This window comes from Rhodococcus sp. NPDC057297, assembly GCF_042667435.1.
Classification (GTDB): domain Bacteria; phylum Actinomycetota; class Actinomycetes; order Mycobacteriales; family Mycobacteriaceae; genus Rhodococcoides.
Genome location: NZ_JBHUZE010000009.1, coordinates 169,854 through 227,524, shown reverse-complemented (window position 1 = coordinate 227,524; position 57,671 = coordinate 169,854). Strand labels below are relative to the sequence as shown.

Sequence of the window (57,671 nt, the reverse complement as noted above, 5' to 3'; positions counted from 1 at the left end):
CAAGACATGGCGGCGATGGCAGAAGCAGGCCTGGTCGACCTGTCAATTTTCGAGAACGTCACCTTTCCGCTTGAGAAAGTCAACGACGCGATCACCGGTATAGAGAATCGCCACGGCGGTTTCAGCAACTTCGTCATTACGCCCACCGATGCAGGGGAATCCCACTCATGAGCACACCACCCCTCGTCCTCAACCCCGCGAGGACGGCGCTGATCAACGTGCATTGGCAGAACGACATCGTCACCCACGAGGGCGCGTTCGCTACCTTCTTCGCCGATCAGGTCGACAAACACGGCGTCATCGACGCCGCCAGGCGGTTGGTCAACGATTTCCGGGCCGTTGGCTCGCTCGTGGTGTGGAGCCGCGCAGCCTTCCAGCCGGGCTACCCGGAACTGATCCTTAACACCGGTTTGAACAAAGCCATCAAACAGCTCGGCGCGCTCATTGACGGCTCGACAGGTGCCGACATCATCCCCGAGCTCACAGTACGAGCAGGAGAGCCCGTCGTCAGCCACCCTGGAACATCGGGATTCCCAGACACCGCGCTGGACTCGATCCTCCGTCGCCGCGAGATAGACACAGTTGTGTTTACCGGCGTTTCCACCAACGTGACAGTGGAAGGCACTGCAAGAGACGCAGTCAACTTGGGCTACCACGTGGTTCTCGTGTCAGATGCGTGCACTGCCGACACCGACGCTGCACACGAAGCAACCTTGTCGACATTCGGCCTGCTCGGGCAGGCGTCGACTGCTGCAGAAATAGCCGTGGCCCTCTCCCAAACGTAGTCGCGACGCGGCAAACCGGTGGCCCGGACTGGGATGGCGCGGAAACTGGCCAAGACACTGTCTGATCCACCCGTTACCGGCAGGAAACAGCGCACACCAACGGGGTTGATGAGCCGGTGCACGACCAGCTTTGTTGCGCGGGAACCGAACCGAGAGTACGCAACTGCACCATGCTCGTCGGCCCTTCGAATGGGCGCACCCGCTGACGCCGCGCCACACCAACACCAGGGCCAGGTGTCCTCACTGCTCGCACCTCCGATAGGCCCACAACAACTTCTGTTTGGGTCCGAACAAGAAACCCAGCCAAGGCAACGCGGCCAATCACCCAAACGGCCGCGGGGGCGAGGGTTAGGTGAAAACGATGCTTACTACTGTTGGCGCGACACAGACGGGAACACCCTTATACGAGGTAGGCGCTATCCCGAGGTTCATAGCCGTCGACTCCGTGTCGACAAGGGTTTTTCGTCGGTTTCTGTCGCTCACAACTTCTATCCAAGAGCGTGGTCGACGGCTCGGGCGCTGAGCACCTGATCCAGCACCAGTGCGGCGCTACCGATGACTCCGGAGAGGTCGCCGTGGGTGGTGGACTGGATGGTGAGGGCCTTGGTGGCCAGTGCGGTGGCGTTGCCGTAGACGGTTTCACGCAGTCCGGCGACGAAGATGTCGTAGGCGTTCGCCATGTCGCCGCCGATGATGAGTACCTCGGGGTTGAGCAGGTTCACGGCCCCGGCCAGGGTTTCGCCGATGTGACGACCGCTGTCGCGGATGAGTCTGCGTGCCTCGGGGTCGCCGCTCACCGCGAGGTCGACGACGCCGCGGACGTGGCCGACTTCGCGGCCATGTTCGTTGAGTGCGCGCACCAAAGCCCAGCCGCCTGCGATGGCTTCGAGGCAGCCGCTGTCGCCGCATCGGCAGGCGACACCTGCTGCAGCTGCGGTCTTGGTGTGGCCGAATTCTCCTGCAGCCCCGAGTGATCCGCGTTGCCGCGCGCCGCCTGCCACGATCCCTGCGCCGAGACCCGTCGAGGCCTTGACCAACAGGGCGTTCTGGAAGCGATCTCTGTTGTCGCGACGTTCGGCGAGGACCATCGCGTTGGCGTCGTTGTCGAGAAACACCGGAGCCGACGTCGTATCGGCGAAGAACGGGGCCAGCGGGACTCCGTCCCAGCCGTGCATGATCGGCGAGTCCAGGCTGCACCCTCGGTCGGCGTCGGCGGTGCCGGGGATGGACAACCCGACCCCGAGGATTCGGTGGCCGGTTCGGTGCGATTCGTCGAGAAGTGCCTGCAGTCGCTTGGTGATCTGCGGCATCAGTTCGTCCGGGCCGACGGCGATCTCCTGGTCGACGGTGTCGCTCGCGAGCAACTCGCCGCCGAGGGTGAAGACGCCTAGCTGGGAGCGGCTGCGTCCGATCGCGGCGGCGAGCACGACTCCGGCGTCGATGTCGAAGGACAGTCTTGCCGGGGGCCTGCCGCCGGTCGAGTGCGTGTCCTCGGTTTCGATAACCAGCCCGAGGCCGGTGAGTGCGGCGACGCGGGAGGCGACGGCCGACCGCGACAGGCCGGTGATCCGGCCGAGTTCGGCCCGAGTGTCTGCTTCTCCGTCGCGGACCAGAGCGAAAACCTCGCCTGCCGTGGCAGGTGGAGCGCTCGGGTGCGGCATCGACATAGACGCCATTCAACCAACTTACAACTTTCACAGCAACAACCTAAGAAAGGCCTCTTACAACTTTTAAAAGCATAAGTTGGTTTGCCAATCGACCTAAGTGGACTTAAGGTGAGCTTTTAGAGACCGAACATCGGAGATTTATGGACACGCTTCATCCGGTCCTGCTTCAGGTCACGTACCGCACGCAGATCGCAGCCAGTCCGACCGCACCAAATATCTCGCTCGAGTCGCCGCTGCCGGGGAGCGGGGCCCGGCCCGTGGCCGACTCGCCTGCGCCAACATCGCCCACGGGTTCGCGGCCTCCGGCAAGGCCGACAGGCAAGCGCTGCGCGGCATGGTCAAGCCCAACATCGCGGTCGTCTCGGCGTACAACGACATGCTCTCGGCGCACAAGCCGTTCGAGAACTACCCCGCCGTGCTGAAGAAGTCCGTCATCGATGCCGGTGGCATCGCGCAGTTCGCCGGGGGAGTGCCCGCGATGTGCGACGGCATCACTCAAGGCCGCGACGGGATGCAACTCTCGCTCTTCAGCCGTGACATCATCGCCATGTCGACGGCAATTGCGTTGTCCCACGATATGTTCGACGCCACCCTACTGATACTCAGGGTGTGCGACAAGATCGTCCCCAAGATGCTCATCGGTGCACTGAGTTTCGGCCACCGAGCTCAAGTTCTTCCCCGCCGACGCGTCGGGCGGCGCGAATTTCCTCAAGTCCATTCATTCGCCAATCCTGGCCGCACGCTTCTGCCCGACGGGTGGAATCTCGACCTCCAATGCATCGACCTACCTGGCGTTGCCGAACGTCGGATGCGTCGGGGGATCGTGGCTCACTCCGGCCGCGGCTGTCGCAGAACAAAATTGGGATGTCATCGCCGACCTTGCGGCAACCGCCGCGACGTTATAGACAAGAGGGAGTGTTACATGAGGGTAAGGAACGCGCCGACCAAAACGGTGTGGTTACCTTCGCCAGTCGCCGAGAAGTGGGAATGGCAACTGGAAGGCCGTTGCCGCGGGACGGACTCCAGTGCGTTCTTCCATCCGCCGGATGAACGCGGACATGCGCACGCCAACCGGGAAATGGTGGCAAAACAGATTTGCTCATCCTGCGGGGTTGTCGACCAATGTCGACGCTATGCGTTGGCTGCGCGTGAACCGTTCGGTGTGTGGGGCGGTCTGTCAGAATCGGAACGGGCCAAGATATATCGGCAAGCGGGTGATGTATCGCATAGCAGTGCTGGTCGATGAGTTGGCGCGTGCGGAGCCTCATCCAAGCCTTCAGCGAAATTAGCGCAGATGTCCAGAAGTGCATCCACAGTGTCACCGTTGAAAAGTAAAGCCGCTCTGCCCCTTTCGTGCCGATTTTTACGCACCTGACGGACTCCCACCCAGTCGGTACTATCCGGTTTCCGGGTACGAGAATCGCGCGACCACGAACCCGGACGTTGTCGAGGTCGTCGATGGCGCTCTGGAAGTCGTCCAACGAGTAGGTCTGCGTGTGCAAGTTGACGGCGCGCCTCGGGCGGCAAGCGACATCAAATCGCACAGGTCGTTGTAGGACCCGACGAGATTGCCGACGGTGTTCTTCTCCGCCGACACCAGGTCGATCGTCGGCACGTCGACGTTCTCGCCGTACCCGATGACGTGATAGTCGCCAGCCCGCCTGGGTAACGCCAATCCTTCTGCTGTCGAACCGTTCTCGCCGACGGAATCGAGCACCACCTCCGCGCCGAAGCCGCCGGTGAGTTCCATGACCTGATCGACCTGACTGCCGTCTGCGACCACCGCGTGATCGGCCCCAACATGAGCGCGAGCTTCACGGTATTGGCATTTCTGTCGATTACGATCAACTCGGCGGGCGACAGTGCCTCAAGCACCTGAATGCCCATGTGGCCGAGTCCGCCCGCACCGATGACGACGCACTTGTCGCGGGGAGTGAGCCGTCGGGCCGATTTGGCTGCCGCGTGGTACGCCGTCAGACCGGCGTCGGCAAGTGCTGCCACCGCGGACGGTTCGAGTGAATCGTCGATCTTCACGACCGTCCTGGCGTTCGTCCGCAGATAGATACCCGCCGTTGGTATCTATACCAGGGAACTCGCCTGTCTCGCAATGTAGGTCGTCACCGGACCGGCACACACAGCATAGTCCGCACGTGACCAACAGATGCAGGATCACCTTGTCGCCCTCGCGAACGTTGGTGTGGCCGATCCTACCGCGTGCCCCCATCCGGCGTTCTCGTGCCAGATAGTGAACGGTAGCGTGACACTTGACTTTTCGGCCCGCTGGCCTTCGAGGATGTGCAGATCGGTGCGGCACACGCCTGCCCCGCCGATCTTCACGATCACGTCGAGAGGGCCTCGAACCTCGGGAATCGGCACCTCGGTCATCTCCAGATTCTTGTGGTACCCGACCACCTGGACGGCGCGCATCGTACTCATCGTGACTGCTCCTGTGGTGTGCTCTGCTGGACGGTGAGGGTGGCGAGGGGGATGAACGCGCCTTCCTGGCGGGGGACTCGCTGTTCCTCCGCGCCGGGGTAGCGCGTCTGCAGCAATCCGCGGCAGAAGTGCGCGTTGCCGTCGATCGAGACACGGGTGGCGCGGGCTCGCCGCATCACCATCGTCAGATCACCGGTGTGCGGTCGACCCGAGTGATCGACCAGGGCCGGTGCGGCGGGATCGACCCGCAGGCCCAACCCTCACAACGGCGAAGCAAGGCCGTCGTTGCACCGGTGTCGGGTAGGTCGCCGAAGGTCACCGCTGCGAGATCGGTCGAAGGGCACGGACAACTCTGTGCGTCCCGTTACGTCGTATGTGACCTGTTTCACAACAAAGTGGGACAGCATCTTGACTTTCCGTGTCCGCTGTCACACACTGTGATTACACAATCGTACATGCATAAATATGCACTGTCATGATCGGAGTAGCTTCGATGCCCGGTAAAGCTGTCTCGGCGGATCTCTACCGAGGCCATTTCACGAACAAGTACGTAGCCGTCACGGGCGCTGCTCGCGGAATCGGTCTGGCCATTGCGAGGGCGTTTGCAGAATCAGGTGCGACCGTGTGTCTCATCGATCGCGACGATTACGTGCAGTTCGCGTCCGACGATCTGAAAGCCGACGGGTTGGACGTATGCGCGCTCCAGGCCGATGTCACCGACGAGATTCAAATGGTTCGGTTGTTCGAGGAGCTGGGAACGTCGTGGGGCAAGCTTGATGTCCTGGTCAACAACGCTGGAGTAATTGCGATCAGCGATCTAGCGGATACTAGTGTCGCCGATTTCAAGCGAGTACTCGACGTCAACACGACCGCCATGTTCCTCGGTATTCGAGAGGCCGCGCCGCTGCTTCGGGCAGCAGGTGGCGGATCCATTCTCAATGCCGCCAGCGGACAGGCACGTCAGGGCTTTATCTACACACCGTCGTACGCCGCCAGCAAGTTTGGAGTCCTTGGCCTCACTCAATCTCTGGCCAAAGAGCTCGCCATGGACAAGATTCGAGTCAATGCCTACTGCCCGGGCATCGTCGCGACCGAGATGTGGGAGTACAACGACCGCGAGTGGGGCAGCCGGCTGGGCAACTACAAGCCCGGCGAGCTAATCGCTGAATGGATCGACAACATTCCGCTCGGCCGCCCGGCCAGCGAGTCCGACGTCTCGAACCTCATTCTTTTCCTCGCCTCCTCCGCCGCGGAATACATCACCGGCCAAGCCGTCAACATCGACGGCGGAATGTTCATGAACTGATTTCAAGATTCACTCGATCATCCTGTGGCACAACATCACAACAATCGGAGAGACCAATGACCAGTGCGACTGCAACACCTCCGGTGGCGGGCGAAACACCACCGACCATCAGAGAGCGGACCGGTAAAGCATTCGCGGGCTCGGGCGGAGCCTTCGTCGGGCTCGTTATCCTCGTGATCGCACTGTCCGTCACGGCCCCGAACTTCCTCAGCACAAGAAATTTTACGAACATCATCGATCAGGTCACCGTTCTGGGGATTCTGGCGCTGGGCGCGACATTCGTGATCATCGTCGGCGGCATCGACCTGTCGGTCGGTTCGATCTTGGCCCTGAGCGGAATCACGATGGGTTGGCTTTATCAAAATGCGGGTGTGCCACTGCCGCTGGCCATGGTCATCGCAGTCCTGGTCGGCGGAGTCGCCGGACTGATCAATGGCCTGGGCGTGACGATCTTTCGACTACCTGCATTCATCGCGACTCTAGCGATGATGTCCATCGCGCGCGGCCTGGCCAACCTAATCACGGACGGACAGCAGATCGTCGGCTACCCCCAATGGTTCTATGAACTCTCCACCAACCGCTACTTCGGTTTCCTCAGCATTACTGTTGCACTGCTTTTGCTTCTGTTCGTCGCGGGCTGGGCATTTCTGCGCTACCGCCGTGCGGGTCGTTCGCTGTATGCGATCGGAGGGGGACAGGAGGTTGCTCGACTCGCGGGAATCAATGTCCGGCGCACCACCACCTCGGTCTATGTCGTCGCTGGTCTGTTGGCCGGAGTTGGTGCCATAGTGCTCTCCTCTCGACTTGACGCATCGGCACCGAGTGCTGCCACCGGCTACGAGCTCGATGTAATCGCTGCAGTGGTCATCGGCGGGGCAAGCTTGATGGGTGGGGCAGGACGAGTCACAGGCACCATCATTGGCGTTCTGATCATCGGAGTTCTGCGTAACGGCCTTAACCTCCTCGGAGTCTCACCCTTCATTCAGCAAATCGTGATCGGCCTCGTCATTGCCGTCGCGGTGGGTTCGGATGTCCTGCGACGTAAGAGCAACCGATGAACCCTCGCAAGGCAGCTCGCGCCCTAGCGTTGATCATCGTGGTACTCGCGATGCTCTTCACAAGCGGGTGCCGGACGCTGATCAATAACAACGAGGACGGTCGTCCGACCATTGGACTTGCGGTTGCCAACCAGCAGGCAGATTTCTTCAACCTCATTCGGCAAGCAGTGCAGAAGGCAGGCGAAGAACAGGGCTTTCGCGTTGTCGTCGCAGATGCGAAGGGTGACGGAGACACTCAAGTAAGCCAGATTCAAAACTTCATTACCCAAGAAGTCGATGCCATCATCTATATCCCTGCAGGAGCCACAGCGGCTACAGTCCCCGTTCGCGATGCGAACAAGGCGGGAATTCCGATCGTGGCGGTAGATCGCAACCCAGCAGGGGCACCTGCCGACTCCTTCATAGCAACGGACAGTATTGCAGCGGCAAGGGAATTGGGTGAGTACGTCATCAAGTTGACCGGTGGCGAAGGCAGCGTCGGCGTCATCCAAGGTCAGATCGGAACCACGCCGGAGCAAGCTCGCGACCAGGGATTCACAGAAGCGCTCTCCACCGCGCCGGGCTTGCGCGAGGTCGCGCGACAAGCGTCGCAGCAATGGTCGCAGAGTGAGGGGTTCGACATCACCACCGACATGTTGCAAGCCCACCCCGAGATCACTGTGCTTTTCGGCCGGGCCGACGGTCTTGCCCTCGGCGCAGCGTCCGCCGCTAGAGGGTCGAATCGACCCGACATCAAAGTGGTCGGATTCGACGGCGACATCGCAGGTCTGCAGGCCGTCGTGGACGGCGATCTCGCCGCGACCATCACCCAACCGACATTCAAAATCGGCGGTCTCGCGGTGGACACCGTCGCCGCCCTGCTAGCCGGCCAGCAAGTTCCCGCCGAGCAGCTGCAGGAGGGCGTGCTCACTACCCAGGACAATGCAGCGCAGTTCCTCGTCGAGCATCCCTGAATCTCGAACATCAACGGAGACAACATGACAAAGCACGCAGGATCGACACTGGTCGTCAGTGCGATCTCCAAGCATTACCCTGGGACTGTCGCACTCGACGCCGTCGATCTCACTGTCGAGCCTGGTCAGGTCGTGGCACTACTCGGAGAAAACGGCGCGGGAAAGTCGACACTTTCGTCCATCATCGCCGGATCGAACCTTCCGACCTCGGGCACCATGACATGGGCAGGAAAGCCATACGCACCCAATTCCCCCGGCGAAGCGATTGCAGTCGGTATCGGAATGATCCACCAAGAGATGCGCCTGCTTCCCGACCTGACCGTCGCTGAGAACGTGATGGTCGGCCGGTGGCCCATGCGCGGCGGTCGAGTGTCTCAGGCGGAAATGGCAAGCGAGGCTAAACGGCACCTCGATCGCCTTGGTTTCGCCGGTAAGATGACCCAGCTCGTCCGCGACCTCAGCGTCGCCGGACAGCAACAAGTCGAGATAGCGAAAGCACTCGCGTTGAACGCGCGACTGTTGATCCTCGACGAGCCGACCGCAGCGCTCGGACAGGACGAGACCGACGCACTGTTCGCCACGGTCGCCGCCCTACGCGATGAGGGTGTCTCGTTCATCTATGTCAGCCACCGCCTCTCGGAAATCGCTCGGATTGCCGACCGGATCGTCGTACTACGGGACGGGTCCAAGATCAACGAACACACCAATGGCCAAGTCCCCCCTGCGGAACTCGTCCGCGAGATGGTCGGCCGTCCTGTAGATCGCCTGTTCCCTGCCATCGAAGCACCGGCACCCTCAGCACAGATCGTCCTCTCCGTCCGCAAATTGTCCTCTCCTACCGATCGCTTCGAAGATGTCAGCTTCGACGTACGCGCCGGCGAGATCTTCGGGATCGCGGGCATCGTGGGCGCAGGGCGCACCGAGGTTGTGCGCGCAATTGCCGGAGCCGACCCTCACACGGGCACCGTCTCGGTGAACGGGAAGCAATTACGTCACGGGCTGCGTCATGCAATCGAAGCCGGAATCGTGTTGGTGCCCGAGGACCGCAAACAACAAGGGTTGATCGTGGGGGAATCCATCCAGGACAACATTGCGCTTCCTAATCTCGACTCGCTTACACAACAGGGATGGGTCGCCCCGAGCAGGGTCAAGACCCTGGGCACCAGTGTGTCAAAACGTCTCGGCATCAAAGGCAAGCCCGGAAGCCAGGTGTCGTCATTGTCCGGCGGCAACCAGCAAAAGGTTGTGCTCGGAAAATGGTTAGAGCGCAATCCGCGTGTAGTCATACTCGACGAGCCAACCCGCGGTATCGATGTTGGGGCACGTTCGGCAATCTACGAATTGATTGCCGAACTGACGAAGGCGGGAACCGCGGTGGTTGTGGTCAGCTCCGATCTCGAGGAAATTCTAGGATTGTCGCACCGCGTCATGGTGCTAGCCAGAGGTCGTTCCCAAGGACTTCTCGAGGGCGAGAAGTTGACCGCCCCGTCCGTAATCGAATTGGCCACGGTATGAGTTCGTCGAAACACGCGCCGAGCGTGACGCGTAAATACAGCAACGGATTCGACCTTTCCGGTCGCGTCGCGTTGATCACCGGAGGTGCCAGCGGAATCGGGCAGGCCATCGCCTTTGCAGTTGCAGAGCACGGAGCCGATGTCGCCATCGTCGACTTGCCGAATGCAGACGCAGGTGCCACGCTCGACGGTCTGACCGAGTACGGCGTCAGAGCAATCTTCATCGGTGCCAGCGTCGAGTCTGCAACAGACATGCAGCGTGCGGTCGAACGTACTGAAAGCGAACTGGGACCGTTGACCTTAGCTGTCAACGCCGCAGGTATAGCGAACGCTGCCCCGGCTGAGGATATGCCGATCGACCAGTGGAACAGGCTGTACTCGGTCGACGTCGCAGGGGTGTTTCTCAGCTGCCAAGCCGAGGCAAAGGCAATGCTACGAAATGGTTCCGGATCCATCGTCAACATCGCCTCGATGTCCGGCACCATCGTCAACCGAGGATTGCAGCAATGCCACTACAACAGCGCAAAGGCCGCGGTGAAGCACCTGTCCGCCTCGATGGCTATGGAGTGGGCGCAACGTGGAATCCGAGTCAATGCGTTGAGTCCCGGTTACACCGCGACGCCGATGAACACTCGACCTGAAATGGTCGACAGCATGGCTGTATTCGCGGCGGAGACACCTATGGCACGTATTGCAGACCCGGCGGAGATGGGCGGTCCTGCCGTGTTCTTGCTTTCGGATGCCGCCAGTTTCGTTACAGGTATCGACTTGCTGGTCGACGGAGGTTTTTGCGCTCAATAAAGATCCAAAAAACATACTCGCGAGAAAATACCCATCACATAGAGAGACAGAGACAGTGATTACGCAAACACCAGCACAAAGCACCCAAATGTCACGCTTGGCCCCAGACCAGGTTGCAGCACAGAAGTATCTCAACGCCATGTCCTCCCATCGCGGAATGGGGACAGACCAACTGGCACCGCTCCTTGCTGACGTCGCTACAGCCATCCGACGTGACATCATCACGACAATTCAGGGTGCTGGCCTCGGCCACATCGGCGGCGATCTTTCGGTAACTGATATCTTGGTCGCTGCGTACTGGGGAGTTATGTCGGTGAACCCACTAGAACCGACCTCACCCGATCGCGACCGTTTTGTGTTGAGCAAAGGGCACTGCGCCACAGCGTTGTACTCAACCCTCGCCTCTGCCGGCTTCTTTCCGCGAGAGGAACTGAGGACCTTCGCCAAGCCGCTTTCGGCGCTCAACGGACACCCCAACCGAGTCAAGGTCCCCGGGGTCGAAACCAACACCGGTCCACTTGGACACGGATTTCCGGTCGCCGTTGGAGCTGCATTGGGAGCACGACTGAGTGGCCGAGAATATCGCACCATCGTTGTCATGGGTGACGGTGAGATGCAGGAGGGGAGCAATTGGGAAGCCGCAATGACGGCCTCCCACTACGAGCTGTCCTCTTTGACCGCCATCGTCGATCGAAACCGGTTGCAGCAGGGCGCTCGCACCGAAGACACGAGCACCCTGGAGCCACTTCATGATAAGTGGAGCAGTTTCGGGTTCGAGACCCGTCGAATCGACGGGCACGACTACTCAGCCCTTCTCGAGGCGCTCGGCCCTTCAACATCGGGAAAGCCGGTGGCAATCGTGGCAGACACCATCAAAGGAAAAGGCATTTCGTTCATCGAAGATCGCGTCGAATGGCACCACAAGGTTCCCACCGACGACCAGGTAAAAGCTGCACTTGAGGAGTTGTCCGCATGACCATCACCGTGACCACCGACGCCCCCACCTTCGACTGCCGAGTCGATTTCGCTGAAGAACTGGCAGCGATGGCTCGTGAGGACGACCGCATTGTCGCTGTCTGCAACGACTCCGTCGGGTCGAGCAATCTGACTAAATTCCGGGACGAGTTTCCGGACCGCTTGATCAACGTCGGAATTGCTGAGCAGGATTTGGTCGGTGTCGGCGCAGGGCTGGCCAATGCCGGTCTGATTCCTTTCGTGTGCGCCGCTGGCCCGTTTTTGACCGGGCGGGCCACGGAACAAATCAAGGCCGACGTCGCCTACAGCCAACAGCACGTCGTGTTGTGCGGTCAGAGCCCAGGCATGGCCTACGGCGAACTCGGGCCAACGCACCATTCCATCGAGGATCTGTCGTGGATGCGTGCGATTGCCGGCCTTCCTGTCGTGGTTCCGGCAGACGGCGCTCAGACCCGCTTAGCAGTCCGCTGGGCCGCACAACTCGGAACAGGCTCCTACCTACGAATTCCGCGGTTCAAGGTTCCCTCTGTTAGTGCTCCCGCAGACGAATTCGAGTTCGGCAAGGCCGTCATCGCTCGGGCCGGAACCGACGTGACCATAGTCGCGATCGGTACGATGGTCTCCCGCGCCCTATGGGCTGCCGATATTCTGGCTAAGGACGGAGTGTCCGTTCGTGTATTGAATATGGCATTCGTCGAGCCACTCGACCGCGATGCTGTCACGTTGGCAGCACGAGAGACCGGCGGTATCGTGACCGTCGAGGAAGCCACGATCAGCGGCGGGCTAGGTGCCGCTGTTGCATCCCATGTAGCCGAGACCAATCCTTGCCGGATGCGAATTCTCGGTGTACCAGGACAATTCGCACCCACAGGAGATGCTTCCTTCCTTCTCGACCATTTCGGACTGAATGCCGACGGGATTGTCACCGCAGTACGCGAGGTGCTCCGCGATGGCCGCGCCCAGTAGCGCGCTCATCCTGTCGATCGACCAGGGCACCAGTTCCACCAAGGCCATGCTTGTCGACAGCGCGGGTACCGTATTCCGCACCACCAGCGTGTCACTCAGCCAGGTGCACCCGCGCCCAGGCTGGGTGGAGCAGAGTGCGCTCGAAGTTTGGGCCAGTGTTCAGCAGTGTGTGCGGGATTGCGTCACCTACGAGGTGAAAGACTTGGTCGTTGGTGTTGCGTTGAGTGTCCAGCGTGAGTCGGTCGTGCTCTGGGACACCAACACTGGTGACTGCATCGGTCCGATCCTTAGCTGGCAGGACCAGCGCACTGCCGAAGCGGCAAACACGCTGGACAGCGAAGGACACGCAGGCTACATTTTTTCTGTCAGCGGCCTTCCTCTCGACCCTATGTTCTCGGCGTTGAAGGCAGCATGGCTGCTCGACGAGTACGACCCTCTAAGGGTCCGATCAGGCTCGGGGCGTTGGCGCGTCGGCACCATCGATGCATGGCTGCTTTCGCGATTCGGCGGTGATCCGGTCACAGAGGTAGGCAACGCTTCACGCACGCAGCTGCTCGATATCGGGACAGGCACTTGGGATCCGAAGCTGCTGGAGATCTTCCGTGTCCCAGAGCGTGGACTGCCTCAGGTGGTCTCCTCGACGGGTCCGTTTCCGGCGATCCGGAATTTGGCCCCGTTGCCCGACGGGCTTCCGGTACTTGCCGTGCTCGCGGACTCCCATGCCGCATTGTTCGCTCAGGCCGGCTGGCGCCCGGGGATCGTCAAGGCCACGTACGGGACGGGGTCCTCGGTGATGGCGCTGGGCCCACGAACAGATAGTTCCAGTGGTGTCTGCTCGACCATCGCCTGGGACTTCGGATCCGAGGGCGCAGCTCATGCACTCGAGGCTAATATCCGTTCGACCGGCCGAACGCTGTCGTGGTTAGCGGACTTGTTCGACGCCGACATCGACGAGTTGTGGAGCGAGGCAGCGACATCTACGAGTGACGGCGTGGTCTTGGTCCCTGCATTCGGAGGGCTCGGTGCACCAAACTGGGACCGAGAAGCCTCGCCTATTGTGGCGGGGATGTCACTCGGGACACGCCGTTCGCAAATCTCTCGCGCAGCGGTGGAAGCTATTGCTTTCCAAATCGACGATGTCGTCTCGGCGTTTCAGGCCGTTGCCGGACCTCTGCAGCATCTCGCGTGCGATGGGGGGATGACGAAGTCGCTGGAGCTGATGCAGCTGCAAGCCGACGTCAGTGGCCTACCGGTGCAGGTCTCGCCAACGGCGAACCTGTCTGCGCTGGGTGCAGCACATCTCGCAGGCGTGCGTGCTGGCTGGTGGACGCTCACCGACCTCGAAGTCGGACTGCCCGCGTCTGCAGACGCGAGAGAAGTTCGCCCACGTATCGCGGCCGCCGATCGCGCGATGCGGCGACAGTCATGGGCTGCCGCAGTCGCGCGGTCCCGCACCCGCTTGTTCGACCACACTGCCGATCTGACGGCATGACCTACCCGGTACCGCGATGAGCGCTACTCGCGGTACCGGGTTGACCACGGCGACGGGAATCCATTGACGTGACGGCCTACGCTGTTGGATGACCGCCCGGTCACTCACCTCACCCTGGGAGGAGGCACCCACGTGACATTGCCGCCGCCGCGCAAGATCAGGCGTCTGCCTCACGACGAGCAGTCTCGACTTATGGTCAAAATCGCCCGTATGTACCATGAACGAGGCCTCAAACAAGCCGAAATTGCGCATGAACTGCACATAACTCAGGCACGAGTGTCCAGGCTTCTCCGACGAGCGGTACAGAGTGGCGTGGTCAGCACTGTTGTCGTCTCACCTCCCGGTGTTCACACTGAACTTGAGGAGAAGTTGGAGAACCGCTTCGGCTTAGCCGAGGCGGTTGTTGTCGACACGATGAGCTCCGATGAACGCGACGTTGCCCAGAACCTGGGTGCCGCGGCCGCTGGCTATCTGGAATCGACGCTGCTGGGCAACGAAGTTGTGGGAATTTCGTCGTGGAGCGCAAATTTGCTGGCCACGGCAACATTCATGCGATCGGCGAGCAATCCGGTGGTTACCGATGTCGTTCAACTCGTTGGCGGGGTCGGCGACCCCCGAGTTCAGGTAGAGGCCAATCGACTGTTAACAACGTTCGCACATGCCACGGGCGCGACACCGATCTTTCTTCCCGCACCTGGCCTGCTTGGAAGCGCTGCAGCTCAGCGCTCCTTGATGTCGGATCCCGCCGTGGAAAACGTCAGTAAGCGGTGGTCTGAACTGACTACTGCGCTGGTCGGTATTGGCGCATTGGAGCCCTCCCCGCTGTTGGCCAGTAGCGGCAACGGAATCGCGGTTGAGGATCAGAAGACACTGCGCGCTTTGGGTGCAGTGGGCGACATTTGTCTTCGATTCTTCGACAAAGACGGTGTGCTCGTCGCACCGGAGATGGACGAGCGAGTGATCGGAATCCGACCCGATCAACTGCTGGCAGTGCCCCGTCGCATTGCTGTGGCGGGAGGCACCCGCAAGCTGGGTGCACTGCGCGGAGTACTGCTCGGCGGCTGGGTTACTGTGCTGATCACTGACCTCGCCGCCGCTCAGGAGCTGTGCAACGACACACAGGCGCGCGTCATCGAAGGTGTGCGATCAGCTGCTCGATAGTGATAACTGGTACTCCGTCACGAGCACCGAGTTCGAGAAGTCCTGGCAATCGCATCATGTCTCCGTCATCGGTGACAATCTCGCAGATCGCGGCTACCGGATGCAGGCCGGCAAGCTGCAACAATTCGACAGCCGCCTCGGTGTGTCCGGCACGCTCGCGCACCCCACCGGGTACGGCTCGCAGGGGCACCACATGACCGGGTCTGGTCAGCTGTTCCGCCGTTGAAGTCGGGTCCGCGAGCACTCGTAAAGTGTGAGCTCGATCGGTAGCACTGATGCCCGTCCCCTCGCTGTCTGCGGCGTCCACGGTCACTGTGTACGCGGTGCCGCGCGGGTCCTCGGTGCGCTCCACCATGGGCGGCAAATTCAAGCGGTCGGCGATTTCACCTGCCATCGGTGCGCAGATGAACCCGGACGAATTCCTCACAATCCATGCGATCCAACGGCGCGTGGCAAACTCGGCCGCGAGTATGATGTCGCCTTCGTTCTCCCGATTCTCGTCGTCAGCAACGATCACCGGCTCGCCTCGACGCAGCGCGTCAAGCGCGTCCGAAATCGTCGACAGGCCGTTCTCCGTCTTCATTGCCTCACCTCTGTAGTCAACTGGTCCGCCATACTTTACCTATGGCAGCGGGCCGCCTTGACCACGAGCACTGATGACAACCGTCCAGCCGGGCACGCATTTTGCTCGTGATGGGTCCACGGTGGAGTCCACCCAGATCCGGTGAGCCTGTTGATCGTCGCTTGCCTAGACACCCTGGCGTCGGAATGGCCAGGAAACGATCCATACCCATCCGTGCCGCCTTCGGCTACGCACAACACCGAAAGGACCGCCCCTGAAAAACCGGAAACATCAACACGGGGTGGGGACTTTCACCTGGCCACCAGCGGGGACTTCAACTTGGCCATCGACACGCCGCCTGAGTACGTTGCCTTGCTCCTCGGACAGTCCAGCGGCTTCGCAGGTGAACGTGCATGACGTCGACGGAAAGTCTGGACCGTTCCGACAACTCGGAGAGATACTGCACGTTCTTGCTTGCTGACCTGACTACTACACGGCGCAGCAGCCTGCTCACGGGAGGCGAACCGTTCGGCCTATTCGTCGTGTGTACGTCCATCCGGGGTTGCTCGCGGGACACCCAGCCTCGGCGTGCTTTCACCTTCATGTCGACCTAGCCGCTTGGACCTGTCCAGGCAGGAGTTGCATCTCCAAGATATATCGTTGTTGTCAGTGTGACTAACGGAAGCCCCACATGCACCACAAGGCATCTCGTATTGACGGGCACACCAACTTGCAAATTGTCTTCAGAAGGCAGGCTCTGTCAAGCCCGTGGGTTGAAGGGATCCGTGATGGTGTTTCCGGTGTCGATCCAGACGGTTTTGATTTCGCTGTACTCGTCGATGGCGTGGGCTCCGTTCTCGCGTCCGATGCCGCTTTCTTTGAATCCTCCGAACGGCGCGACGTAGTTGGTTTTGCGGTAGTTGTTGACCCATACTGTGCCGGCTCTCAACCTTCTCACCATTCGGTGGGCGCGTCCGACGTCACTAGTCCAAACCCCTGCTGCGAGACCGAAGGTCGTGTCGTTTGCAATACGAACTGCATCGTCTTCGTCGGTGAACTTGATGACCACTGCGAGGGGGCCGAAGACTTCCTCTTGGGCGATGCGCATGTCGTTGGTGACGTGTGTGAAGATCGTTGGCCGCACGAAGAGGCCGTCGCTGAGTGCCGGATCGGACGGACGTGATCCACCGGCTGCGAGGTGGGCTCCGTCCTGGTGTGCGACATCGATGTAGTGCAACACCTTGTCGTACTGGGTACGGCAGGCGACTGTGCCCATCTCGGTGTCGGCGTCGAGTGGGTTTCCAAGCTTGATTCGTTCGGTTCTCTCCACCAGTGCGTCGGTGAACGTGTCGTAGATGTCCTCTTGGACCAGGACCCGCGAACCTGCCATGCATGTCTGTCCGGTTGCAGCGAAGACACCGGCGATCACACCGTTGACGGCATTGGGCAGGTCTGCGTCGGGGAAGATGATGTTGGGAGATTTGCCTCCGAGTTCGAGTGAGACGCGCGCCAGGCGCTCGGCTGCGCCGATGGCAATCTTCTTGCCGACGGCGGTGGAACCGGTGAACGCGATCTTGTCGACATTGGGGTTGGCGGTGAGCGCCGCGCCTACTGTTCCGGCACCGGTGACGACGTTGATGACGCCGTGCGGGAAGCCGGCCTGTTGTGCAATTCTGGCGAGGGCCAGTGTGGAGACCGGGGTGATTTCGGACGGTTTGATCACAATGGTGTTGCCTGCGGCCAGGGCGGGACACAGTTTCCACAGCAGCAGCGCCAGTGGGCTGTTCCAGGGGGTGATCGCGGCGACGACACCGATGGGTTCGCGGACGGTGTAGACCTGCATGTTGGGCACGCTGCTCGCCAAGGTCTCCCCGGTCGGGCTTTCGGCGACGCCTGCGAAGAAGTAACAGTGGTTGGCCAGAGCCAACGTCTGCCCGGCCACCTCGCGGATGAGCTTGCCGTTCTCAAGCACTTGGATGCGGGCCAGTTCGTCGGCATTTTCGCGGATGAGGTCGCCGAATTTACGCAGCAGAGCTGCTCGTGACATCGGGCTCGACTGTGACCACCCGTTGTCGAATGCGCGGCGGGCTGCAGACACAGCGTTGTCGACGTCCGACGTGGCGGCCGCCGGAACGCTGGCCCAGGGTCGTGAGTCGAAGGGGTTGATCGACTCGAAGGTGGCCTTGTCGGAGGATTCGCGCCACACGCCGTCGATCAGCATGAGGTATTGCTCGACGTTGCCTCGTGCCTCCGGTGTGGCGCTCGGCTCGGTGGTGGTCATATCTTTCGGTCCTTCCGTATCGATGTTCTTGTTGCGCTGTGCGCTTCAGGCTGGGGTGGAGGAGAGCCGCTCGTGGTCGGTGCCGCCGCCGTCCGACGTGAGCCCACGCCCGGTTGTCATTGGTATCACCCGAATTGCGACGACCGAGATGAGTGCGGCGACGATGATCATCAGCGACAGCGGCCACCATGTGCCGCCGCCTCCACCGACAATGGCTTCGGCAATGAACGGAGTGGGCGCGCTGAAGGCGAGCCCGCCCAGTGCGTTGCTCAGTGCGGTGCCGCTGTAGCGCACCTTGGTGTCGAATTGGTCGGCGATCAGGCTCGAGACCACGGAGTAAGTGGTGGCGTGTGCACCAATCATCATGATCACCACGACGATGCAGGTCAGCACGAGCTGGTCCCCACGGAGCAACCAGAAGAAGGGGAATGCTGCTGCGATCGTGAACAGTGCCCCGGTCAGGAACACCTTGTGTGCACCAATCTTGTCGCTCAACGCTGCCATGAACGGTAAAGCAGCCAGGTCCACGGCTGCGGCGATCATGATGATCAGCAGAGCGGTGCTGCGCTGCAGTCCGAGCGACGACGTGGCGTAGCTGAGGAAATAGACGGAGATCATGTAGAAGACGACGTTGACCGACGCCTGCAGTCCTATACCGATGAACAGGCTCTTCTTCGCGCGGGCAAAAACATCGCGGATCGGGAGGCGAGCTGTTTCGCCTGCAGTCTTGAGCTCTTGGAACTGTGAGGATTCGGCGACACCCAGGCGGATGACGAGCCCGACGATCACAAGGACGAAGCCGGCGAGGAACGGGATGCGCCAACCCCAGCTGAGCATTTGCTCGTCGGGGAGGGTTGCCACAGCGGACATGACGGCGGTGGCAAGAATGAGCCCGAGAGGGCTGCCCATCTGCGGGGCGCAGCCGTAGAGCCGTACCTTGGCCGGCGGCGCGTGCTCGACGGACATCAGAACTGCGCCGCCCCATTCGCCTCCCACAGCCAGGCCCTGGAACATGCGAAGCACGATGAGCAGGATGGGAGCCCAGATTCCGATCGAATCGTAGGTTGGTAGTGCTCCGATGAGGCCGGTTGCTGTGCCCATGATGCCGAGCGTGGCGATGAGAGTTGTTTTGCGGCCCAGCCTGTCTCCGAAGTGGCCGAAGATCGCTGCGCCCAGGGGGCGGGCGACGAACGCGACACCGAGCGTCGCGAACGATGCCAGTCGGCCTGTGTGTTCGTCGACGCCGGGGAAGAACAGATCCCCAAATACCAGTGCGGCCGCGAGGCCGTAGATGAAGAACTCGTACCACTCGATGGTGGTTCCGACCAGGCTGGCGATTGCCGCCCTACGCGGGGTGTTCTTCGCGCCCGGGCGTGCCGGTGAGTTGTTGACCATGATTCCTCTTGAGGTTGGGCGCGCTAGTGCGCGGATGCAGACGTGATGGGGTTCGACAGGCGCTGGGCGGCGAAGCGTCCCGCTTCGCGCCCGAAAGCGAGGGCGCGCAGCACCGAGGTCGCTCCCGGGTATTTGTGGTGGTAGATGCCGGCCACTTCGCCGACTGCATACAGTCCGTCCATGGGCTGACCGTCTGCTCGCAGAACTTGGGCCTTGGCGTTGGTTTTGAGGCCACCGAAGGTGAAGGTGATCGCGCAGGTGACCGGCCATGCGACGAACGGCGGTTCGTCGAGCGGGCGGGCCCAGTTCGACTTGGGCGGTTCGAGGCCCTCGGTGGCGATTCCGTCGAGAACGGTGACGTCGAGCGGGCCGGGAGTTGCGGCCGCGTTGTACGCATCGACCGTCGCTGCCAGTTGCTCGGGATCGATGTCGAGTCGACGAGCCAAGGCATCGAGCGTGGGTGCGGTTTCCGGTTCCCTGTCGGTGAGGACCGCCCGAGCGATGCTGTGGCGCATCAGTTTCTGGTCGGCAATGACGTAGGCGAACTGGTCGGCGTCCCGCCAGATCTTGTAGGCCACAGCCTCGAAGGTGTTGTCGGGGGTATCCGAACCTTCGTCGACGAACCGCTTCGCGTGGTGATCGACCAGGATTCCGTAGGGGTACACCATCACCAACGCCTCGGCGGCGCGTGTCCTGGCATCGACCGGTTCTCCGTGGAATCGGTCGAACTGACCGTCCACGTCGGCGCCGGCTCGCACACCCATCTCGATACCTTCACCCTGGTTGGAGCGTCCGCCCGGGGCGATGGGTGAGAGCTCGTGTCCTCGATCGCCGAGGTGGCGATTGAGCAGATCGGCGCTTCCCTCGAAACCGCCCGACGCCAGAACGACCGTGCGTGCGAATATCTTTCGTGAACGGCCCTGATCGTCGCTGGTGTCGATCCCGATGACGGTTCCCTCGGAATCGAGGATCAGATCCTGCGCGGTCACCCCGTATTCGATGACTCCACCGAGCTCTTCGATCCGCGCCGACAACGTTTCGACGATCGCTGCACCACCGCCGGCGGGCATGAGCCGGGGCCCCTTCGACGTCAGGAAGTAGGTGATGTCGGATTTGGTTGCTACACCGTTGTGGCCGAGCCATTCGATGGTCGGGCGCGCGAGCTGGGCGAGACGTTCGATGATGGCGGTGTCGGTCTTGCCCTTGCTCAGCTCGGTCATGCGATCGGTGAAGTCCGGTGCGGGGTTCCCTTCCTCGTCGAGGCGGAAGAACGATCCGGTCCACACTGTGTTTCCGCCCCGTTTGGCTTTCGTCGTGCGCTCGAGCACGACGACGCGGCCACCGGGTGCGGACTGCAGGAACTGCAGGGCGGTGGCGAGTCCGCCTGCACCGCAGCCGACGACGACGAGGTCCAGTTTTTCCTCACTCACGAGGGTCCTTCTTTCTGCGATTCGACTGCCGTGCGGTCTCGAGGGACCTGCGATCAGCTCTGTGTTCCGTGTCACCGAAATCAGAACACGATTCTCACGTAGAGTCAACCGCTCTACGGTTTACACGAACCACAGAATGGTTTACGGTGAGTGGCATGGCTAACACAGAGACTGCGTCGAACCGCGCGGACGGCGGCGTGCGAAGCATCGCCCGCGCCGTCGAAGTGCTCGAACTCTTCGACGTCGACCATCCGCTGCGCACCCTCCGTGAAGTGGTGGAGTCGACCGGACTACCGAAAACGACCGTGGTACGCCAGCTCGCCACCCTGGCCTCACTCGGTCTGATAGTCGAGCGCGCGGACTCCACGTTCGCACTCGGTGCCGGGTTTCTCAGATGGGTCACCCTCGCCGAATCACTGTGGGAGGTCGGTGACGACGCACGATCGGTGATGTCTCGCCTGGTCGCGACCTGTGGTGAGACAGTGAATGTCTATGTGCGCCAGGACATGAACCGCGTTTCCATCGCGCAGGTCGAAGGAACGACCACCGTGCGCAGCGTCGTAGAAGTCGGCGTCCCGTACGCGCTCGCCACCGGTGCCGCCGCGAAAATCCTGCTCACCGGAGCCCCGGACCACGTCATCGCACGCCTGACGGAGAACATGACGGAGACCGACCGCGACCTGCTCCGTAGCGAGATCGCAGACATTGGGGAGGCCGGCTACTCGATTACGCACGGAGAACGCGAGTTCGGTGCATCCGCAGTGGCCGCCCCGATCTTCTCCCCCGAGGGGCGAGTGGTCGCCGCACTGTCCGCGAGCGGGCCCACCTCACGTTTCACAGCCGACCGCGTGGGCCACTACGTCGATGCAGTAACCTCGGCCGCCGCTGAGATCACCCGCGTCGGCCTGGGCAGTGTGGAGGCATTCCTGTGACTGCTGACCTGCTCGAAGGCGTTCGAGTACTCGACCTGACCAATGTTCTGGCGGGACCGTTCGCGGGCTATCAGTTGGCACTGATGGGTGCCGATGTGATCAAGATCGAGACCCCACACACCGGCGATCTTGCACGCCAGCTCGGTGCCAGCCCCGATCTGAGTGCCGAGAACTTCGGAGTGTCGTTTCTTGCTCAGAATTCGCAAAAACGCTCTGTCACAGTCAACCTCAAGTCCGAAGGTGGCAAAGAAGTCTTCACCAAGCTCGTCGAAAGCGCCGATGTTCTGGTCGAGAACTTTCGACCCGGTGTACTCGACAGACTGGGCTTTTCCTGGGAGAACCTCAAAGCCATCAACCCACGCCTTGTCTATTGCGCGGTCTCCGGCTTCGGATCGACCGGCCCGATGCACCGCAGGCCCGCCTACGACCAAGTGATTCAAGGACTGTCGGGGATCATGAGCATCACCGGTACACCCGCGACAGCTCCACTGCGAGTGGGATATCCGGTGTGTGACAGCTTCGGTGGCTTCGCGGCTGCATTTGCGATCGCCTCGGCGCTGCTGCGCCAGCACAAGACCGGTGAAGGCGCATTCCTGGACACATCCATGCTCGACGCCGCCATGACGTCGATGGGATGGGCAGTGGCCGACCACCTCGTCACCGGCCGGATACCGGCCCCGATGGGCAACGAGAACGTCACCTCCGCACCCTCGGGCACCTTCCGCACAGGCGACGGTGCGCTGAACATCGCAGCGAACAAACAGGAACAGTACGAAGAGCTGTGCCGTGTGCTCGACCGGCAGGATTTGATCGACGACCCTCGGTTCGTCACCCGAGAGGACCGCAAACGCAACCGCGAACTGCTCCGCGACGAACTCGAGATCTCCCTCAAAGCCAAGAGCGCAGCCGAGTGGGACGAAGTTCTGCTCGACTCCGGTGTTCCGGCCGCCCCCGTCGTGTCGGTGCCCGTAGCTCTCGAATCAGAGCAGATCACACACCGGGGCCTTGTCGCCGAGGTGCCGTCGCCCGCGTCCGCCGGCGGCTCGGTTCGGGTGCTGGGATCGCCCACCCACGTGGACGGTGCGCCGGTGTCCCCCGAGACGCCTCCCCCGGCCCTCGGCCAACACAACGCCGAAATTCTCACCGAACTGGGCTACGGACCCGACGCTATCGCCCGCCTCCACCGAGAGAACGCACTGTGAGCATCGCACGCGAAGACGCCCTCGACCGAACGTCGAGCCGTGACGTCACCGATTGGTGGTCCACCGCCATCTCCGACATCGAGCCAGGATCGATCCGATTCCGCGGGTTCGCGATCGAGCAGTTGATCGGCACCGTGTCCTTTCCACAGATGATCTGGCTCATGCTTCGCGGCGAATTGCCCTCCCCCGCGCACGCCTCGCTGCTGGAAAAGGCTCTCGTCGCCGCGGTCGACCACGGACCACAAGCACCGTCGATCGCCGCTGCACGAATGGCGGCGACCTGCGGCGTCGGCCTGCACGGTGCCATGTCCACCGGGGTTGGGCTGCTCGGTGACGTACACGGCGGTGCCGGCCAACAATGCATGGCACTGCTCGAACACATCCGCGCACGCTCCTCGGACACACCTGTCGTCGATGCCGTTGCCGAGGTTGTCGGGGACCATCGATCCCGGCGGGCGTACATTCCCGGATTCGGCCACCGGTTCCACGCTCACGATCCACGCCGCGACCCCCTACTCGGAGCCGTCCGCGCCCAGGTGGAGGCCGGCACCGTCGAGGGTGCATATCTCGAGATCGCCGAAGAGCTCGAACGCCAGATCTCGATCGGTCGCTCCGCGCCGGTCCCGATGAACGTCGATGGTGCAACCGCGGTCATCTACGCCGAACTCGGCTTCGCTGCCGAACTCGGGCGGGGCCTGTTCATTTTGTCGAGATCGGTTGGCATACTTGCCCACTCGTGGGAAGAGATCGAACAGGGCCGCCGGATCAAAGGCCCGATTCCGCCTCCGCTACTTCCGACGTACACCGGTACCGCACCCCGAGACGTCGCCAACACCGTCCCCGTGAGCGAAGCGTGATGACAGATTCGTTCGACTCCCTCCGGTCACTACCCGGTACCACGGACACTCACTTCTTCGACCTGACCGCTGCCGAGAAAAATGGTGCGGGAGAACTGCATTCACTTCCCTTCTCGAGCCGTGTGCTGGTCGAGAACGTGCTCAGGAACGAGAACGGTTCATCGGTCACGTCCGCTCATGTTCGGGCACTCGCCGATCGGCAGCATCGAACGTCCATTCCGTTCGCTCCCGAACGGGTCCTTCTTCAGGATGCCTCGGGTATTCCCGTCCTCGCCGACATGGTCACGCTGCGGCAGCGTGCACTCGAGACCGGTCTCGACATCACGGCCGTGACACCGTCGAAGAGGATGGACCTCGTCGTCGATCACGCACTCGAACTCGATGTCGCCGGCACCCCCGACGCCGAATCGACCAACCTCCGCCTCGAATACCAGCGCCACGGCGGGCGCTATCGTTTCCTGAGGTGGGCACAGACACGATTTCCCACCCTGCGGGTCGTTCCGCCCGGTATCGGGATCTGCCACCAACTCAACCTCGAGGTCTTCGCCGACGTCGTCTCCGTCGGTACCGTCGGTCGACGAGAGCTGGCCAGGTTCGACTCGGTCGTCGGAACCGACAGCCACACAACGATGATCAACGCCCTGTCCGTAACCGGCTGGGGTGTCGGCGGGATCGAAGCAACTGCTGCAGCCCTCGGTCAGCCGATCCTGATACCGGTTCCCGAGGTCGTAGGCATCAGGTTGACGGGCGCACTGCGACCGGGTGTCATGGCATTCGACGTCGCCTTGACACTGGCTGCGCTCCTTCGCGAGCACGGTGTCGTCGAACGCATCGTCGAATTTCATGGTCCCGGACTTCGGACACTGTCGGTCCCCGACCGGGCCACGATCGCGAACATGGCACCCGAGTACGGAGCCACGATGGCGTACTTTCCTGCCGACGACCGCACCCTGTCCTACCTGACGAGCACAGGTCGCCCGGCGCACGTCGTCGAACGGGCTCGCACCTACCTGCGCGCGCAAGGCATGCTCCATACCGGCACGGAGCCGGACCCGATCTACGACGAGAACCTGACGGTGGATCTGTCGACGGTCACACAGACGATATCGGGGCCGTCGCGGCCGCATCAAACCTTCGCGCCACAATCGTTGCCGGACAGTAAGCCTCGTCCAGCCACCTCGAACGAACCGCGCACAGAGCTGCAGGACGGCGACATCGTCATCGCGGCGATCACCAGCTGCACCAACACCTCCAACCCCAAAGCAATGGTGGCCGCGGGTCTCCTCGCCCGAAATGCAGTCCAGCGCGGACTGACCCGAGCCGCATGGACCAAAACATCACTGACGCCGGGCTCGCGGCGCACGGCGACGCTCCTGCAGCGGTCCGGTCTACAGCCCTATCTGGACGAACTCGGCTTCGAGATCGCCGGCTTCGGCTGCGGGACTTGTATGGGAAACTCCGGACCACTCGACGAACCGATTGCCGATCAGATCCGGCAACGCTCACTGTCGGTCGCCGCGGTCCTGTCCGGCAACCGCAACTTTCCCGGACGCATCCACCCGGACGTGACCTCGTCATACCTAGCCTCTCCCCCGATGGTCGTCGCCATGGCCATCTCCGGCCGTTCGCACTTCGAGGTCACCGACTATCCCATTGCCCACGATCGCCATGGAGTGCCGGTCTTTCTGCACGAACTATGGCCATCGAACAACGAGATAGACGCGCTCGTCGATGCAGAAGATCGACAACCGTTGCGCGACAACGACACCGTGCTGTCCACTCCCGATTGGGCTTCGCTGCCGCACCCGGATGGGGAGGACTACGACTGGGACGACGAGAACGGCATGATTCGTCGTCCACCCTTCGCAGACCCGGAGCTGACAACGCCGCTGCGAGTCGGAGACATCCACGGGGCGCGCCCGCTTCTCATTCTCGGTGACGGAATCACGACCGATCACATATCGCCGGTCTCCCGGATACTTCCCGATTCGCCGTCGGGCCGGTGGCTCGACGCGCACGGCGTCCCATCCCGCGATTTCGGGTCGTACAGTGCGAGACGGCTCAATCACGACGTGATGGTGCGCGGCGGCTTCGCCAACCCCCGACTCGAGAACACTCTCGCACCCGACCACCCCGGGCCGTGGACCTCGATCATGCCCGAGCGGGCTCTGGCCTCGGTCTACGACGCGGCTGCGGAATACGGCCGACGAGCGGTACCCATGGTCGTCGTGGGCGGCCACTCCTATGGAGCGGGCTCTGCCCGCGACTGGGCCGCGAAAGCGACTCGACTACTTGGCATCCAGGCTGTGATCGCGCGCAGCTTCGAGCGCATCCACCGTACGAATCTCGTCGCCATGGGCGTACTCCCGATCGAATGTCCCTCACTCGATCCCCTGACGCTCGACGGTACCGAGGAAATCGACGTCCTCGGTCTCGGCCACACCACCGACCCCCTTGCCCAGGTGCACATCGAGATTCGCCGCGCCGAGTCGGTGAAGGCGTTCTCTGCAACCGTGCGGGTTGACACCGACGTCGAACTGCAATGGATGGACAATGGTGGCCTGATGGGCCACCTGCTTACCTAAGCCTCGATCCGTGGAATGAGGAGGTAGATGTCGATCGTTGACCGATGATCCGTCTGTGGTGCTCGGGGCGTGCGTGAGCTGCTGGTTTGCCCAGCGTTTCCACGACTATTGGTCCTCGGGTCGATGTGGTGGTTTGATCAAGTCACGCGAGTTCGGGTGGACTGTATCCGATGATGTTGCGCCACACTGAAGCCATGCACCGAGCCGCGGCCATCGTCGTGGGAGGTGCAGCGTCGGAGTGCGTTGGGGCCGCACGAAGCAAGCGGGAATATTGACGATCTTACGGCGCAAGGTCGCATCGCGAGTCTCTGCGAACGTGCCGCTAGCGGCTGTCGCGGACGCCCGCAGAAGGTCGTGGGCGATCGCTGCGCACAGCACCCACGCGGAGTTCGCTCCGAACGGTCCCGACGGCACGTGCGCCAGAGGTCCAGCGCCCACTCGTAAGGTACCCGCGCCGCACACTCGCAACCGCCGTCACCGCCATGGCTAGCGACGCTAGCCCCGCACCCGACACACCCCGGGCCCGCCCACTGCGGTGATGCACCGAGAATCTGCTGCCTCACCCGGCGGACGCCGCCCGAGGTCAGAGCATCGCCAGCTGCGCCGGTCCGAGCCACGGTGGACGCCGACGCGGCGCTCTAGAGCGAGGCGCGCGGGATGAGGCGGGTGCGACGGGATCGGACACCCCCGCGCCCGCGGCGATCATCGCCCGTACCGCAGCGCGGCTCTCCGCCCGCATCGCGCGGGTCGGAGTCTGAGGTGTCGAGCCGGGCACGACAGAGCGCCTAACCCGGCATGGGAGTGCCCATCAGCGAGTCGGTGAGACGGTCCAGCAGCACGACGAGGCGATCCTGCGGCAGCTGCACCACCTCATCGAGAGCAGTGTCGGACACCGCGGGCACCGGACGGCCTGCTGATGAGCGTGTGCCGCCATGGGCGCCAACGTATTCCGGTCGTCGCTGGTCAAGCTTGGCATACCACCATGATCGTGTCGGCAGATGACATCGACCGTCGTCCGGCCCCGATGGGGCTGAATCGCCCTCGTTCGCCCACATGCTGTTGCTCAGCCGGGACCGGAAATCGACCACCGCAACACCGAGGTGGTCAAACCCTGTCCGAAGCGGATTGGTCGAGCACCATTACCTGTCGTCGTCTCGTCGTCTCGTCGTCTCGTCGTCTCGTCGTCTCGTCGTCTCGTCGTGACGAGCTAACGCGGATTATCTGTCCCGCCGCACTTCGAACGCGGCCATTGCCTCGTCCAGGTACTCACCGAAAGTCATGGTGCGATCCGACATGAGATACGACGTGCGTGCTGCCTGTATGCACGCAAAAGCTGCGCCGACAATCGCCGCGGGCTGTGGATCTGCCGGCAGCTTTTCCCCAGGCAGGCGATCCGCTACCCGGCTGATCAGCAATTCCTGAACGCGTTGCATCTTTTCCAGGTATCGAGCGGTGAGCTGCGGCGTACCGCTGACGATCGCCTCCATGGCATCATTGCGCGCCCGCTGGCGTTCGTCCTCGACGTAGTCGAGCGTGATATCGAAGACCCGTCTCAACGACTCCCACACCGGCTCGTCAGTCGGGCGTGCGTCCAAGGCGTCGGCCATCCGGTCTGCGAACAGGTCGTACTTTCCGATGACGAGGTCGTCTTTCGACGAAAAGTACCGAAAGAACGTGCGCTTGGACATCCCTGCCGCAGCAGCAATCTGATCCACGGTGGTGTCCTCGTACCCCTGCGCAAGAAACAGATCCTGCGCCACCGACGTCAACTCGGTCTGCGCGATCCTACGCGTGCGCTCCCGAATCGGAACAGGTTCATTCTTTGCCATGGTCTCATCCTACCTCCGAGGTGCGAGCTTGACACGCGGTGTCACTAAAGGCATAGAGTGTTCATCACGCGTCACAGTGGCGCACACGACAAGGAGCATCATGAGCAAAGTCTGGTTTGTCACCGGCGCATCCAGAGGCTTCGGCCGCGAATTCGTCATCGCCGCGCTTGAGCGCGGCGACCGGGTTGCCGCCACTGCCCGCAACACAGACACCCTGTCCGATCTGGTCGACACGTACGGCGAGGCAGTTCTCCCGCTGCGACTCGATGTGACCGATCGCGATGAGGTATTCGCGGCCGTCGCGGCCGCGCACGAGAACTTCGGCGCGCTGGACGTGGTCGTCAACAATGCCGGATACGGCCTGTTCGGTACGGTCGAGGAAATCACCGAACAGCAACTGCGCGACCAGTTCGAGACGAACCTGTTCGGGGTGTTCCATGTGACGCAAGCCGTGCTTCCCATTCTGCGCGAGCAGGGTTCGGGTCACATCGTCCAGATCTCGACCATCGGCGGAGTGGCCGCGTTCCCCACCCTCGGCGGGTACCACGCCTCCAAGTGGGCCCTGGAGGGGTTGACCGAATCGCTCGCGCAGGAGGTCGCCGGGTTCGGCATCCAGGTCACCATCATCGAGCCCGGCGGATTCGACACCGACTGGAAGACCACCTCCGCCACCGTCGCCGACGCCCTCCCCCCCTACACATCCGTTCACGTCGCCATGACCCAGATGGCAGCGGCCCCCAGTCCCAAGCCCGTAGGATTCGGATCCGCCATCCTTGAGATCGTCGACGCCGAGAAGCCGCCGTTGCGAGTCTTCTTCGGCGAACAGCCCACACAGATGATTCCGCACCTCTACCAACAGCGCCTCGATGAATGGGCAGCCTGGGCGCCGGTCTCACTAAAAGCCGAAGGCAAGTGACCAGGCCTGTATCGGCCCGCCCCACCAGAACACCAGCCGACCCCGCCATCCGTTCGAACCGCAGGCGGAAACTAGCATCCACCACCTTTGAAGGGAAAAGGCAATGACACAAATGAAAGTCGCGCTGGTCACCGGAGCATCCTCAGGCATCGGCGCCGACACTGCGATCCGACTAGCAGAATCGGGTTTTGTCGTTTACGGCGCTGCTCGTCGAAAAGACCGAATGGCAGAATTGCTCGACAAAGGCATCACGGCACTGCCGATGGACATTACCGATGAAATCTCCGTTCGGTCTGCCGTGGCAACCATTATCGAGACCTCCGGACGCATCGACGTTCTCGTCAACAATGCCGGGTACGGCTCATATGGTGCGATCGAAGATGTTTCGATGGATGAGGCCCGTCGACAGATGGATGTCAATGTTTTCGGCCTCGCGCAACTCACCAGGGTCGTCCTTCCACACATGCGGTCCCAGAATTCAGGCACCATCATCAACGTCAGTTCGATGGGCGGCAAAATGGTCACTCCGTTGGGCGGTTGGTATCACGCGAGCAAGTACGCAGTGGAGGCGCTGAGCGATGCACTCCGCTTGGAGACGTCTCAGTTCGGGATCCGAACTGTGGTGGTGGAACCTGGTTCGATACGCACGGAATGGGGCTCCCTCGCTGACGAGAACTTGCGTGCCGTGTCGGAAAACGGAGCTTATGCCGAGATTGCCAATCGCGTCGGCACGTCGCTGTCAGCCAGCTCCGAGCCCGGAACCCGGACCACGTCTGGGCCCGACGTGGTCGCCAAGAAGATCACGAAGATTGCTCGATCACAAAATCCCAAGACGCGATATCGGGTGGGTTTCGGTGCCCGCCCGATGTTATTTCTTCGCTGGCTGTTACCCGACCGTGCGTTCGACCGGGTGATTAAGGCGGCGTTCGGCCTCTGACGCGGTGACCGACAGTGTCGTCCTCACAAAGTGAGCATGCCGTCGGTGAGTGCGGCTAGATACGCGTGCAGCAGGTTGTCTATGTCGTCCGATGTCGCACGCAACAGTCCGGGGCGCCACGCGAGAGCCAACAGACCGTTCAACGTTGCCGCGAACATGGTCGACAGGAGCTCTGGGTCGAGATCGGAACGGAGCACCCCCTCCTCCATGCCCTCGCGGAGGATAGCAGCGAGCTTCGCATTCTGAGAACGTGTGACGGTTGCTATATGTTGCAATGCAAGCTGCTCGTCCGGCGGTTCGACGAGGATTCTGAACTCATGAGGGCTGTTGCGAGCGAACGTTCCGTAAGCCTCCGCGACTCGCCTGAGCCGCTCGACGACCGTGCCTGCCGACATGTACGCGGCATCCATGTACTGCCGGCTCTCCAGAAGCGCTTCCTCGGCAACAGCGACGAGAACAGCAGATCTGTTGCCAATGCGGTTGTAGATGGTTTGAACTGCCACATCGGCCCGGTCCGCAACGGCTTCCAACGTGAACGCATGCTCGCCGTTCGCCGCAAGGACGTGTCGGGCCGCGCCCAATACGGTGGCTCTGGTGACCTCGGCTCGCCGCTGAGCCCGACCCGCCGCGTTCGGCATCACCTTCATCGCACCTCCACCATCATGCGGTGAGCCTACGCGTGCTCGTAGCAGTCGTTCCAAATACATGTAAGCCCTTCCATAGTTGGAAGCGATTCCATATGCTGTTTGCATGCATCGAGAAGAGGTGGTCTTCACCGCCGGCGCAGGTTCGTGCGCGGCCTGGCTGTACCGGCCATGGGACCGAAACGCCGCATTCACGACCAGTCCGATCATCGTCATGGGTCACGGACTCGGTGGAACACGGGACCAGCGCCTCGACGCGTTCGCAGAACAGTTCACCACTCACGGATACTCGTGCCTGGTCTTCGATTACCGGGGCTTCGGGAATAGCCCCGGCAACCCACGTGCCGTCATCGACATTGCCAGGCAACTCGAAGATTGGCGGGGTGCCCTGCGCTTCGCTCGCGCGCTCCCGCGCCAAGACGAAGCAGCCGTCGTCCTGTGGGGCACTTCGTTCGGCGGCGGTCACGTCATAACCGTTGCAGCCGAAGACGGCGGCATCGCTGCTGTTGTCGCACAGTGCCCCTTCACCGACGGCTTGGCGTCCGCAACAGCCACTTCCGTGACCTCGACCGCCAAACTCACCATAGCGGGCGTGGTGGACCGAGTTGGCTCGTGGTTCGGCCGCCCTCCGGTGATGATTCCGACGGCCGGCCGGCCGGGGTCCTTGGCGCTGATGACGGCACCGGACAGTGTCGGCGGCGTTCGCTCCCTGCTGTCGGATCCGACCGATCCCGTTCCCCGCGTTGCCGCCCGATTTGCTCTGGACATCGTCCGACACAGGCCGGGTCTGGTCACTGACCGAGTGCGGTGTCCGATCTTGTTTTCGATCTGTGAACAAGACTCGGTTGCACCTGCGCTACCCACACAGAGGTACGCCACTCGGGCCCCACGAGCAGAAGTCACGCTGCACGACACGGGTCACTTCGACATCTACACGGGTGCGGACTTCGACAGAAACGTCGCTGACCAACTCGATTTCCTCCAGCGTCACGTACCAGCCTGAGCTCGCCCCTCCACACGACATGACAGGAGACAGACCGTGTCTCGATATAACCTCGCCGGCCGTACAGTGGCGATCACTGGGGGCACCGGCGGCCTGGCCCGCGCGCTCGCCCCGGCCCTGCTGACACGCGGGGCGCACGTGGCCTTACTGGACATCGACGCCGATATGGCTGCCCAGACTGCCGCACAATTCGGACCACCGAACCGAATCTGCGGCATCGGTGCCGATGTGCGCAGTTCGTCTCAACTCGAGGATGCCATGGCTCGTGCCGCCGACACGTACGGCCGTCTAGACGTGGTACTCGCCAACGCAGGCGTGGGAGAGACGGGCGGCGTGCTCGCACATGACGACGTCGAGCAGTGGGAAACCATGATCGACATCAATCTCAACGGCGTCTACCGCACTTTTCGGGCCGCCCAACCTCACGTAGCGAGAACGCGCGGCTACATGCTTGCCACTTCGTCGATGGCTGCCTTCGTACACAGTCCGCTGCAAGGCGGGTATCCCGCCAGTAAGGCTGGCGTGTGGGCGCTGTGTGACACGTGGCGTCTCGAAACTCGTCATGATGGAATAGCGGTGGGAAGTCTTCATCCCACTTTCTTCCGTACGCCCATGATGGAAGCTGTATGGGAAAATCCCGCGATTGACAGGCTGTGGCACGGCAACACTCGCGGTCTTTGGAAGCAAGCGGACATCGACACCGTCGTGGCGGACACCGCGCGTGGAATAGAACGACGAGCCGCGCGCATCGTGTCGCCTCGGCGTCTGAGTTTCGCGGCCGCTGCGCCGGGTGTGGCACAAGCACTGATTGAGCGCTTCGGGTTTCCTGGTTCGACCATCGAGGATTCGGTAACACTAGCTAAGCGGTCAGAAATACGCGCGCTTCCCGGCTGAGTGGCCCCTCGACGTACGTGCTGCTCGACGATATTCGCTAATCGAGATGGAGACTAGAATGGGAAACATTCTCATCCTCGGGGCGACCGGCTACACCGGAAGGCTGGTCACGCAGGCTCTTGTCAGCCGTGGGCACCGACCAGTTTTGTTGGGTAGACGTACTGCCGCGCTCGAACAGGTCGGTGCCCGGCATGGCGGCCTCGACCACAGGCGGGTCGACAGTTCCGACCTCAGTTCGCTCCGGGCCACTCTCACGGCGGGGGACATCCTGATCTCGACGGTGGGCCCCTTCGAGCGGCTGGGGTTCGGCGTCGCTGAGACTGCGGCCGAGGTGGGAGCACACTATATTGATTCGTCCGGCGAAGTCGGATTCGTCCGGGACTTGCATGCACGCCTCCATGAGAAGTCGCGTTCGTCGGGTTCCGTCTTGCTTCCGGCGTTCGGCTACGACTTCGTCCCTGGTGTACTGGCGGGAGCGTTGGCAGCAACGGGTCACGATACCCAAGACCTGACGCTGCGGATCGGTTATTTCGCAACGGGACCCGTCGGCCGCAGAGGATTGAGCTCTGGAACACGCGCGACCATGGCAGATGGCCTCCTAATCCCCGTGGCCGTTCGCCGAGACGGCCGAACCTCAATCGTTCGCGCTGCCAGCACCACACACGCCTTCGCAATCCGAGGCAGGCGTCAGCGCGGCTTTCTCGCTTCCGGAACCGAAGTTCTCTTTCTTCCACACGACTTCAGGACCTTGTCCACTATCGAGGTTTACAACGGATGGTTCCCGCCGTTGTCACGCGCGATACAGATCACGTCGACCGTTGCCAACTTGCTCGGCCGATTGTCTCACGGCCGCCGCGCCATCGAATGGATCGGCACACGCAGCGCCGGTGCCCCGGGTGGGCCTGACGCGGCCGAGCGTGCGAAAACCCGCACCCATGTGGTGGCGGAGCTCTCCGATGAAGCGGATCGAGTTCTCTCGGAAATCCATCTGGAAGGGCCGAGTATCTACACCCTCACAGCCGAACTGATCGCCACCGCAGCTGACGACTTCTCGCATCGCACTCACACGCCGGGGGTCAGAGGCCCCCTGCAGGTGTTCGGATTGGAAGGTTTGGGGCGCCTCTGCTCTTCTATCGGTCTGACGGAGGTTGAACGGTAAGAAGGCAAGTGCAACCGGACGTCGCGTTGCGACGTCTACGAGGTACGAATTCGTATCTTTCTGTGTGAGCTTGGTCAGACTTGCAATCGAAACTAGGTTCGGATGTTGCATCGGCGGCACTTTGGACCCGACACCCACGCCGTCAGTTCTTCGCCTTATCATTCCATTTCAGAGGTGGAGCGCACGCGGCCCGATCACGGATGTAAGACTTTGCAGCATAAAGCACCGTGTCGGCCACGGTGGTCACCGCATCGATCGCGGCGGGACATCTCGCTGACCGTCCTCACCGGGTACAGCCGTACAACGCGCGACCCACGCTGACGGTCACCCTGATATGAACTAGCCTGGGAGGAGTGTCCGATTAACGGTGAATCCGATCTCGGCGCCGGTTAGTTACCGTTCGGGGTGATGCGTCCTTCGAAGGTGATCGCAAACGCGTTCAGCGCTGGCTCCACCTCATTGCCCATTGCGGGCTTACCTTTCCCGGTGGGGTCCAGAGCACGCGTCGCCAGATATAGGCACTTGAGCGCCGCTTGCTCGGTCGGGAAGTGCCCACGAGCCCGCACAGAACGCCGGCAGCGGGCGTTGACGGACTCGATCGCAACGGCCCTCGCAGATCACCCGCCTGATCTCGACGTCGTAGTCCAAGAAGGGCACGAACTCACTCCACGCGTTGTCCCACATGTTGACGATCGCCGGATACTGACCACCCCACTCTCCGGCGAACTCCGTGAACCGTTCCTTCGCCGCCGACTCCAATGAAGCTGTGTACACCGGCCGCAGATCACGCGCCATCTCATCCCAGTACTTCCGCGACGCGAACCGAAAGGTGTTGCGTATGAGGTGAATAATGCAGGTCTGCACCACCGCCAACTCCCAGACGGTATTGATCGCGTCCGGCAGCCCTTTTAGCCCGTCGCACACCACGATGCAGACATCGGCGACACCGCGGTTCTTGATCTCGGTGAGCACCGCCAGCCAGAACTTTGCGCCTTCGCCACCCTCGCCGGCCCAGATCCCCAGGATGTCGCGTTCGCCGTTGACCGTCACGCCGATCGCGACATACATGGGCCGGTTGGTGACCTGACCGTCGCGGACTTTGACGTGCACGGCGTCGATGAAGATCACCGTATACACACGGCGGATTCCACTAATCGTGGCGAATCTCGGGATAGCGGTCTTGGTTCCACCATCGTCGCACAGCTTGGTTCGGTGTGAGGTCGTTGAGGCATAACCTCGGACGGTCGTTGAGTTCGTTGGCGATTTCGTCGAGCTGATCTTGGGTCCAGTGGTTCAAGTCGGTTCCCTTCGGGAAGTACTGCCGCAAAAGCCCATTCGTATTCTCGTTCGTGCCTCGTTGCCACGGTGAGTGAGGATCGGCGAAGTAAATTTTCAGGCCGGTAGCGGACGCGATCCGCTCGTGATGAAACATCTCGTTGCCCTGATCCCAGGTCAGCGAGCGCCGCAGCGCGACGGGCATCCGCGTGAAACGATCGATGAGGGCATCCCCGACGGACTGGGCGGTGTGGCCACCGTGGATGCCGACCAGGATCGTCAATCTCGTCTTGCGCTCGACGAGTGTTGCGATCGCCGATCTCTGGCCGGCGCCGATGATGAGGTCGCCCTCGATATGACCGACCTGACGACGTGATTCCACGTGGGCTGGACGTTGCGCGATAGGCGTCATTTTCGTTGACTGCTTGAGCGAACCGTCCTTCGAGCGCCCACGTCCGCGGCGGCGTCGATAGGTTCGGCCGGTACGTAAGGACCCACCTGTCGCAGCAAGAACCAGTCCGCGGTACACCGCTTCGTAGATCGTCTCCACGCACACGTGCCACGCTGCATTACGGGGGTAGCGTCGCCGCAACCATCGGCTGATCTGGGCCGGTGACCAGCGTTGACTGAGCTTGTCGGCGACGAGCAGACGGAGTGCGTCATCGCGAGCGAAGACACGCACTTTCGGGCGTCGTCGACGTTGATAGGCCTGGTTGTGAGCGAACCACGGTTGGTAGCGACCATCGGGTTTTCGATTGCGTGCGATTTCCTTGTACACCGACTGGAAGGATTTGCCGATGCGTTCGGCAATCGACTTGACCGGCTCCTTGCGGGCCAGGCCATCAGCGATCTCGATGCGATCGTCTTGGTTGAAGTATCGGCTACTGATCGGGCTCTCGACGTAGGACACACTGCCAGCGTCGATGAACCACAACGATCCACAGCTCAGCGACACGCCCACCATCGCCGAAGCCTTCGACCCCGACAGGCCCTCTCTGATCAACTCGAAGTAACGGCGCTTGCTCTGCTGTGGTGACTTGTTCCACGCATACCGGGGCATCGAAATCCTCTCGGGAAAGGATTCGCTTCGACCGATGGAATCTGCTCACGCTCGAGTGGACGGTTCTGCCACTCGGTCATCTCCCCGACGACTTTGTCGTTGATGCGGGAGATGGTGCCTTTCAATACCGTCGCACCATAGATGTCCTGAAAGTGCGCGGACACTTCACCTGTCGTCAATCCCTTTGCAGTAAGCGACAATACGATTTCGTCGATACCTGTCAGGCGGCGTTGTCGTTTCTTGACGATCTGCGGCGCGAACGACGAGTCGAGGTCCCTCGGGACATTGATCTCCACAGGTCCGATCTCGGTGAGCACCGTCTTCGGCCGGGTGCCGTTGCGAGAGTTGCCGCTGCCGCGGCCGGCTGCGTCGTGTCTCTCGTAGCCGAGATGCTCGGTCATTTCCGCATCCAGCGCGGTCTCGAGGTGATCGAGGAACGCGCAGATCGCGTCGGCGTCGAGATCGGTCCAGTCCAGCCGTGACGGGGCTCGGTGGGTCCGTTGTTCGATGAATGCCAGCAGCAGCCGCATCGTATCTCGGTAGGCGGCGATGGGTGTGTTCGCTGGCGGGACGCTGCATGGTCAACTGGACGCGCAACGCAGCACTGCCGGTCCACATCGCATCTACGGGCGGGACGCGGTGGGCAGAGTCCGGCTGTTGCGGCAGCTGTCTTCAGCAGGTCTGTCGAGTACGGTGATTGCGTCGATGTCGCCGTGTGTCGACACTCCGACAGCGCAGGCCACCGCGGAGTTCCTCGCGATCATGACGGCCGAGCACGGCCGTATCAATGAGCAGATTCAGGCACTAACCGAGACGCGTGACCAGCTCGGCTACCTCATTTCTGTTGCAGGTCAGAACCTCCCGCTCGAATCCGTGCTGCCGGCTCCTACGTCTAAATGGCCAGTATGTGAGGGTCCCTAACTTCTTGTGGTTGTTCAACGCCATGTCGTAGTCGGCGAGTTCTTGGCGTGGAACGGGAGGCAAAAATCCTGAACGCAGTGATCGGGCTGCTGGGTGAAGTGGGTTACGACGCGGTGACATCAGAGGGGGCGCACGTCCAGTCCAGCGTCGGTACAGCAACTCTGCACCGACGCTGGAAGACCCAGTGCGACATGGTGATCGCAGCTGCCAAGGCAGGTTCGACGCAGCGCGTCGACTCGGACGAGATCGACACAGGAACCTTGCGGGGAGGCTTTCTGGCGCTGTGTGCACGCCTTGCGGCTACAGCCGACCGTACGGTGCCGTCCTGTTCTCTGCTCTGGTTGTTGCTGTCGAGTGTCAGGCGGGAACGGGCGACCCGCGGTGAATTTCGTCCAGCTCGCGTGGCCGTGCTTCGATGCCGTTGGTCGGATCTTTGTGGAAGCGACCACCTTTCATGATGCCGACGATTTTGGACTGATCTTGCAGAACTGTGATGTCCTCGAGCGGATCACCGTCGATGAGGATCAGGTCGGCGTAGAAACCGGGCGCAACCTGACCGAGATCGTCGGGCATACGCATGATCTGGCCGCCGAGCGCAGTGGCAGCGAGCAACGTTTCCTTCGTCGTGTAGCCGAGAAGGTTGACGAAGTGCGCCAAATCGCGGGCGTACGTGCCGTGCGGTGTCCACGCAAATCCGTAGTCACCACCGGGTAGAACACGGATACCGCGCTCCTTCATCTTCTTCAACCCGTCGATAGCGCATTCGAGTTCGTGCTTGTACCCCGCTGCTTCGGCGGCCTCCGGTGGATAGCCGAACGCGGCTGCATCCTGCAAAGTAGCTACGAGCCAATTCAATCCGGGTGCGACGAATACTCGGTCTTTCTGCTCTTCGAGCATATCTAGACCTTCGTCGTCGATGAACGAGGCGTGGTAGATGATGTCGACACCGTTGCGCAGTGACATCTTCACCGATTCACCCGACCGCGCATGGGAGCAGACACGGAGCCCGCGGCGATGAGCTTCGGTGACAGCGGCGAGGGTCTCTTCGTCGGAGAAGTAGTTGTCCTCGGCGTGCTGATTGCCGGTGATCTCTTCACCGGACATCGACAGCTTGACCAGGTCCGCGCCCATTTCGACGTTGCGACGTACCTGTTTGCGCATTTCCTCGGGTCCGTCGGCGAAGGCGGTGATGCCATCGACCAATGCACCACCGGTGACAGCGATTTCCTGACAGTTCGCCAGGTAACGCGGACCGGGGATCTGACCGTCGTTGATGGCGTTGCGGATCACCACGTCCAGGCGCGGCTTTGCCGCAGCAGCACCGACGCACATGGTGTAGCCGGAGTCGATGTACGTCTGCGCCGAGCGAGCGCACAACAACGTGTGTTCCTCGACGCCCATGGTGCCCAGGCCGGGCAGATCAGCGGAGTTGACCCAGGAGAAGTGGGTGTGTGCATCGCAGAGACCGGACATCAGAAACTTGCCCTGCCCGTCGACGACCCGAGCACCGTCTTGCGGTAGATCGCCGGCTCCCTTGCGGACCTCGACGATACGTTCGCCGTGAACGAGGACCTCTCCCTCGAACGGGTCGGAGCCGGAGGAATCGAAAATTCGTACGTTGGTGAAGAGAACTGCCTGATCCGTGGACGGTGACGACGTCATTGTCGGATCTCCTTTCTGAGTAAATCAGGGCTTGACCAGGAAATCCTGGAGCCGGTGGGTGACCGAAGCGGGGTCTTCGAGCGAGTGCCAATGTCCGACGCCCTCGAGAACGTTGAGTTGGGCACTGGGGTAACTTCCGAGCAATTCTTCGTTGACCGCGACCGGGCTGACCTTGTCGCCGTCTCCGGTCAACAGCAGGACCGGGACGGAGATCGACGCGAAGTCCGGGTTCTCGGCCGCAGCGAGTGCTTCGCAGGCAAAGGCATAGCCTGCGGGGTCCTGGCCGAGGAGCAATTCACGAACTGCCGCAACGGTGACCGGCTTGCTCTCGTGTGTGGTCGACGACAGTGCCGCACCGAGAATGGTGTCGGCGACAGCAGACATTCCCCCTTCACGTACGGTGCGCGCGCGTGCCCGGGTCGCAGTCTTGGCGGCGTCTGGTTGTGCCTTGACCGGGCCGAGCAGAGCGAGCTTGCTGACGCGGTCCGGGTAAGTCGCAGCGAAGGTCGCCGCCACGAGAGTCCCCATCGAATGCGCCACCAGTGCTGCCTGCTCGATGCCCTCGGCGTCGAGCAGGGCTTTGAGTTCCTCGACCCACCCCGTGATCGAGTTGGGGCCGGCGACGGGTGAACGACCGTGTCCGGACAAGTCGTACCGCAGCACGGTGTGCGTTTCGGCGAGAGCGGCAACCTGCGGTTCGTAGACAGTGGTGGATCCGCCGAGACCATGGATGAGCACAACGGCGGGGCCGGTGCCGGTCTTCTCGACAAACAACCGGCTGGTGCCTGCCGCGACGAGATGATCGGGGTCGCTGGGTTCGCCGATGACATTGCGCAGTTCACCGAGTCCCGGTGCAGAGATGACGACCTCGTCCCCGGGGACGAGGTACTTCGGTGGGTCGAAGCCGATTCCGACACCGACCGGAGTTCCGGTTGCGATGACGTCACCGGCTTCGAGAGTGATTCCTGCGGTGAGGGTTTCGATGATCGTGGGGACGTCGAAGATCAGTTGCGAGGTGTTGGTGTCCTGGCGGAGCTCGCCGTTGATGCGAGTCTGCAGCTGCAGGTCGTCGATGTCGATTTCATCGGCGGTCACTGCCCACGGTCCGAGCGGGCAGAACGTGTCGAGCGACTTGCCGATGAACCACTGCTTGTGATCACGCTGTAGGTCGCGAGCAGTCATGTCGTTGATCAGGGTGTAACCCCAGACGTAGTCCAGGGCGTCCTCTTTGCTCACCTTGGATGCGCGTTTGCCGATGATGACGCCGATCTCGCCCTCGTAATCGAGCGCGGAGGTGATATCGGTGTGGGGATCGATCGCATCGCCCGAGGCGATGACCGTCGCGGCCGGTTTGGTGAACACCACTGGATGCTGGGGAACGTGCTGTCCATCAGCGGATCCGGTTGCGTCGAAGCCGCTCTTGGCGAACTCGGCTGCGTGCTCGCTGTAGTTGCGGCCGACGCAGAACACGTTGCGGTGGGGGACGATCGGGGCGAGGAGCTTGCCCCCCTCGGCTGCTGTGGCCGCAGTCAGTCGGTCCGTGGCGGCCGAGCCTGCGTCGATGACCTGCTGCAGCGTGGTGATGGATTTGCCGGTATTGGCGAATCGGACTGCGCGGGCAGCCCCGTTCTCGTCGACGGCGCAGATCTGTGCGCCGGTTTCTGTCTGAATTCGTGCGAATCGCACTGAGCCTCCCAAACCAATGTGAACCAAATTGTTATTCGGTCCGTATTGGTTACGATAGATCGAGAAACTGTGACCGTCAACACTTGCTTGCAATTCCAAGCGCCGCCCTCACAGGAGGTTCATCGGCTAATATTGGTTCACATTGGTATGGCTACAGGTGGGAGGTTGTTGTGACGCTGGCAGTCGGTCCTCATGCGGCCACTCTTCGGTTCATCGATGGACTGGTCGCAGACGGTGGCCTCGGTCCCGGTGACAAGCTGCCGACCGAGCGGGATCTCTCCGCCTCCGCTGGGGTGAGCCGCGCAGTGGTCCGCGCAGCTCTGGATACGCTCGAAGAGCGGGGCGCTGTAGTTCGTCACGTCGGCCGCGGAACGTTCCTGACACCTCGCGCCTCGACCGAGCTCGAGGTGGCCGATCATCCGAGTCCGGCCGAGATCATGGCATCCCGTTTCGTGCTCGAACCTGAACTCCTCCCGCTGGCGGTCAATGCTGCGACCCGGGCCGACATCGACGAGATGCATCGCTGCCTTCGCGGCGGTCACGACGCAACCACGTCGGAGGAGTTCGAGCGCTGGGATACGTTGTTGCATCACAGTTTTGCGCTCGCCACTCACAATATGGTGCTGATCGGGGTCAGCAAACTGCTCATCGACAGCCGTAGCCAGCCGATCTGGGGCTCGCTCAAACGCCGGAGCTTCAATCCGGAACTGAAGCAGTGTTACTGCACCGAACACAAAGCCATCGTCGCTGCCCTCGAGGACAGGGACCCCGCTGCGGCCAGCGAGGCGATGCGTGAGCATCTTCGCCATGTGCGCACAACACTGCTCGGCGTCGATGGCTGACTAGTTTCCGCAGATCGCTAGTGCCACAGAATGATTGAGACGGGAATCGATTCAGGAGACCACACCGGGTGGCGGCGAGAGCGGCTGGTCCGAATCCACGGCCTGGACGGCTCCCGTTATCGAGTGCACTGATCGCGTGCACATCCGAATCCGTCATCTCGAAATCGAAGATCTCGATGTTTTCGGCGACGCGCTGAGGAGTTGCCGACTTCGGCGTGGCTATCAAGCCCAGCTCGATATGCCATCGCAATACGATCTGGCCAGGACTTTTCTCGTACTCTGCTGCGAGTCGCCGGATCACCGGCTCGCTGAGCAGGCCCGATCCGGGGCCGAGGGGGCTCTATGACTCGGTGATGATGCCTATTCGAAATGTGGTGGTTGCGCGAGTCGCGTCGATTGGTAAGCGGGTTGAGTTCGATTTGATTGACCGCAGGCACGATCTCGGTGGCGTCGATCAGCGTGTCGAGGTGAGCGGGCTTGAAGTTCGATACTCCGATCGCACGTACTGCGCCGGTGTCGAGCAAGTGCTTCGAGAGCGCGCCACGTCTGGACATACAGCCCGAGTCCTGTCATAGGCGCGCAGGGCCGACTCGTACCCGTGGTGGGCATTTGCGAGCTTGCTGGTCACGAACAGCTCACTGCGTGGAGCAGCCAGCGGAGGCTGCCGTCGGCTTCGACTGTCTGTACGGCGACGCCGCTGTGCCCGCGTGAATGTCCCGGTAGTTCGACCATGACGATTCTGGGGCCCGAGTGCTCGAATTCATGCAGAACGGGCAGGCCGAACCATTGCTCTCCGGTTGGTTGGTGAGTAATCCAATGCGGATCTTCGATCCAACCGCCTCGGTACCTACGCCGCTCCATGATCGTGCGCGGGCCGTGCGCACTCGCCAGTTCGGTGTCGTGTATGTGCACTGCGGCGTCGGGGAAGTCCGACAGGCCTGCGCGGTAGTCGACATCGAGGTGAGTCATGTAGATGTGTCGGACTTCGGAGGGGTCGAACCCGGAGGCTATGACCTGCCGTTTCGCTGTCGCCGCCGCGTCGGCTGTGGGCGCGAGGAGGAATGCGACATCGATACCGAGCGTGCGCCGCGGATGAAGGAGTTCGGTTGCAGCGAGCCCGGTGTCGACGAGCACCAACCCGACGTCGGCGTCGATGAGCAAGCAATGACAGACCGCTCTACCCCGGCGCGCGATGCTGCCGCCGCCTTCGACGAGTCGCTGCGATGGCGGATTCAACGGTCCGCAATTGAGATGCCGAACAGTCATGATCGTTCGATTTCTCTGCACAGGAGCATGTTTGACAGACGACGCAGAACCAGAGGCCACGATGGGATGCTTGGGGCTCAGCCGCCGAGACCGAAAGTAGCATGATCGTTCTACCGGAGCAAGGGTGCACCCGAGGTCGCGTACGGGTATGCCGCGTCCGATAGCTTGAACCCGGAAACGTTTCGGCCATGCTTCGAGGAGGACAGCGCCCGTGTCAACCGCGCGCGAAAAGCTCGTGCGCACCACCATCGAACTGGTGCGCCGCTACGGGATCGCAGGCGTCGGAGTTAGCGAGATCGTGACCGAAAGCAAGGTTGCGCGCCGTTCGTTGTACATCAACTTCCCCGCCGGCAAGGCCGATCTGGTCACCGAAGCAACCCGGCAGGCAGGCAGCGACACCACGGCGGTGGTCCAGTCGATCATGTCCGCCGACCGTCCCGTACGCGCATTCGTGGAAGTATGGAAGGGCTTGGTCTACAGCTCCGACTTCGAAGGCGGCTGCGTCATCGCGGCCGCGGCGATCAGCCGGCGCGAGGCTCCCGAGGCGGCAGCCGAAGCGAGCAGGGCGTACATTTCCTGGACGCACGTTCTCGCCGAACGTCTCGAACAAGTCGAAGGTCTCGACCACGACGACGCGCTCGGGTGCGCGACGACCGTCGTCGCCGGCCTCGAAGGGGCATTGCTGATGGCTCGCGCCGCGAAAACGACCGAGCCACTCGATGCCGTCACCGCCCAACTCGAACGCCTCATCGATGCACAAAGCCCGAAGGCAGAACCGCGCGAGTAAAAGCGAGCGGGTCGGGTCGGCCGCTGACAGATGAATCCGACGGCCGTAACTTAAACGGGCCGGTGCAAAGCCACTGTTGCTCAGGCTTGAAATCTTAAACAGACGAAATACGGAATTGCACAGCAGTTCTCCCGCACTGGGTGTCGGTGGCACGCGGTTTTCTCAGGGTGTGGCCTTGTCGCCGAGCAGATCGAGTGTGCGCCGAAGGAGCGCTTCGATGCGGTCCTCGACGTCGTCGACCATGTCCGGGACATCGGCCAGGGCGGTGTGGGCTCGCCGCCGCGCGTCGACACCCGCGCGGTAGTACCCGGAATCGAGCTCCGGCGATGCGTGGGCGTTCTCAGCAAAGACGGTCCGGTCCTGCTCGATGTCAGGGAGTGGTCTGCCGATGGGGCGTCGTGGGGTGTGCAGCGGTGAGAGCCCGGTACGGTGCGCGGTGATCACCGATCCGATCTCGGCGGCGGTCGCCGTCAACTCGGTCGTGGGCCTACCCCGTCGGCGCTCGGCGACGGGACTTTCGTCGAGCAGGTGGGCGGACCGCATGGACGAGACAAGATCCGTTGCGGCTCCTGTACTGAGGTTCAAGTATCTCGCTGCCGACGCGCGCGTGATTCCGGGCCTCAGGTACATCAGTTCCAGTACCGCGGATGCAGCGGACCATCCCGCCGCTGTTCGGCGATACCGTTCGTGTTCTGTCCGGCGATTGTCTTCGCGCACGAGCATCAGACGGGTGTGCGTTTCGGTGCCGCGAGGACATTCGCTGCGCCGAGGCAGATCGCCATGGCAACGATGGGGAGAACGAAGGCGTTGTTCAGGCCCACGATATCGGCCAGCCACCCGACGACAGCGGGTCCGGCGAGGACCGCGAGGTAGCCGGCACCGACGACTCGGGAGAGGTCTTTCGCGGAGGCTCCCTGCAGGTTGCCGGTTGCGGTGAATACTTGTGGCACACACCCGGACAGACCCAGGCCGAGCAGCACCCATCCGGTGCAGGTCAGCGCGAGTGCGGGAGAGAGAACGACGACAGCGAGGCCTGCCATGGCGAGGATCGAGCCACCGCGAAGTACCACGACGGGGCCGACCCTTTCCGCGACGCGGTCGACGGTGAATCTGCCGACCGTCATGGCCGAGACGAAGCACGCCAATGCCAGGGCGCCGGCACTGGACGTTCCGCCGAGGTGCTGTTGGGCGTGCAGGCTGCTCCAGTCCATTGCAGAGCCTTCGGTCAGCAGCAACAGGAAGGCAAGGGTTCCCAGCAGAATCAGTCGCCACCGTTGGCGGGGTGCACGGCCGGAGACAGTGTCGTCGACTGTGTCGTTGTCGCTGCTGGAACTGCTTGCGCCGCTGCGCCGTCGCGACAGGGTCGGCGTCGCCGCGGCTGCGAGTCCCAGCGAAAGGGCGGCGACCACCACCGCCGTTGCGGTCACTCCGATGTCCAGGGCGAATGCCGCGGCGCCGACGAGAGCGCCGATGACGTTACCGATGGAGAACATTCCGTGAAACGAGGCCATGATGGGCCGTTGATAGTCGCGTTCGACCTCGACCGCTGCGGCGTTCATCCCCACCTCGCTGATGCCGACGGCGAAGCCCAACATGAGGGCGGCAACCGCTACTGTCAGCCATGTCGTCAGCACCAGCGGAGGCACGACAGCCAGCGACATCGCTACCGCCCCTACGGCGGCCACCGGTCCGCTGCCGTAGCGGTCGACCGCGTATCCGGTCACCTGCATACCGAGAACAGCGCCGACGCCGAGAATGAGCAGGATCGCTCCCATGCTCGACGATGAAGCACCCACGGCCGCTTTCACGGACGGCAGATGGGCCGCCCACGTGCCCAGCACGAGACCGAACGATACGAAGACAGCGAACACTGCTATGCGGTCGCGGGCCAACGTTCGTCTAGGCGCGGCGAGCGTGGTTTCCATACGTCATTCCTTCGTGGGTCGATAGCTGGTGGTGTGTTGTCCACCAATGAGATGCACTTCAATCGCGGGATGGCGGAGTCACGACACGAGAGGTCGGCGGAGACGCGGCGGCGCGGGCCGAAATTGTGCGTGCGTGAGGTCTGTCAGGCCGGAGCCCAGCGGGGTAGGGCCATGCGATGCGTGGTGCCCCGCTCGTACGGCATTCCCGGCTGCCACTGGATGAGTTCGAGGACCAGGCCCCAGTCGGTGCGGAAGTATGCCCAGCGCAATCCATCCATGTCGTCTTGTTCGCGGATGACCGGTGAGATCGATTCGGTGTCGGCCCGCGCGGTCAGTTCTGCACTGGCGGCGTCGATGTCGTCGACATGCATGCACAGGTGCCATCCCCCGGGGTCGGCAGGGCGCGGCGCCGCATTCGGCAGTTCGGCGGTGCGGTTGGTGTATTCGAGCAGTTCGAGATTGAACGAGTCACCGAGTACTAAATTCGCCTGCCGCAGCGTGCCGGGTTCCGGCTCGGTCTCACCGGGCCAGATGTACCCGAAATCGTCGTAGGGTCCGGCGGTGATGACGACATCGAACCCGAGCGCGTCGACGAAGAAGTCGACCGCCTGCTCCAGATTCGGTACCGCCATACCCAGATGGTCGAATGCTCGTTTGACGTTGATCATGTGTGTCCTCCAAGAATGCGACGTGATCGAACGGGCGGCCATGGCCCGACGGGTAAAACTTACGAACGATCGTTAGCCCTATGATAGTGCGGGGAGCTTATATTCGCAGCGACTTTTCGGCGCTGGTGCTTCTTTAAATGATTGGTAGAGAGAGGATTTGGCGGCTCAGGAGCACGGCCTGGTCGGCGCCTGTGTCGATGGTGTCGGCGCCGGTACCGAGGTCGAACCAGCGAGAGGCGCCTTCGAGCAGTGTCATCACGATTTTGACCCGGCGGGCGGTGTCCGTGACGCCCATGTCCCAGGCGGCCGCGACGTAGAGCGATTCGTACAACTCGACCCAGCGCGTCACACGCTCACTGAGTTCGGGCGGCAGAACGTGGGCCGTCCGGTCGGTGGCCACGATGAGGTCCCAGAGATTGCTTTCGGGCAGTTCGATCTGGCGGGTGAAGTGCAGTCGCACCATCGAATCCCAGAAGGTGGACGCGTCGGGTGCGCCTGTCACCGCGTCGACGAGAGCGTTGCTGAACTGCCCGAACTGCCACCGCAGTGATTCGGTGATGATTTCGTCTCGCCCCCCAGGGAAATGGGTGTAAATGCTCGGCGCCTTGATGTCGAGTTCCTTCGCCAGGGTGCGCATACTGACCGAGTACATGCCGTGAGTGACACACAGGTTCAGAAACGCTTCGAGCACCCGCCGCTTCGCCGGGGACATTCCGTCGCGACTGGTGGAGTCGAATTGACGGCTGAACTCATCGAGCGCGTACTGACGCGATGAAGCGGTGTCGACAGGGCCGAGCGCGGCGGATGCCGATGTCGCCGACCTGTGTGTGCTCATCGTCATGATCGTAACGGCTGGGTATGTGCGTGCCTTGCCTGGGCATATCGGCGCGCTGCTCGCTGAGTCGTCATGTTAATCCTTCGGTGGTCTGGATTAGCGGACGGTGGTGCGTCTTGGAGTGGCGCTGCCGACATGGGGATCGAGACCGACGTACTTGGTTTCGACGTATTCGTCGATTCCTTCGTATCCGCCTTCACGGCCGAACCCGGACTGCTTCATCCCGCCGAATGGCGCTGCGGCGTTGGAGACGATGCCCTGGTTGACACCGATCATGCCGAAATCGAGTGCTTCGCTGACTGCGATGGTGCGGCTCATGCTCTCGGTGAACACGTAAGCGGCAAGTCCGTATTCGGTGTCGTTGGCGCGAGCGATGGCTGCGTCGTCGTCGGTGAAGGTGGCGATCGGTGCGACCGGTCCGAAGATTTCTTCTCGCAGGACTGCGCTTGCCGGGTGGACGTTGGTGAGGACGGTCGGGGTGTAGAAGTAGCCAGGTCCGTCAAGGACGGTGCCACCGGTGGCGATGTCGGCGCCGCGGGAGGTGGCGTCGTCGACGAGCTCTGCGACCTTGCTGCGTTGTTTGGCGTCGATGAGCGGTCCGACGGTGACGCCGTCGCTGATGCCTGGTCCGAGCACCTCCTTGCTCATACGTTCTGCAAGTAGGCCTGCGAACTCCGTTGCGATCGATTCGTGTACGAAGAACCTGTTCGCGGCGGTGCAGGCTTCGCCCATGTTGCGCATCTTGGCGAGCATGGCGCCCTCGACGGCGGCGTCGAGGTCGGCGTCGTCGAACACCAGGAACGGTGCGTTGCCTCCCAGTTCCATGGACACTCGGAGGACTTGGTCCGCGGATTGTCGAATCAGGTTCTTGCCCACCGGTGTCGATCCGGTGAAGGTGAGCTTGCGCAGTCGGGGATCGGTGATGAGCGGCGTCATCACCGCGCCGCTGGTCTTGGTGGGGATCACGTTGAGCACACCTGCGGGGACGCCGGCTTCGCGGAGTAGGTCGGCGAGGGCGAGCATCGTCAGCGGTGTCTGCGAGGCCGGCTTGATTACCATCGTGCACCCGGCGGCGATCGCCGGTCCGATCTTGCGAGTTCCCATGGCGAGCGGGAAGTTCCAGGGCGTGATCATCAAGGTGGGTCCGACGGGCTGACGCATGGTCAACAACCGGGTGCGGCCATCGGGGGCCATGGCCCATCGGCCGTCGACGCGCACTGCTTCCTCGGAGAACCACCGGAAGAATTCGGCACCGTAGGTGACTTCACCGCGGGCTTGAGCGAGAGGCTTACCCATCTCGAGAGAGATCAGGGTGGCGAAATCCTCGGTGCGCTCGATGAGTAGATCGAACGCACGGCGCAGAATTTCTGCCCGTTCGCGGGGGGCGGTGCGAGCCCAGCTGCGGGCGGTAGCGGTGGCAGCGTCTAGTGCGGCTGCTCCGTCGGCGACGGTGGCGGAGGAGATGTCGACGAGCGTTTTGCCCGTTGCCGGGTTTTCGACTGCGAGGGTGCTCGCGTCGGAGGATTCTCGCCAGGACCCGCCGACGAGGATTCCGGTGGGGACACGCTGCAGGAGACGTTCGACGTCCACTTCCCGCTGCTGATGCGTGGGGTTCGGTGATTCGGGAGTGTAGAGGGGCATGGGAGTCCTTCGGTGGGCACGCCGCCGGAGGGTTGGCGGCCGGATCGAGGGTGGTTGGAACGGAAACCACCGGGGGCTTCGGCGAGTAGTCGGGTCGGGCTGGGCGGCCGTTGGGCCGCCCAGCCCGACGCGGGTGGGTCAGCTGAGCGTGATCGGCATCTTGTCGTATGCGACGAGGCGGTCGGTGATTACGCGAGTGGGCTGTTGGGCGAGGGTGACGGTGGAGAACCGCTCGGCGATCATCGTGAAGATGACGTCGATTTCGGCGCGGGCGATCATCTGTCCTGCGCAGCTGTGGGTTCCGAGCCCGAAGGTGAGGTTGCGGCTGGTCTCGATCGGGCGGTGGTAGTCGAATTCATGCGGGTTGGTGAAGACTGCGGGGTCACGGTTGACCGCGCCGATGGGGAATTTGACCATGGATGTGGCCGGGATGATCGTGCCGGCGATCTCGACGTCTTCGGTCGGGAAGCGGGTCAGCAGGAGCTCGACCGGGTTCAGCCGCGCGATTTCGTTGACGATGCGTTCGCGGGTTTCGGGCTTGTCGCGGAAGTCGCGGAGCACGTCGGGGCGTTCTGCGAAGATTTCGAAGCCGGCACCGACGAGGTAGGCAGGATTGGGGGCACCGGACATGTAGAACAGCACCATGTTTTCGAGTACCTCGCGGTCGGTGACCTCACCGCGTGCGGCGGCGGCGAGCATCTCATCGGCTAGACCGTTGCCGGGGTTGGCCTTCTTTTCCTCGAGCAGCGCTGCGGTGGTGTTGAACATGTAGTCGAGGTTTTCGATGGATTTCTCACGGATGCCCGGTGCCGGGTCGGTTGCCTGGATGAGCATGGCGTTCCACAGCGCCCAGAACAGCGGCTCTACCTCGCCGTCGGGAAATCCGAGGACCTGCGCCATCGTGGTGTGCGTGGGCAGCACCCCGAGGTCGTAGTGGGCGTCGATGGTTTGTCCTGCTTCGTAGCCGGCGAGGATCTCGTTCATCGAGGTGCGGGTGGCTTCGACCCACTGCTTGATCAGCTTGGGGGTGAACCACTTCGAGAACAGGCGGCGCGCGCGGGTGTGCTCCGGCGGATCGAGCGAGAGAACGGTGTGCCCGAAAGCCAGCCACGGGTTTTCCTCGACCCAGCCCGGTTCACGGATGCTCATGTTCGGGGCCTTGACGAACTTCATCGCTTCCTCGTAGCCGAGGACGACGAAGGTACGCTCGTCGGTCTGGTGGACCGGGCCCATCTCGCGGGCCTTGTCGTACCAAGGGTGTGGATCGTTCTGGAAGTCCTTGTTGCTCCAGGGGAACAGGTCGGCCCGGTACTCGGTCGTGGTGGTCACTGCACGCTCCGATGCGGGAATCAGGATCGGGAGAGCGTCGTTGTCGGCCCACTCGCGGGCGACCGTCACCGGATCAAGCCCGGTGGTGGCGTCGTGCTTGCCGGTATTGCCGATTTGGGTGGCGCCGAGTTCGACGAGCAGCGAGGAGAGGGTCTTGATGGCGTTGTTGTAGTTGTCGTAGCTGCTGTCGCCCAGGCCGAATGCGGCGAACCGCAATCCGCTCAAATCAGGTCGCTCGGTGTCGAGTGTCTCGTAGAACGGCTCGGAGCCGGCGGGTAGTCCGCCCTCACCGTAGGTGGAGGTGATGACGACGGCGAGTTGCGTGTCGGCGACGTCGCTGGCCTCGAGGTCGCTGAGTTCGCGCAGCTGCGCGTCGACTGCGGCGCTCTTGAGTGCGTCGACGATTTCGTCGCCGACCATTTCGGCGTTACCGGATTCGGTGCCGTACCAAACGTGAACCAAGGTCACGGAGGTGTCCTTTCTTCGGTGGGGCTGTTGTCTCGAGAGTGGTTGTCGGTTCGACAACCGATGACTAGGTGGAGCGGGCGATGTGGTCGGTCATGTCCGACCAGGCTGTGAACTTGCGGCGTACGCGGCCTGGACGTGCGCGTTCGATCTCGGCGCGATCGATCCGTGTCCAGTCGTCGAAGGTGATCGCGTCGGACGGCAGTTGCTGTTCGATGCCGTGCCATCCGTCACGAGCGTCGGTTGTTTGTTTCAGACGCGAGATGACCTGTTGTGCGGCGACTTTGGCGAGGGCGCGATTTTCGGCGAGGTTGCCCAGGGCGCCGCTGTCGCACCCGCCGACCTTCACCACGCGGTCGTTTGGTGTCCGGTCGAGGCCATTGGGTGAGTCGATGAACCCCGTGGCGGTGACGACGGTGTCGACGTGATGGGTGAACGCCTCCCCCGACCGATCCGGCTGGGGGGCCGCGGGATCGTCGTTGAACCGGGTCCGCACGATCGTGCGCTGTCCGTCGGTGGCGATGGCTGTCGGAATTTCTTTGAATCGCACATCGACTCGAACGGAACGGCCAATGCCGGGTCGATCCGTTGCCGCGGATCGTGGTTCGAGCTCGCCGTCGAGGTATACCGTGACTCCGGGTAGGGCGCACAGCTCGGCGAACATCGACGCATCCCATCGCACCCGTTCCTTCGGTCCCCGGGAGAGCAGAGTGAGGTGTTCGATAGCGATGGTCGCCAACGCTTGTCGCGCGTCGTCGTCGACGTCCGAGCCCTCGAAGCCTTCGTCGGATTTGCACAGCAGTCGTGCCACATCCAAGGCGACGTTCCCGGTTCCGACGATCAAGACCTCGGATCCGAGCTGCGACGGGGTCGTACCGCGCAGGAGGCTATCGGGGTCGCCGTTGAGGAGCCTGAGTAACTGGCCGGCACCGACCACGCTCGCCCCGGCATCGATCGGTGCTGCGAGCGGGCGGTCGACCGCCAACCCGGTCGCCACCACGACCGCATCGAAATGCTCTTCGAGGGTTGCGAACGGCAGATCCTGTCCCACGCGGACGTTGCCGACGAATCGCACGTTGTCGGCGCCGAACAATCTATCGAATTGTCGGCTGACGTTCTTCATACCCTGGTGATCGGGTGCAACGCCGTATCGAAGCAGGCCGAACGGCGTCGGGCGTACGTCGAAAATCGTGACGTGAACATCCGGTAGTGACCGCCGCAGGGCCAGAGCTGTGTAGCACCCGGACGGTCCGCAGCCGACGATAGCTACATGACGGGCACCGGGATGCTGGGGGCGAGGTTCGGCGACAGGGGTGGCGGCAGTCGAACCGTGGTCGAGCGACATGGCAGTCTCCTGGACAGCGGAGGAAGGGCGGTTGCACTGGTCGACAGTGCGATGTGACGCACACTACCCTAACTATCGTTAGTAAGTCGAGTGTGATCCACTAACTCTTGTAAACATCGTGTGACCGAAATCCCGATTCCTCTTCACAAGCTTACGAACGTTAGGTAGCGTGCGTCTATCGCTTAGTGACCTGCGCAACAATCGACAGAACTAGCGACAGACACTTTTCCCCTCCACCTAAGGGATTTACCGTGACCAAAGCTTCCAACCTCCCCCCGGCGGCTGCCGGCGGTGCAGGCGCGTCGTCGACGCGCCTGTCGGGCAATCTCGGCGCGACGTCGCTGGTGTTGAGCGTGCTCGCATTCTCGGCGCCGATCGTCACAGTTTCCGGCTACATCGCGTTCGCGATCGGTTTCGTCGGCGAATCTGCTCCCCTTGCCTGGGTCGCCGCCACGATCGGGCTGGCGATCTTCGCAGTCGGTTACACCACCATGACCAGGCACATTCAGCGTCCGGGTGCGTTCTACGCTTATATGAGCGTGGGCTTGGGCAAGACGTTCGGGGTCGGCGGCGCCTACCTCGCCACGGTGTCGTACATGATGCTCAACGTCGGCATTTACACTTTCGCCGGCGTCATGATCTCCTCGTCTATCGAGGGCCTCGGCGGTCCATCCGTTCCGTGGTGGGCGTGTACCGCGGCGGGTTGGGTGCTGATAACAGTGCTCGGCCACTTTCAGATCGAACTGTCGGCCAAGTTTCTCGGTGCAGTCATGGTCCTCGAAGTCATTCTAGTCGCGATCTTCAATGTCTTCGTCCTCGCGAAGGGCGGTGACAGTGGTTTGTCCGCAGCGCCGCTGGACCCGACCAACTTCTTCAACAGCGGCACGGGCCTGGCGCTGCTCTTTGCTTTCGGTAATTTCGTCGGATTCGAGGCCACCGCGCTGTACCGTGACGAAGTCCGCGACCCCAGCAGGACTGTTCCGCGCGCGACGTACATGGCCGTGATCTTGATCGGCGGCTTCTATGCGGTGTCCGCTTACTCTCTCATCGTCGCCTACGGCCCAGGCGCTGCGGATCGTGCGAACTCCGAACCGACGTCGATGTTCGACACCGCCATGGCCACCTACGTCAGCCCTAGCTTGGCCAACATTACCCTCGTGCTCGTGGCGACCTCTGCTCTGGCTGCGGTGTTGTCCACCCACAATGTCGTCGCCCGCTACCTGCAGAATCTCGGCGCCGACCAGGCGCTGCCGCCCTTCCTCGCCGCAGTGCACCCCCAGCACAAGTCTCCGTACCGGGCCTCCGCCGTGAACGCCATCATCGTCGGTGTTTTGCTCATTCTCGCGGCATTGACCATTCCCGACGAGAACCAGATCATCGGCGGCGGAAGCGGTATCGGCACCGCCGGTGTGCTCACCCTGATGGCTCTAGTCAGCTTCGCAGTCTTTCGCTACTTCGCTCGAACCGGCCGCCCCGCGGGGGAAAGCCTGTGGCGAGTGGCGATCGCACCGCTGATTGCCCTGGTCATCCTCGGCACGGTGGTGATCTTCGCAGTCGTCCGGTTCGACCTGCTCGTCGGCGGCGAGCCCGGCGAAAATCTGTGGATGCTTCTCGTCCTCGTCGCCTTCCTCGCCGTTGGATGCGTTGTCGCGCAATACATGAAGCGCAACCGGCCAGAGGTGTACGCACGCCTGGGCCGCGCCGAAGGCGACATTTCCTCGACCGACCCCACGGGCGAAGCGCAGGCTCAGCAGCGCTGATCTCGGTGACCCGCCGGTGCCCTGTTCCGAACAGACCACCACCCAGCAAGACAGTTCCACTGCACTACGAGAAAGAGGTACACACACGATGTCAGCAGTACGAGTAGGCCTGGTCGGAGCGGGCCCGTGGGCCAAGATCTTCCATGCACCGATGATCACCGGCGGCCCGGAAACCGAACTGACAGCCACGTGGGCACGCAGGCCCGAAGCGGCACAGGAAATTGCCGACGAGTTCGGCGGCACGGTCGCGTCGTCGTTCGAGGATCTGCTCGACTCTGTCGACGCGCTGGTGTTCGCAGTCCCGCCGTTCATTCAGGCCGATCTCGCCGCACAGGCTGCAGCCGCAGGCAAGCCGATGCTGCTCGAGAAGCCTCTTGGAGTCGATCTCGCGCAGGCGGAAAAACTCGTGCAGGCAATCGACGAGGCCGGCGTTCCCACGCAGGTCATGTTCACCAACCGCTACAGCCCTAAGATTCGCGACTTTCTCGACAAAGCTCGCGCGCAGACCCCGATCGGCGCCGTCGGCTACTACATCAACCAAGCCGCACTGCCGGGCGGAACGTTCGCCACGCCGTGGCGACTCGAGAAAGGAAACTTGCTCGATCTCGGTCCGCACGTCCTCGACACTCTCGATGCCGCAGTCGGACCGATCGTCGAGGTCCGCGGCGAGGGTGATCTGAAGCGGTGGTACATCCTCACCGCCACCCACGAGGGCGGCGTCATCAGTCAGGCGCAGCTGTCGCTGACAAGCCCTGTTGTCGAGGACGTCGCCGGCGTCAAGGTCTATACCGAGCAGGGCGAACTTTCCTGCGAATTCGTCGGTAAAGACGGAGATCCCGAGGCACCGAACGTCATTCGGCGTGAATTTGCCGAGGTTGTTACGTCCGGCAAGTCACACGAGGTGGATGTCCACCGCGCTCTCTACATCCAGCGACTGCTTGAACAAGCGGCACCGAAGAACTAGCCAAGCCACAAGCGCCGCGGCGCTCGGCCCGACAGCCGAGCGCCGCGGCCCGAGGGCGACGACTGCACGCGATCGTCGTTGAACCACAGTACGAAAGGACAATTCTGTGTCGGATCGAACCGAGTCGGACAACCCTGCCGCCACCACGATCGAAGCCCTCCTCGGCCCCAACAGCCCGAAGAACTGGGGCAAGTGGGGCCCAGCCGACGAGGTGGGCAGTCTCAACTATCTCGATGCAGCACAAGTACTTCGAGGTATCACTGCGGTCAGCAGCGGCGAAGTGTTCACCCTACAGGTGCCCATCGGCGATCCAGAGCGACCCGATCCTGTCTGGCCCGGCCGTGAACCGGCGGTACGCACCGCTGTCATGGACGAAGGTTTCTTCGCCCGCGGCGAGGAGCCCGAGCCCAGCGACGGCCATCACTGGGCAGACGACAAGATTGAAATGTTCACCCAAGGCTCGACCCAGTACGACGCGCTCGCGCACTACTGGTACGGCGACCAGGTGTGGAACGGCTACCCCGCCGACAGCACCGTCGGTGAGCTCGAGAAGGCATCGGTGCTCCCGATCGCCGAACGCGGCGTGGTCGGGCGCGGTGTGCTCATCGACATTGCCCGAGCACGCGGCAAAGAGGTCCTCGACAGCGGCGAACCGATCACACTCGCCGATCTGCTCGCGGCCGCCGAGGCGCAGGGTACGACGATCGAACCGCGCGACGTACTGATCATCCGCACCGGCTGGATCGGCTCCTACTACCGCAGCTCCGGCGATGACTTCTACCGCGACTGGAACGAACCAGGCCTGGTATACAGCCGCGAACTCGTCGACTGGTTCCAGCGAATGGAAATTCCGAACCTCGTCACCGACACCATCGCCAACGAACTCAGCTTCTACCCCGGCGGACTGCAGCTGCCGCTGCACTGCGCGCTCATGCGCAACCTCGGTGTCACTTTTACCGAGCTTTGCCAACTCGATGCACTCGCCGACGCCTGTGCAGCCGACAAGCGGTGGAGCTTCCTCTATACCGCAGCCCCCCTGAAGATCTCCGGCGCCAGCGGCGCCCCCGTCAATCCGGTGGTAATTCGATGAACAGCCCTACCCAGATCACGTCAAAAGCCAGCTCCGTAAACCCTATCGACGTCTTCCGCGACTCACGCGGCCTGTTCACCATGGTCGCCGTCGACCAACGCGGATCCTTGCGGCACATGCTCAGCACCGGCCGCGGCAACGCGGCCGTCACCGACGACGACCTGACCGCATTCAAAGCCCAGGTCATCGACGCAGTCGGCGACGCCGCAAGCGGTGTACTCCTCGACAGCGACTTCGGCCTCGCCGCCGCACAGAGCTCACGCTGCCCCGTCATCCTCGCCGCCGACATCCTGTCCTCGAGCGAGGTCGGCGGCCCCGTCGACATCGCCGTCCTCGACGACGCCGTCACCGCAGAGACCGTCGAGCAGTTCCGAGCCAAGGCTCTGAAGTTCCTACTGCCCTGGCACCCTGCACGCCGCAGCGAAGCTGTCGACCTCGCCCACGCGTTCATGGAGCGCTGCCGTGAACTCGGTCTGCCCGGTGTCCTCGAAGGAGTCGTTCGCCCCCGTGAAGGCGACACCGTCTCGCCGCAGGGTTTCGCCGACGCCCTGATCACCGCCGCGGCCGATCTCGCCGCGACGCAGCCCGATCTGTACAAGACCGAGGTCGTCTACACCGGCGAACAAGACCGCGAGCTCGCCGAGGCCACCGCGCGCGCGATTTCCGAGCAGCTGTATTGCCCGTGGGTCGTGCTCTCCTCCGGCGTCAGCGGGGAAAACTTCCCCGACGCTGCAGCTTCTGCCGTTACTGGCGGAGCCAGCGGCTTCCTCGCTGGCCGCGCGGTGTGGAGCGAAGCCACGAAAGCGTCGCAGCCCGGCGACTACCTGAACAGCCATGCCGCGAAAAATCTGCAGAAAATCACCGACCGAGTCTGGGCGACCCAAGCATGAACACACTGAACAACACCATCCCCGACGTCGTCGCCGTAGGGCGCGTCTGCATCGACATCTATCCCGAGCAGTTTGGCGTCGGTCTCGCCGATATCGAGAGCTTCAGCAAGTCCATCGGTGGCAGCGCCACCAACGTCGCCGTCGCCGTTGCCCAACTGGGCAATTCGGTGCGGCTGGTGACGCGCACAGGCGATGATCCCTTCGGTGAATACGCACGCACCGAGATCGGGCGCCTCGGTGTCGACAACACCGGAATTACCCCGGTCCCTGGGTTGCAGTCGGTGATTACGTTCTGCGAAGTGTTCCCTCCCGATGACTTCCCCCTCTACATCTACCGCAAGCCCACCGCCCCTGACATGTACGTCGAAGACAGCGACCTGCCCCTCGATCTGATCGAGCAGGCGCCCATCTTCTGGACCACCGCCACCGGCTTGTCCCGCGAACCCAGCCGTTCGGCGCACTACACCGCATGGGCGGCCCGGGGACGCAGGTCGAATACCGTCCTGGACCTCGACTACCGGCCGATGTTCTGGGACAACGAGGACCACGCCCACACCGCCGTGTCCGAGGCGCTCGACCACGTCACCATCACCGTGGGCAATCTCGAAGAATGCCGGGTCGCGGTCGGCGAATCCGACCCAGAACGAGCAGCAGATGCATTGCTCGACCGCGGCGTCGAACTCGCGATCGTCAAAATGGGGCCACGCGGCGTGATGGCCCGGACGCGCACCGAACGCGTTGTCTCCGAACCGATCTCGGTCGACGTGGTCAACGGGCTCGGCGCCGGCGACGCGTTCGGCGGAGCATTGTGCCACGGCCTGCTGCACGGCCTGCCGCTGCAGCAGACCCTGGATCTGGCGAACGCAGCCGGTGCGCTCGTTGCGACTCGACCACAATGCTCGCTGGCCATGCCGACGCTGGCAGACCTGAACGAATTCGCCGCTCGCACCAAGAAATCGCACCACGAAGAGACCGCGGCGGCCGCACACGCGGCCACCACATAGGACCAATCCAACTTGATTCAGACCCGCCCGCGTCCAGCTTGGGCAGGTGCACGTGAAAGAGAGCAACGACATGACCGAACTCAAGGTCGCCATCATCGGCGGCGGCGGCTTCATGGGTTACGCCCACAGCCTCGGATGGGCGCTGGCACCGATCACCGCCGATACCGGTGCCACCATTCGGAAAGCTGTTCTCGTCGAAGCCGACGAAGAACGCGCCAAGACCGCGGCCGAGCGTCTCAATTGGGAAGACTGGTCCACTGACTGGCGGGAAGTCATCGCCCGCGACGACATCGACATTATCGACATCGTCACTCCCCCAGCCGTTCACGCCGAGATCGCCATCGCCGCACTCGCCGCCGGCAAACACGTCTTCGTCGAGAAGCCCATCAGCAACGACCTCGCCGAAGCCGACCTCATGCAGGCCGCCGCCGAGACCAGCACCGGCGTCAGCCAGGTCGGCTTCAACTACCGTCACGCGGCAGCGATGACGTTCGTCAAGCGCATGCTCGACGACGG

49 protein-coding genes and 8 pseudogenes (2 of these 57 cut by a window edge) are annotated in these 57,671 nt (G+C 62.5%); 31 read left to right on the top strand and 26 right to left on the bottom strand.

The annotated features are described in order from the left end of the window. Together ACFULT_RS22990 and ACFULT_RS22985 are read left to right on the top strand one after the other, a co-directional pair. Positions 1–171, top strand: partial view of an alcohol dehydrogenase catalytic domain-containing protein gene (locus ACFULT_RS22990; RefSeq protein WP_378482627.1) — the final stretch only. It extends 960 nt beyond the left edge of the window; 171 of the gene's 1,131 nt are visible here — the last part of the coding sequence; the start codon falls outside the window, past its left edge; it ends in the stop codon at positions 169–171. Next, on the top strand, positions 168–785 hold the full coding sequence (locus tag ACFULT_RS22985; protein WP_378482626.1) for a cysteine hydrolase family protein: 618 nt from the start codon (positions 168–170) through the stop codon (positions 783–785). Before ACFULT_RS22990 ends, ACFULT_RS22985 begins: the two co-directional genes overlap by 4 nt. Before the next feature lie 488 nt (positions 786–1,273). On the opposite strand, the gene ACFULT_RS22980 is transcribed toward ACFULT_RS22985, so the two are convergent. After that, on the bottom strand, positions 1,274–2,461 hold the full coding sequence (locus ACFULT_RS22980) for an ROK family protein (protein WP_378482625.1): 1,188 nt from the start codon (positions 2,459–2,461) through the stop codon (positions 1,274–1,276). Positions 2,462–2,592: 131 nt separating this feature from the next. On the opposite strand from ACFULT_RS22980, the pseudogene ACFULT_RS22975 reads away from it, so the two are divergent. From ACFULT_RS22975 to ACFULT_RS22965, 3 genes and pseudogenes are all read left to right on the top strand, one after another. Further along, positions 2,593–3,113, top strand: a pseudogene (locus ACFULT_RS22975) (dihydroxy-acid dehydratase); the annotation flags it as partial. Position 3,114: 1 nt separating this feature from the next. Then, positions 3,115–3,357, top strand: a pseudogene (locus ACFULT_RS22970) (keto-deoxy-phosphogluconate aldolase); the annotation flags it as partial. A 17-nt stretch (positions 3,358–3,374) separates the two neighbouring features. Further along, positions 3,375–3,698, top strand: a complete 324-nt coding sequence (locus ACFULT_RS22965) for a WhiB family transcriptional regulator (protein ID WP_378482676.1) — start codon at positions 3,375–3,377, stop codon at positions 3,696–3,698. Positions 3,699–3,861: 163 nt separating this feature from the next. Here the strand turns inward: ACFULT_RS22965 and ACFULT_RS22960 are convergent. Then, positions 3,862–4,879, bottom strand: a pseudogene (locus tag ACFULT_RS22960) (NAD(P)-dependent alcohol dehydrogenase); the annotation flags it as partial. Positions 4,880–4,884: 5 nt separating this feature from the next. Next, positions 4,885–5,145 (bottom strand): hypothetical protein, encoded by a 261-nt coding sequence (locus tag ACFULT_RS22955; protein ID WP_378482624.1) that lies wholly within the window; start codon positions 5,143–5,145, stop codon positions 4,885–4,887. A 218-nt stretch (positions 5,146–5,363) separates the two neighbouring features. On the opposite strand from ACFULT_RS22955, the gene ACFULT_RS22950 reads away from it, so the two are divergent. From ACFULT_RS22950 to ACFULT_RS22910, 9 genes are all read left to right on the top strand, one after another. After that, positions 5,364–6,194 carry an SDR family NAD(P)-dependent oxidoreductase gene (locus ACFULT_RS22950; RefSeq protein WP_378482623.1) on the top strand — a complete coding sequence of 277 codons (831 nt, stop codon included), beginning with the start codon at positions 5,364–5,366 and terminating at the stop codon, positions 6,192–6,194. Between the two features lie 56 nt (positions 6,195–6,250). Then, a complete protein-coding gene (locus ACFULT_RS22945; protein ID WP_378482622.1) occupies positions 6,251–7,252 on the top strand; it encodes an ABC transporter permease in 1,002 nt (333 codons plus the stop codon). Between the two features lie 38 nt (positions 7,253–7,290). Then, positions 7,291–8,205, top strand: a complete 915-nt coding sequence (locus ACFULT_RS22940; RefSeq protein WP_378482621.1) for a substrate-binding domain-containing protein — start codon at positions 7,291–7,293, stop codon at positions 8,203–8,205. Between the two features lie 24 nt (positions 8,206–8,229). Next, the gene (locus ACFULT_RS22935; RefSeq protein ID WP_378482620.1) at positions 8,230–9,720 is read left to right on the top strand and encodes a sugar ABC transporter ATP-binding protein; all 1,491 of its coding nucleotides are present in this window, start codon (positions 8,230–8,232) and stop codon (positions 9,718–9,720) included. Continuing rightward, complete coding sequence (locus tag ACFULT_RS22930) at positions 9,717–10,520, top strand: SDR family oxidoreductase (protein WP_378482619.1); 804 nt, start codon at positions 9,717–9,719, stop codon at positions 10,518–10,520. The genes ACFULT_RS22935 and ACFULT_RS22930 overlap by 4 nt, the downstream gene beginning before the upstream one ends. Before the next feature lie 55 nt (positions 10,521–10,575). After that, positions 10,576–11,496, top strand: a complete 921-nt coding sequence (locus tag ACFULT_RS22925) for a transketolase (RefSeq protein WP_378482618.1) — start codon at positions 10,576–10,578, stop codon at positions 11,494–11,496. Next, entirely contained in the window at positions 11,493–12,461 is a 969-nt protein-coding gene (locus ACFULT_RS22920) for a transketolase family protein (RefSeq protein WP_378482617.1), read from the top strand. The genes ACFULT_RS22925 and ACFULT_RS22920 overlap by 4 nt, the downstream gene beginning before the upstream one ends. Continuing rightward, positions 12,445–13,953 (top strand): FGGY family carbohydrate kinase, encoded by a 1,509-nt coding sequence (locus ACFULT_RS22915; protein ID WP_378482616.1) that lies wholly within the window; start codon positions 12,445–12,447, stop codon positions 13,951–13,953. Before ACFULT_RS22920 ends, ACFULT_RS22915 begins: the two co-directional genes overlap by 17 nt. A gap of 132 nt (positions 13,954–14,085) precedes the next feature. Further along, positions 14,086–15,114, top strand: coding sequence for a sugar-binding transcriptional regulator (locus tag ACFULT_RS22910; protein ID WP_378482615.1), 1,029 nt, complete (start codon positions 14,086–14,088; stop codon positions 15,112–15,114). Here ACFULT_RS22910 and ribB read toward each other — a convergent pair. The 4 genes from ribB to ACFULT_RS22890 form a co-directional block, all read right to left on the bottom strand. Then, positions 15,083–15,697 (bottom strand): 3,4-dihydroxy-2-butanone-4-phosphate synthase, encoded by a 615-nt coding sequence (ribB, locus tag ACFULT_RS22905; RefSeq protein ID WP_378482614.1) that lies wholly within the window; start codon positions 15,695–15,697, stop codon positions 15,083–15,085. The two genes, ACFULT_RS22910 and ribB, sit on opposite strands and share 32 nt — an antisense overlap. A 739-nt stretch (positions 15,698–16,436) precedes the next feature. Further along, the gene (locus ACFULT_RS22900) at positions 16,437–17,957 is read right to left on the bottom strand and encodes an aldehyde dehydrogenase (protein ID WP_378482613.1); all 1,521 of its coding nucleotides are present in this window, start codon (positions 17,955–17,957) and stop codon (positions 16,437–16,439) included. Between the two features lie 45 nt (positions 17,958–18,002). Then, the gene (locus ACFULT_RS22895) at positions 18,003–19,352 is read right to left on the bottom strand and encodes an MFS transporter (protein ID WP_378482612.1); all 1,350 of its coding nucleotides are present in this window, start codon (positions 19,350–19,352) and stop codon (positions 18,003–18,005) included. A 23-nt stretch (positions 19,353–19,375) separates the two neighbouring features. Continuing rightward, a complete protein-coding gene (locus tag ACFULT_RS22890) occupies positions 19,376–20,782 on the bottom strand; it encodes an FAD-binding protein (protein ID WP_378482611.1) in 1,407 nt (468 codons plus the stop codon). Positions 20,783–20,937: 155 nt separating this feature from the next. On the opposite strand from ACFULT_RS22890, the gene ACFULT_RS22885 reads away from it, so the two are divergent. The 4 genes from ACFULT_RS22885 to acnA are packed head-to-tail and all read left to right on the top strand — an operon-like array spanning position 20,938 to position 26,358. Next, positions 20,938–21,714, top strand: coding sequence for an IclR family transcriptional regulator (locus tag ACFULT_RS22885; RefSeq protein ID WP_378482610.1), 777 nt, complete (start codon positions 20,938–20,940; stop codon positions 21,712–21,714). Next, positions 21,711–22,916: a CaiB/BaiF CoA transferase family protein gene (locus ACFULT_RS22880; protein WP_378482609.1), complete on the top strand. Its 1,206-nt coding sequence runs from the start codon at positions 21,711–21,713 to the stop codon at positions 22,914–22,916. The genes ACFULT_RS22885 and ACFULT_RS22880 overlap by 4 nt, the downstream gene beginning before the upstream one ends. Beyond that, a complete protein-coding gene (locus ACFULT_RS22875; RefSeq protein ID WP_378482608.1) occupies positions 22,913–23,773 on the top strand; it encodes a citryl-CoA lyase in 861 nt (286 codons plus the stop codon). The genes ACFULT_RS22880 and ACFULT_RS22875 overlap by 4 nt, the downstream gene beginning before the upstream one ends. Then, positions 23,773–26,358 (top strand): aconitate hydratase AcnA, encoded by a 2,586-nt coding sequence (gene acnA, locus ACFULT_RS22870; protein ID WP_378482607.1) that lies wholly within the window; start codon positions 23,773–23,775, stop codon positions 26,356–26,358. The genes ACFULT_RS22875 and acnA overlap by 1 nt, the downstream gene beginning before the upstream one ends. A gap of 142 nt (positions 26,359–26,500) precedes the next feature. Here the strand turns inward: acnA and ACFULT_RS22865 are convergent. From ACFULT_RS22865 to ACFULT_RS22855, 3 genes and pseudogenes are all read right to left on the bottom strand, one after another. Continuing rightward, positions 26,501–26,787, bottom strand: a pseudogene (locus ACFULT_RS22865) (IS1380 family transposase); the annotation flags it as partial. A 154-nt stretch (positions 26,788–26,941) separates the two neighbouring features. Further along, complete coding sequence (locus ACFULT_RS22860) at positions 26,942–27,133, bottom strand: hypothetical protein (RefSeq protein ID WP_378482606.1); 192 nt, start codon at positions 27,131–27,133, stop codon at positions 26,942–26,944. A gap of 442 nt (positions 27,134–27,575) precedes the next feature. Continuing rightward, positions 27,576–28,187, bottom strand: a complete 612-nt coding sequence (locus ACFULT_RS22855; RefSeq protein ID WP_378482605.1) for a TetR family transcriptional regulator — start codon at positions 28,185–28,187, stop codon at positions 27,576–27,578. A 97-nt stretch (positions 28,188–28,284) separates the two neighbouring features. On the opposite strand from ACFULT_RS22855, the gene ACFULT_RS22850 reads away from it, so the two are divergent. Both ACFULT_RS22850 and ACFULT_RS22845 read left to right on the top strand, forming a co-directional pair. Beyond that, the gene (locus tag ACFULT_RS22850; RefSeq protein WP_378482675.1) at positions 28,285–29,103 is read left to right on the top strand and encodes an SDR family oxidoreductase; all 819 of its coding nucleotides are present in this window, start codon (positions 28,285–28,287) and stop codon (positions 29,101–29,103) included. Between the two features lie 103 nt (positions 29,104–29,206). After that, complete coding sequence (locus ACFULT_RS22845) at positions 29,207–30,040, top strand: oxidoreductase (RefSeq protein ID WP_378482604.1); 834 nt, start codon at positions 29,207–29,209, stop codon at positions 30,038–30,040. Between the two features lie 23 nt (positions 30,041–30,063). Here the strand turns inward: ACFULT_RS22845 and ACFULT_RS22840 are convergent, their stop codons facing one another. Continuing rightward, on the bottom strand, positions 30,064–30,687 hold the full coding sequence (locus ACFULT_RS22840; protein ID WP_378482603.1) for a TetR/AcrR family transcriptional regulator: 624 nt from the start codon (positions 30,685–30,687) through the stop codon (positions 30,064–30,066). 103 nt (positions 30,688–30,790) lie between these two features. Between ACFULT_RS22840 and ACFULT_RS22835 the strand changes: the two genes are divergently transcribed. Genes ACFULT_RS22835 through ACFULT_RS22825 form a run of 3 tightly spaced genes read left to right on the top strand, consistent with a single transcriptional unit; the run spans position 30,791 to position 33,740 of the window. Further along, positions 30,791–31,687 (top strand): alpha/beta hydrolase, encoded by an 897-nt coding sequence (locus tag ACFULT_RS22835; RefSeq protein ID WP_378482602.1) that lies wholly within the window; start codon positions 30,791–30,793, stop codon positions 31,685–31,687. Positions 31,688–31,723: 36 nt separating this feature from the next. Further along, complete coding sequence (locus ACFULT_RS22830) at positions 31,724–32,581, top strand: SDR family NAD(P)-dependent oxidoreductase (protein WP_378482601.1); 858 nt, start codon at positions 31,724–31,726, stop codon at positions 32,579–32,581. Positions 32,582–32,627: 46 nt separating this feature from the next. Further along, on the top strand, positions 32,628–33,740 hold the full coding sequence (locus ACFULT_RS22825) for a saccharopine dehydrogenase family protein (protein WP_378482600.1): 1,113 nt from the start codon (positions 32,628–32,630) through the stop codon (positions 33,738–33,740). Positions 33,741–34,129: 389 nt separating this feature from the next. Here ACFULT_RS22825 and ACFULT_RS22820 read toward each other — a convergent pair. The 5 genes and pseudogenes from ACFULT_RS22820 to ACFULT_RS22800 all read right to left on the bottom strand — a co-directional run. Continuing rightward, positions 34,130–34,877 (bottom strand): annotated as a pseudogene (locus ACFULT_RS22820) (IS256 family transposase); the annotation flags it as partial. Between the two features lie 13 nt (positions 34,878–34,890). Then, positions 34,891–36,075 (bottom strand): IS30 family transposase, encoded by a 1,185-nt coding sequence (locus ACFULT_RS22815; RefSeq protein ID WP_378482599.1) that lies wholly within the window; start codon positions 36,073–36,075, stop codon positions 34,891–34,893. 50 nt (positions 36,076–36,125) lie between these two features. Further along, a pseudogene (locus tag ACFULT_RS22810) lies at positions 36,126–36,500 on the bottom strand (transposase); the annotation flags it as partial. A gap of 853 nt (positions 36,501–37,353) precedes the next feature. After that, positions 37,354–38,658 carry an amidohydrolase family protein gene (locus tag ACFULT_RS22805; RefSeq protein WP_378482598.1) on the bottom strand — a complete coding sequence of 435 codons (1,305 nt, stop codon included), beginning with the start codon at positions 38,656–38,658 and terminating at the stop codon, positions 37,354–37,356. Positions 38,659–38,682: 24 nt separating this feature from the next. Further along, positions 38,683–40,344: an alpha/beta fold hydrolase gene (locus tag ACFULT_RS22800; protein WP_378482597.1), complete on the bottom strand. Its 1,662-nt coding sequence runs from the start codon at positions 40,342–40,344 to the stop codon at positions 38,683–38,685. Between the two features lie 170 nt (positions 40,345–40,514). Here ACFULT_RS22800 and ACFULT_RS22795 point away from each other — a divergent pair, with 170 nt between their 5' ends. Beyond that, positions 40,515–41,186 (top strand): FadR/GntR family transcriptional regulator, encoded by a 672-nt coding sequence (locus ACFULT_RS22795; protein ID WP_378482596.1) that lies wholly within the window; start codon positions 40,515–40,517, stop codon positions 41,184–41,186. 178 nt (positions 41,187–41,364) lie between these two features. On the opposite strand, the pseudogene ACFULT_RS22790 reads toward ACFULT_RS22795, so the two are convergent. The 3 genes and pseudogenes from ACFULT_RS22790 to ACFULT_RS22780 form a co-directional block, all read right to left on the bottom strand. Further along, positions 41,365–41,487, bottom strand: a pseudogene (locus tag ACFULT_RS22790) (aldo/keto reductase); the annotation flags it as partial. A 139-nt stretch (positions 41,488–41,626) separates the two neighbouring features. Then, a pseudogene (locus ACFULT_RS22785) lies at positions 41,627–41,740 on the bottom strand (hypothetical protein); the annotation flags it as partial. A gap of 70 nt (positions 41,741–41,810) precedes the next feature. Continuing rightward, positions 41,811–42,452, bottom strand: a complete 642-nt coding sequence (locus tag ACFULT_RS22780; protein ID WP_378482595.1) for an MBL fold metallo-hydrolase — start codon at positions 42,450–42,452, stop codon at positions 41,811–41,813. A 211-nt stretch (positions 42,453–42,663) separates the two neighbouring features. Between ACFULT_RS22780 and ACFULT_RS22775 the strand changes: the two genes are divergently transcribed. Continuing rightward, positions 42,664–43,239 carry a TetR/AcrR family transcriptional regulator gene (locus tag ACFULT_RS22775; protein ID WP_378482594.1) on the top strand — a complete coding sequence of 192 codons (576 nt, stop codon included), beginning with the start codon at positions 42,664–42,666 and terminating at the stop codon, positions 43,237–43,239. A 162-nt stretch (positions 43,240–43,401) separates the two neighbouring features. On the opposite strand, the gene ACFULT_RS22770 is transcribed toward ACFULT_RS22775, so the two are convergent. The 7 genes from ACFULT_RS22770 to ACFULT_RS22740 form a co-directional block, all read right to left on the bottom strand. Then, positions 43,402–43,962: a hypothetical protein gene (locus tag ACFULT_RS22770; protein WP_378482593.1), complete on the bottom strand. Its 561-nt coding sequence runs from the start codon at positions 43,960–43,962 to the stop codon at positions 43,402–43,404. Further along, positions 43,962–45,164 (bottom strand): MFS transporter, encoded by a 1,203-nt coding sequence (locus tag ACFULT_RS22765; RefSeq protein ID WP_378482592.1) that lies wholly within the window; start codon positions 45,162–45,164, stop codon positions 43,962–43,964. The genes ACFULT_RS22770 and ACFULT_RS22765 overlap by 1 nt, the downstream gene beginning before the upstream one ends. 143 nt (positions 45,165–45,307) lie before the next feature. Next, positions 45,308–45,832 (bottom strand): VOC family protein, encoded by a 525-nt coding sequence (locus tag ACFULT_RS22760; protein WP_378482591.1) that lies wholly within the window; start codon positions 45,830–45,832, stop codon positions 45,308–45,310. A 133-nt stretch (positions 45,833–45,965) separates the two neighbouring features. Beyond that, positions 45,966–46,667 carry a TetR/AcrR family transcriptional regulator gene (locus tag ACFULT_RS22755; protein WP_378482590.1) on the bottom strand — a complete coding sequence of 234 codons (702 nt, stop codon included), beginning with the start codon at positions 46,665–46,667 and terminating at the stop codon, positions 45,966–45,968. Between the two features lie 96 nt (positions 46,668–46,763). After that, entirely contained in the window at positions 46,764–48,308 is a 1,545-nt protein-coding gene (locus ACFULT_RS22750) for an NAD-dependent succinate-semialdehyde dehydrogenase (RefSeq protein ID WP_378482589.1), read from the bottom strand. A gap of 138 nt (positions 48,309–48,446) precedes the next feature. Further along, positions 48,447–50,105, bottom strand: coding sequence for a cytochrome P450 (locus tag ACFULT_RS22745; RefSeq protein ID WP_378482588.1), 1,659 nt, complete (start codon positions 50,103–50,105; stop codon positions 48,447–48,449). Between the two features lie 64 nt (positions 50,106–50,169). Then, positions 50,170–51,447, bottom strand: coding sequence for an FAD-dependent oxidoreductase (locus tag ACFULT_RS22740; RefSeq protein ID WP_378482587.1), 1,278 nt, complete (start codon positions 51,445–51,447; stop codon positions 50,170–50,172). Positions 51,448–51,698: 251 nt separating this feature from the next. On the opposite strand from ACFULT_RS22740, the gene ACFULT_RS22735 reads away from it, so the two are divergent. From ACFULT_RS22735 to ACFULT_RS22710, 6 genes are all read left to right on the top strand, one after another. Next, a complete protein-coding gene (locus tag ACFULT_RS22735) occupies positions 51,699–53,207 on the top strand; it encodes an APC family permease (protein ID WP_378482586.1) in 1,509 nt (502 codons plus the stop codon). A gap of 88 nt (positions 53,208–53,295) precedes the next feature. Continuing rightward, positions 53,296–54,171, top strand: a complete 876-nt coding sequence (locus tag ACFULT_RS22730; protein WP_378482585.1) for a Gfo/Idh/MocA family protein — start codon at positions 53,296–53,298, stop codon at positions 54,169–54,171. A gap of 106 nt (positions 54,172–54,277) precedes the next feature. Continuing rightward, positions 54,278–55,261, top strand: coding sequence for a cyclase family protein (locus ACFULT_RS22725; RefSeq protein ID WP_378482584.1), 984 nt, complete (start codon positions 54,278–54,280; stop codon positions 55,259–55,261). Further along, positions 55,258–56,151 carry a hypothetical protein gene (locus ACFULT_RS22720; protein ID WP_378482583.1) on the top strand — a complete coding sequence of 298 codons (894 nt, stop codon included), beginning with the start codon at positions 55,258–55,260 and terminating at the stop codon, positions 56,149–56,151. The genes ACFULT_RS22725 and ACFULT_RS22720 overlap by 4 nt, the downstream gene beginning before the upstream one ends. Next, a complete protein-coding gene (gene iolC, locus ACFULT_RS22715) occupies positions 56,148–57,155 on the top strand; it encodes a 5-dehydro-2-deoxygluconokinase (RefSeq protein ID WP_378482582.1) in 1,008 nt (335 codons plus the stop codon). The genes ACFULT_RS22720 and iolC overlap by 4 nt, the downstream gene beginning before the upstream one ends. A 70-nt stretch (positions 57,156–57,225) precedes the next feature. Then, a protein-coding gene (locus ACFULT_RS22710) for a Gfo/Idh/MocA family protein (RefSeq protein WP_378482581.1) crosses the window boundary here: on the top strand, positions 57,226–57,671 show its 5' end (the start). It continues 694 nt past the right edge of the window; only the first 446 of its 1,140 coding nucleotides appear in the window; it begins with the start codon at positions 57,226–57,228; its stop codon lies beyond the right edge, outside the window.

What these genes read in the sequence shown, in the direction of transcription:
- ACFULT_RS22985 (WP_378482626.1), top strand. Translation starts at nt 168, where the DNA reads ATGAGCACACCACCCCTCGTCCTCAACCCCGCGAGGACGGCGCTGATC.
- ACFULT_RS22980 (WP_378482625.1), bottom strand. Translation starts at nt 2,461, where the DNA reads ATGGCGTCTATGTCGATGCCGCACCCGAGCGCTCCACCTGCCACGGCA.
- ACFULT_RS22965 (WP_378482676.1), top strand. Translation starts at nt 3,375, where the DNA reads ATGAGGGTAAGGAACGCGCCGACCAAAACGGTGTGGTTACCTTCGCCA.
- ACFULT_RS22950 (WP_378482623.1), top strand. Translation starts at nt 5,364, where the DNA reads ATGATCGGAGTAGCTTCGATGCCCGGTAAAGCTGTCTCGGCGGATCTC.
- ACFULT_RS22945 (WP_378482622.1), top strand. Translation starts at nt 6,251, where the DNA reads ATGACCAGTGCGACTGCAACACCTCCGGTGGCGGGCGAAACACCACCG.
- ACFULT_RS22935 (WP_378482620.1), top strand. Translation starts at nt 8,230, where the DNA reads ATGACAAAGCACGCAGGATCGACACTGGTCGTCAGTGCGATCTCCAAG.
- ACFULT_RS22930 (WP_378482619.1), top strand. Translation starts at nt 9,717, where the DNA reads ATGAGTTCGTCGAAACACGCGCCGAGCGTGACGCGTAAATACAGCAAC.
- ACFULT_RS22920 (WP_378482617.1), top strand. Translation starts at nt 11,493, where the DNA reads ATGACCATCACCGTGACCACCGACGCCCCCACCTTCGACTGCCGAGTC.
- ACFULT_RS22915 (WP_378482616.1), top strand. Translation starts at nt 12,445, where the DNA reads ATGGCCGCGCCCAGTAGCGCGCTCATCCTGTCGATCGACCAGGGCACC.
- ribB (WP_378482614.1), bottom strand. Translation starts at nt 15,697, where the DNA reads ATGAAGACGGAGAACGGCCTGTCGACGATTTCGGACGCGCTTGACGCG.
- ACFULT_RS22900 (WP_378482613.1), bottom strand. Translation starts at nt 17,957, where the DNA reads ATGACCACCACCGAGCCGAGCGCCACACCGGAGGCACGAGGCAACGTC.
- ACFULT_RS22895 (WP_378482612.1), bottom strand. Translation starts at nt 19,352, where the DNA reads ATGGTCAACAACTCACCGGCACGCCCGGGCGCGAAGAACACCCCGCGT.
- ACFULT_RS22885 (WP_378482610.1), top strand. Translation starts at nt 20,938, where the DNA reads ATGGCTAACACAGAGACTGCGTCGAACCGCGCGGACGGCGGCGTGCGA.
- acnA (WP_378482607.1), top strand. Translation starts at nt 23,773, where the DNA reads ATGACAGATTCGTTCGACTCCCTCCGGTCACTACCCGGTACCACGGAC.
- ACFULT_RS22855 (WP_378482605.1), bottom strand. Translation starts at nt 28,187, where the DNA reads ATGGCAAAGAATGAACCTGTTCCGATTCGGGAGCGCACGCGTAGGATC.
- ACFULT_RS22845 (WP_378482604.1), top strand. Translation starts at nt 29,207, where the DNA reads ATGACACAAATGAAAGTCGCGCTGGTCACCGGAGCATCCTCAGGCATC.
- ACFULT_RS22840 (WP_378482603.1), bottom strand. Translation starts at nt 30,687, where the DNA reads ATGAAGGTGATGCCGAACGCGGCGGGTCGGGCTCAGCGGCGAGCCGAG.
- ACFULT_RS22835 (WP_378482602.1), top strand. Translation starts at nt 30,791, where the DNA reads ATGCATCGAGAAGAGGTGGTCTTCACCGCCGGCGCAGGTTCGTGCGCG.
- ACFULT_RS22825 (WP_378482600.1), top strand. Translation starts at nt 32,628, where the DNA reads ATGGAGACTAGAATGGGAAACATTCTCATCCTCGGGGCGACCGGCTAC.
- ACFULT_RS22815 (WP_378482599.1), bottom strand. Translation starts at nt 36,075, where the DNA reads ATGCCCCGGTATGCGTGGAACAAGTCACCACAGCAGAGCAAGCGCCGT.
- ACFULT_RS22805 (WP_378482598.1), bottom strand. Translation starts at nt 38,658, where the DNA reads ATGACGTCGTCACCGTCCACGGATCAGGCAGTTCTCTTCACCAACGTA.
- ACFULT_RS22780 (WP_378482595.1), bottom strand. Translation starts at nt 42,452, where the DNA reads ATGACTGTTCGGCATCTCAATTGCGGACCGTTGAATCCGCCATCGCAG.
- ACFULT_RS22770 (WP_378482593.1), bottom strand. Translation starts at nt 43,962, where the DNA reads ATGCTCGTGCGCGAAGACAATCGCCGGACAGAACACGAACGGTATCGC.
- ACFULT_RS22765 (WP_378482592.1), bottom strand. Translation starts at nt 45,164, where the DNA reads ATGGAAACCACGCTCGCCGCGCCTAGACGAACGTTGGCCCGCGACCGC.
- ACFULT_RS22760 (WP_378482591.1), bottom strand. Translation starts at nt 45,832, where the DNA reads ATGATCAACGTCAAACGAGCATTCGACCATCTGGGTATGGCGGTACCG.
- ACFULT_RS22755 (WP_378482590.1), bottom strand. Translation starts at nt 46,667, where the DNA reads ATGAGCACACACAGGTCGGCGACATCGGCATCCGCCGCGCTCGGCCCT.
- ACFULT_RS22750 (WP_378482589.1), bottom strand. Translation starts at nt 48,308, where the DNA reads ATGCCCCTCTACACTCCCGAATCACCGAACCCCACGCATCAGCAGCGG.
- ACFULT_RS22740 (WP_378482587.1), bottom strand. Translation starts at nt 51,447, where the DNA reads ATGTCGCTCGACCACGGTTCGACTGCCGCCACCCCTGTCGCCGAACCT.
- ACFULT_RS22730 (WP_378482585.1), top strand. Translation starts at nt 53,296, where the DNA reads ATGTCAGCAGTACGAGTAGGCCTGGTCGGAGCGGGCCCGTGGGCCAAG.
- ACFULT_RS22720 (WP_378482583.1), top strand. Translation starts at nt 55,258, where the DNA reads ATGAACAGCCCTACCCAGATCACGTCAAAAGCCAGCTCCGTAAACCCT.
- iolC (WP_378482582.1), top strand. Translation starts at nt 56,148, where the DNA reads ATGAACACACTGAACAACACCATCCCCGACGTCGTCGCCGTAGGGCGC.